The sequence below is a fragment of the Candidatus Steffania adelgidicola genome (genome assembly GCF_020541225.1).
Lineage (GTDB): Bacteria > Pseudomonadota > Gammaproteobacteria > Enterobacterales > Enterobacteriaceae > Steffania > Steffania adelgidicola.
The window spans coordinates 230,686-288,356 of sequence record NZ_CP045889.1 but is presented as its reverse complement, the minus strand read 5'-3'; the positions used below and the strand labels follow the sequence as shown (position 1 = coordinate 288,356).

The following is a 57,671-nucleotide window of genomic DNA, read 5'->3' as shown; positions in this document are numbered from 1 at the left end:
CACAACATTATCCTCAATTTTATTATTATATGTAGTACCTAATTTTATTTATTATTATCAAATACATTTAATTATAATATATGTTATATGTATTGACATGAAGATTTAGTTTACGACCAATCACTTTAATTATTGTTAAATAACGCAATTTGTACAGAACTGGATTCCGACTCGGATTTATTTAAATCGCCAAATCATTATATTAATATATAACTTTATTATACGTATTGATGGTGTTGAGAAAATACAGTATTACAACAAAGACGCTGATATTAATAACTGCATACAGTTCCTTTCATCCTATCTCATCCATGCCTTTCATATCATATCACCGACTGGCCCAATAGACTGTGTCGCTCTGGAAAAGAGAGCACGTTTTTTGAGTGGATTAGTAATTATTCTCTGTGCTAGTATTTTATAGACTGCCATGACGCTTACTATCAAAAATGAATTAAGACGATACTTAACCGTAATGGCGAATATCTTAACGTCTTATTTGTCACACTACGTGTAGTAGAAGAGAATTGATGAATTTTCTAAATATGTTTTTCGCGGCTGTTTAATCGCCTACTATATTGTTATTGATAGATACGCGGTGATTCTGAAAGAACGTTCTATGTTAAATCTTATACTCCAGCAGGAGTATTTATCTTATTCTGCACTGATGGTTTTGAAAATTACAAAATCTTTTATAAATCCTTAGTTATTATCTATAATAATTTGATTGATTCCAATAATCAATCTTGAATCAAGTTCATGAAAGAACCGTCAGGTACTAGTCTTGGTGTTAATATTAGTGTTACTAATATAAATTTAAAAACCATCGAGTCGCATAGTGTATACCTACTAAAAGTGGTTTTTTTTCTAAAATCAAAGATAGCATTGTCCGGAGACATTCAACATCCAAGCTTAAGTGATAAACATTTATCACTTTGCATTTTTTATAATTTCTTGATGGGGTTATAACATCAAGAACTTTCCTCTAATCAAGATTAGGTAAAAATCAGGCATGCATACATAACCACCAGACAATCGTTAAAAAAAAGAAAATATTCTATTATACATGGTGTTACCATGTCATCAAGATACTAACGATATCGTCTAAAAAGATATCTATTATCCGCCAAGCTATCACATGTTTAGCATTGATATATGATTTGCTAAGACATCCCATATCGCCTAATATATCGATATTAATTACACAGTGTTATTCTAGTAAAGAGTGTCGTTTCACAATGGATCTTGCTTTCTTCACTATCCACTAATACTCAGCATAGCTGAGTAACCTACATAGCTAACCAATAGAATAATCATTAATGTAACTTTAGTCTGATTGCCTATCAAGAATAGCAAAAGCTGATGTGCTGCCTTAAACTCAGTTATTTTACTATTCACAGTAACCATACCTGTCAAGTAATAAAACATCATTCATGAAACATGAACTAAAAACTAGTTGCGCATAAATATATAAAGCGGGCAATCATGCAACAATACCACCTGTATAATGTTCTTGAAATATGGTACACATCAATAATGCAAGCGAGTATCGTTATCTGCTAAATTGGCAAGCCTAATTTCAGCTAAAGCAGTTACTTATATATTCACCAAGTTTTTATCGAAAAAAAACACAAGCTAAAAATAAAAATATTGATCTGCGAAGAAAGATAGTCCTCTTCTGAAAATTGTAATGTACCTTTATTATTTCTAAATAATAAGGTCTCCTATTGAGGCAGCGATGATGCTTTTACTATACATTTATCCCTAATGCCTTCCATCTCTTATAATAATCATAGCGTTATGCAATTAAATCTAGCGTGATACTTCCAAGAGAGGAAAGAAAAAGTTTTATTAAGCGATGTTCACAACGAACAAACCAGGTTATCCGGATATAGACAGAAAGGCTTTTCTTCAAAATGTTAAATACTATAGATTATATTTTTACCTTTTCACAGAAATAGATTACGCAACTGTCGGCTTCCTTCGCTTAAGAGAACGATTCACAGTGAGTGCTATCTCATTAAAAATAAATAGATGGTGGAAAAAAACCATGAATTTCTCTTTTAGAATTGTGAAAATGGGCTGCTCTAGGAAAAGAGGAATACGTAAATTCACATGTTTCTAGTCATGAAAAACATGCTACGCAACAGGATTTTATGATTACCTATTATCAATATATTACTTTTAGCTGACCTGGTTGGATATTTTACAATAAAAATAATTAGTGGAAATTATCATTTCCAGCAATCAAACTGCGCTTTATCAGCACATTGCAAATAACAAACCATTGCAGTTTATCTATTAGTCACTCAACAGAGTTTAGATATTCTGAAATATGATTTACTTAAGGCGTTCTTTAATGCGTGCGGCTTTACCAGTACGTTTACGCAAGTAATATAGTTTAGCCTGACGAACGGCACCACAACGTTTTAAAATAATACGGTCGATGACTGGAGAGTGCGTCTGAAATACACGCTCAACACCTTCCCCGTTAGAGAACTTCCGAATAGTAAATGAAGAATTCAAACCACGCTTACGAATCCCAATAACCACACCCTCAAATCCCTGTAAGCGTTGTTTAGCACCTTCAACTACCCATACCTTAACCTCTAATGAGTCTCCCGGACGGAAAGATGGTAAGTTCTGTTTCATCTGTTCTTGTTCAAGTTTTATAATAATGTTGCTCATTATTTATCTCTTATTATAAGCAAAGTAATAGTGCGGTTTAATCAACTCAAAACCAATCCTTTTGATGATCTTATTCCGTCCCGCGATATTCAAGCTGAAATTCCATCAGGAATATTGCTTGCTCTTCTGTTAACGCTAGATTTTCTAGAAGTTCTGGTCTTCTAAGCCAAGTATGCCCTAAAGATTGCTTTAGACGCCAACGACGAATTGCAGCATGATTTCCTGACAGTAGCACTGATGGAACCGCCATGTCAGCGAAAACCTGAGGACGAGTATAATGCGGACACTCCAACAGCCCCTTGGAAAAGGAGTCTTCAACCGAAGAGCACTCATGTCCCAAAACACCGGGAATCAATCGGGAAATTGAATCAATCAATACCATTGCTGCCAATTCACCACCACTCAGAATGTAATCACCTATTGACCATTCTTCATCAATCTCCTTGATGATTAGACGTTGATCAATACCCTCATAACGCCCACATATAAGAATCATCTTTAGGTTACCAGCTAATTCTCTCACTCCTACCTGATTAAGTTTACGACCTTGAGGAGAGAGATAGATTACTTTCACCCCTGCACCAGCCTTTTGTTTTGCTTTATGAATCGCATCCCGTAAAGGTTGGAACATCATCAACATACCGGGACCACCGCCATACGGACGATCATCCACAGTACGATGTCTATCGTAGGTAAATGCACGTGGACTTAAACACTGTAAATTTAACAGGCCATTTTTCACTGCCCGACCAGTTACTCCGTAATCATTAATAGCTCGGAACATTTCGGGAAAGAGGGTAATAATATTAATCCACATCACACTATTTTTTTGATATCACTCCCTGCAAATTAAAGGATTAAAAATTCGGATCCCAATCCACCTCAATGATCTTTGTCATGAGGTCAACCTTCTTAACCACGTGCTCATTAAGGAAAGGAATTAAATGCTCTTGCGCGTTACATGTATATTTGCAATTAGTTTTCACGATTAAAACATCATTAGCACCGGTTGCCATTAAATCCATGACCTCGCCCAATGGATAACCGTTAACAGTAATAACTTGGCATCCCAAAAGGTTCTTCCAGTAATACTCACCACTGTCGAGATTCGGCAATTGTATCGAATCTATAATAATTTCAAAATTAGTCAGCGGCATCGCTGCTTCCCGGTGTTGAATGCCAGTCACCTTAATGATTAGATCTTGATTCTGACGCTTCCAGCATTCCAACTCAATCGGATACCATTTACTACCTCTTTTAATAAACCAAGGCTGATAATCCAAAATCTGTTCAGATTTTTCAGTAAAAGAGAAAACTCTAAGCCAACCGTATATACCATACACTGAACCTATCTTTCCCACTACCAATGGCTCAACCGGTACTAGAATGGGATTTTTTTTACTTACTTTCACTAGCAGTGTGCCGCAGCTATTCGACTTTTTTTGCTTTTTTAATCAATGTGGCAACACGTTCTGAAACTGTTGCGCCTTGACTAACCCAATGTTCAATTCGTTCTAGATTCAAACGAAGAACTTCAGCCTGACCGCTTGCAATTGGGTTAAAAAAACCAATGCGTTCAATAAAGCGCCCGTCACGAGCATTCCGGCTATCAGTTACAACGATTTTGTAGAACGGGCGTTTTTTGACGCCTCCACGTGCTAAACGAATGGTTACCATAATATCCTCTTGCGTTGAAAGATAACAAGGCCCTGTTAAGAGATGAGTCTGCTGTCGTATAAAAAGCGAAAAACCTTACCGGTATCAGATTAAATACATTGACAGTTAACAACCGGGAAACCCAGGAGGCATCATACCTTTAATATTACGCATCATTTTCAGCATGCCGCCATTTTTCACTTTTTTCATTAAACGCTGCATATCATCGAACTGTTTCAGTAAACGGTTGACCTCTTGAATCTTCATGCCAGAGCCGATAGCGATACGATGTTTACGCGAGTTTTTAATTATATTCGGGTTGCTGCGCTCTTTGATTGTCATGGAATTTATAATTACCTCCATACGCTCTAGAATTGTATCGTCCATCCGTAATCTAACATTATCTGGTAATTGACTAAGCCCAGGTAGCTTACTCATCATACTTGCTATACCGCCTATACTACGCAGTTGCTTCAGCTGATCCAGAAAATCGGTAAGATCAAAACGGTCGCCTTTCTTCAACTTACTAGTTAGTTTTTCTGATTTTACGTGATCGAGCTTACTGTCAAGATCCTCGATAAGGGATAATACATCACCCATACCCAGTATTCGTCCAACTAATCGATCGGGATAAAATGGCTCTAATGCATCTGTTTTCTCACCGACCCCTATGAATTTAATGGGTTTTCCAGTAATGTGTCGAATGGAGAATGCTGCACCACCACGAGCATCACTGTCTACTTTTGTCAAGATGACCCCGGTCAGAGGCAGTGCTTGATTAAAGATCTTTGCAGAATTAGCAGCGTCCTGCCCAGTCATCGCGTCCACCACAAAGAGAATCTCAACCGGTTTGAGAACCGTATAAATATCGATAATTTCTGCCATCATCGCTTCATCTACATGCAGGCGACCAGCAGTATCTACTATTAATACATCATAAAGTTTAAGCTTTGCGTGAATTAGCGCCTGATTGACAATATCTATCGGTTTCTGCCCAGAATTAGATGGGAAGAAATCAACACCTACGTTCTCAACTAAAATTTTTAGTTGCACAATAGCCGCAGGGCGATAAATATCGGCAGATACTACTAGTATTTTTTTCTTCTTTTTTTCATGAAGATATTTGGCGAGTTTAGCAACACTTGTCGTTTTACCCGCCCCCTGCAATCCCGCCATCAACACTACTGCTGGTGGATTTACTGCTAAATGTAGTATACTATTTTCGTTACCCATGGCGTTCACCAATTCGGCACGCACGATCTTGATAAACTCCTGCCCTGGCGTCAAGCTTTTATTGATCTCCTGCCCTAACGCTTTCTCTTTAACGTGACTTACAAAGTCTCGTACCACCTGTAGTGCGACATCTGCCTCTAACAGAGCTACTCTTACTTCATGAAGTGCATCTTTGATATTGTCTTCAGACAGACGGCCTCTTCCTCTGATATTCCGCAACGTGCGCAATAGTTGATGAGATAAATTATCAAACATTGTTTTGCTCAATTTAATATTTGGTTGTTTTACGACATCATGCCTAATAGTATAGCACGAAGTAAACGAGAATCACTGCCACCCTTAGAACCACGATTACAGGATACAGCCTGAAAAATAAGTTGCCTCTTTTATTTCCGTCCAATGATTACTCAGTTCTATCCGGTAGAATCTGCATTTAGTTTTGTGATCTACGCAACTGTAACCGTAAGAATCCTGTTCTTATACAGCACAGGCCGTCGCCTTAATAGGCGACGGCCTGTGCTGATTTTTCTAGCAAAAACTTTTCTTCTTCTTTGTAATTTTCTGGTACTATCATGTAAGATGTATACTTTCTCCTACTTTATTCATATATTTAGATAAATAGCGTAGAAGAGAGGGTGCAAAAGGATAAATTTACTTACTTAGCTAGATGCAAATCTTTGTCAATAATATTAAAAGCGATACTTATTTTAGCAATTTCACTAAATGTTTCCCATGTCTTATCTATGGAGTCTGATAGATAATGGCAATAAAAGCTATCAACTGCTTTTGTTAGTCAAAAGCACACCGCTAAAAACAAATAAAAAATCCTCTTAGTCTGTCTGAAAGAGACAGACTAAGAATAGTCTCTCACCTGAAAGGTTTATGCCAGAAAATATCAGACATTATCAAAAAAATAAACGAGCGAAAAATGATGTTTAGAACACGATTATTTATAATCTACAGAATAAATTTATAAGTTACACTCTCCTAATAACAGTGTTTATTCTATAAGAGAATCTCTAGCTCCAATAAGATTACATAAAAAATCTTTTCAGGTTACAAACAATTAACACACCGTTAAAGATTAATTATTAATAACAAGCATTCTAACTTACGAAATATAAAAATTCCAATGGTTTCATATTATCACATTAATATCAATTATAGCAATACGCTTATCCAACCTTGTTAAAAAGGTGCTATCAATCATTTTTTTGTTTTTTTACCGGGTGATAGAGGCTTTAGTAATCCACAGCCTGAATATTTTTCCAGCATAAAAACAGTCACTCTTTCAAAACATAATTAAGAATAACCTGCAGAATAATTACAATACTCTATCCCCGCCCCTATCAATGGGGCGGGCTGCTATCCTTCTATATATCTTTTCAAGAAGATTGATGATATACCTCTAAATGTTGTGTCAAAGCACCTCCATATCTTTAATGGTATTATGTTTTTCCTAACTTCTATCAAAGATCAGGATATAGTCGATATAATCAACCATGGAAACATATGCAATAGCAGATCAAAATAAGACTTAGTCATTAGTTTTATTCCGATAGGAGAACAACCCTGCATTTATGTCAAGTTTATTTGTTGCAGATATTCATTTATGCGCACAAGAACCAGAAATTACCGCCACTTTTCTACGTTTTCTACGTACACAAGCCCTTTCTGCTCAATCACTGTATATTCTTGGCGATTTATTTGAAGTGTGGATAGGAGATGATGATCCCAACCCGCTACACAATAAGATCGCTATCGCACTTCAGTCACTAAATCATCGCGGCATCTCCTGCTATTTTGTTCACGGAAATCGGGATTTTTTGCTAGGCAAACGCTATGCGGCTGCTTGCGGCATGACGTTACTTCCTACGCAGCAAGTGATGAACCTTAACGGATTCCGAATCCTAATATTACATGGAGACACATTGTGCACTGATGATATCGAATATCAAGATTTTCGCTATTGGGTACATCAACGTTGGCTACAACAACTATTTTTATCTTTGCCGTTACAGCTTCGGCTAGGCATTGCTGATAGGATGCGTGCTAAGAGCCTCCGCGCTAATGCTGGGAAATCAGCTGATATTATGGATGTTAACACCTATTTGGTCATGGAAATGATGGAGCATAGTGGCGCAACAATAATGATTCATGGACATACGCACCGCCCAGAAATTCACAAACTATCCGGAGAGCGTCAGCGAGCCGTACTTGGTGCCTGGCACCGTCGAGGGTCAGCTATTCAAGTCTCTATCAGAGGTATAACACCTCATGAGTTCCCTGTGAGCGACTAAGATCGCTATATTCCTCCAACCAATATTTCTTTTACTTTTATGTAGTTATATACACCCTGATCCCTATAGCCCAATTCTATCACAGGCAAAAACTACATCATCATACACATTAAAACATATATTAAAAATATATGACTTTACCTACTATAATACAGTGTACATGTTAAATAACTATAGCAAAATGGATATGTAAATCATATACAAGATTTCAAGTCGCTTAATTACACCCTTTATTTTCAGATCAAACCGTAAGCTTAAAGGAGATTCTATATTAAACTCTTGAGAGCAGTGGTTACATGGATGCTATCCATGTAACCATAGAGTCTATTGGCCTACAAACATAGCCTATACATTTCTTGAAGGTCGAAAGAGACGTACTGTGCTCTAGCTATATTCAGGAGATAAAAAGTAGCTATTTTATATTGTCAATCACACCTTTCTATAGCATACTTTTCTGATTGGAATTTAGTTCTACGAAGCTTTCCTTTAGCTCAGATAGAAGCTGCTTCTGACGATTATTGAGTTTTACAGGCGTTTCCACTACGACCCGGCATAGTAAATCACCTGGAGTTCTTCCGCGCAGTGATTTCACACCCTTTCCTCGCATACGAAATAATCTACCAGTTTGAGTTTCTGCTGGCACTTTCAGTTTTACTCGACCGTCGAGCGTAGGCACCTCAATTTCACCGCCTAGCGCAGCTACAGTAAAATTAATCGGCACGTCACAATAAAGATTGCTCTCTTCGCGTTCAAATATAGGGTGTTTTCGCACCTGCACCTGTACATAAAGATCTCCCGTTTCCGTACCCCGCTCGCCCGCTTCTCCTTCCCCAGATAAGCGAATACGATCTCCAGTATCTACACCTGGTGGAATCTTTACCGAAAGAGTTTTAGATTTCTTTATTCGACCATGACCTTGACATTTTATGCAAGGATCTTTAATAATTTTACCTTGTCCCTGACAGGTAGGACACATCTGCTGTACAGTAAAGAAACCCTGACGCATTTGCACTTGTCCCTGACCCTGACAAGTCGAGCACGTCACTGACGTTGTGCCCGGCCTAGTCCCGTTACCAGAACAGAGATAGCACTTTTCCAGTGTGGGAATGCGGATTTCACGGGTTACGCCGTTTACCGCCTCTTCAAGTGACAAGTCAATATTATAGCGTAAATCCGCACCCCGATTTACATTCTGGCGCCGACCACCTCCAAAGATATCACCAAAGACATCGCCAAATATACCGCTAAAATCTGCAGTTCCTCCGCCCATGCTATCTTGTTCAAAAGCTGCATGCCCGTATTGGTCATAAGCGGCACGTTTTTTGGGATCAGTTAGAACTTCATAAGCTTCTTTAATCTCTTTGAATTTTGATTCAGCTCCGGTATTCCCTGGATTGCGATCTGGATGGAATTTCATCGCTAAACGCTTATACGCCTTTTTAATTTCACGATCTTCCGCATTCCGGGAAATGCCCAAAATCTCATAGTAGTCTGATTTTGCCATCTTCCTCTCTTCCTGCCTTTAAGATGCTTGCACGGGCGAAGAGTTTTACCCCAACACCCATGTTGGTTGCTAGCATTGGCAGTATTTATCGCCGCCGTACCCGTTTAAAGAAATTATTTTTTATCTTTAACTTCTTCAAACTCAGCATCAACCACATCATCGTTTACTTTATTATCGCCCTCGCCTGGCGGATGATCCTGCTGTTGCGACACGTCTAGCAGTTTTCCAGACACCTGGATTAACGACTGCAGTTTCGCTTCAATATCAGCTTTACTCTCGCTTTTTAGCGCGGCATCTAGATTTTTTATTGCTTTTTCGATGGTGGTTTTCTCATCTACTGATACCTTGTTACCAGTTTCTTTGAGCTGTTTACGAGTGCTATGCAGCAAGTGATCCGCCTGATTACGAATTAGCACCACCTCTTCAAACTTCCTATCAGATTCAGCATTAGCTTCTGCTTCCTGTACCATTTTCTGAATTTCTTTTTCATTTAGACCCGACGAGGCCTTAATGGTAATTTTCTGTTCACGGCCGCTATTTTTATCCTTAGCAGAAACATGAAGAATTCCATCAGCATCGATATCAAACGTCACTTCAATCTGCGGCGTACCACGCATAGCCGGCGCAATACCGTCTAAGTTAAACTGCCCTAGAGATTTATTATCACCCGCCCGCTTACGTTCACCTTGTAGTATATGAATAGTTACGGCCGACTGATTATCTTCTGCGGTGGAAAATACCTGGCTATGCTTAGTTGGAATGGTGGTGTTCTTGGGAATAAGAGGTGTCATCACTCCACCCATCGTTTCGATACCGAGAGAGAGTGGGGTGACGTCTAACAAGAGTACATCCTTTACATCACCAGCTAGTACGCCGCCCTGAATTGCTGCACCAATAGCTACTGCTTCATCCGGATTAACATCTTTACGCGGTTCTTTACCAAAGAAATCAGTAACTTTCTTTTCTAACAGAGGCATACGCGTCTGTCCACCAACTAGAATAACATCTTTAATCTCCGAAACGGATAAACCAGCATCTTTTAGCGCTACTTTCAGTGGCTCCAGAGTGCGATTAACCAAGTCTTCTACCAGTGACTCTAGTTTAGCACGCGTGACTTTTACGTTCATGTGTTTCGGACCATAACTGTCAGCTGTGATGTATGGCAGGTTAACATCAGTCTGCTGTGCAGCAGATAATTCAATCTTAGCTTTTTCAGCGGCTTCTTTCAGGCGCTGCATCGCTAGCGGATCATTACGCAGGTCGATCGTTTGCTCTTTCTTGAATTCATCTACTAGATAATTAATCAAACGACTATCAAAATCTTCACCTCCTAAATGGGTATCACCATTCGTTGCCAGAACCTCAAAGGTCTTTTCGCCGTCTACATCATCAATTTCAATAATCGAGATATCAAAGGTCCCACCACCTAAGTCATAAACTGCAATAGTCCGATTACCGGTTTTTTTATCGAGCCCATATGCTAGAGCAGCAGCAGTTGGTTCGTTTATAATACGCTTTACATCTAAACCAGCAATACGACCAGCATCTTTAGTGGCCTGGCGCTGCGTATCGTTAAAATAAGCTGGCACAGTAATAACTGCTTCAGTGACCGGCTCCCCCAAATAATCCTCCGCAGTCTTTTTCATTTTTTTCAGAATCTCAGCGGAAATCTGAGGTGGCGCCATCTTCTGACCTTTCACTTCCAACCAAGCGTCACCGTTATCTGTCGCGATGATCTTATACGGCATGATGCCGACGTCACGCTGTACTTCTTCATCTCGAAAACGACGGCCAATTAGACGTTTAATGGCAAACAATGTATTCTGCGGGTTAGTAACGGACTGACGTTTAGCCGGTTGGCCAACCAGAATTTCACCATCCTGTGTATAAGCAATAATAGAAGGGGTTGTACGATCACCTTCGCTATTTTCGAGTACGCGAGGTTTACTGCCTTCGATAATTGCGATACAGGAGTTGGTCGTACCCAAGTCGATACCAATGATTTTTCCCATCTAAACATCTCCACTAAAGTTCAATTTCGTTATAGTTGTAAAGCTGATTCTGGAGTCTAAAATCGTTTGCATTTTCGGCGCTCCTTTTTTCCCGAGCTTAACAACGTTGCATGCAAACAAGATGGGGTCATGCCGCTCTGCATCAAGGGGGTACGCTAAAAAAAAACCAGCAGCACCGCATATATACTGTACGCTTTTCAAAAAAGCGTAATACCATTTCTTAATCCATCAAATAATTTAAGATAAATCTATTAAGCGGATTTTCAGATTTGTCAATAATCCACACCGTTTTATATGATTTAATGATACTAGTAATACGTTGTCTCTTAATATATGAATATTAATATTCCTCAAGCGTTTACTTTTAAACAACCTGAGTCACATTATTCACCAATCATAGATTGGTATCAGATATCGTTATCTTATATTACCTAAAACTAAGGGTAAGACTACAGTTAAAGAGATTGCCGTTATGTGTCATTGAATCTTTTAGCTAAAACAAATAAAGTTTAACGTATCTTCTATATTCCAACTAAATTGGATGACTATATATTTGGCTCAAAGAACAAGGCGTAAATTAATAAAATACTCTATTAAAATTACCCTACATGAAATGATAAAAAAACTAATTCAAGACTTTATACTCCCAGGTTCTGTATCTACAATGTATCTTTGATACAAGAGCATTGGCCACGACATAACGAGATACGGGGGGATGACCTAAACTAATTTCACCATGCGATCTAGATGGGTTACACACTGTTATCAGATACAGCAGATAAAACTAATGGGCAAGGCGTGGGGTGTTGCCCAAACCAACACTAGCCAAGATACTTAAGCGGTTTGTCAGGAGGCAGGACAAATAGACAAACAAACCGCATTTCAATATATTTTTGACTACCGAGGAAGAGATCTTAGCTGATAAATATCACAGATTACACTAATTCATGGCGTTTTTTCTATTCTATGGGCACTGGTAGGTATCAGTAACACACACTGCAAATCGTGATGTAAAGGCATTGATGATTGTGTCAATATCGAAAAATTTTCCACCGTTTTTCTAAAAACACTAACACCACTAATGCTTTCTCTTCTTGTTTTCTCTCCAAACTATTTATAAACTTATTTCTATCTATCGGTCCCACCCTGTAATGGCGAGTTTATTAAAAGCACAACACTTTGGTTGTTTGATATCCCCAACAAAAGATATAATAAATAATTAAATTTTACTAAAGAGTAAGCAGCAGGCTTCTAATGCAGTTGCAGGAATTAACCCAGTATTCAAACACCTATGATGGATAAATATCAAATCGATGATTCTTGGTGAAAATCGCACCCTGCGACGGTATACCCGCTAGCGGCGGTGCGGAATCAGGTCTTTTTACAACGACCCTACGTATCGCGAGAGCTCTAGCAGGAGCTAGTAGTCCATCAGCATCCTTATCACTACTTACTAAAATCTGAAATACTCTCATCTCCTTCTTTACTAAAGCACTTTTATGCCGATTTGGAAACATCGGATCGAGATAGACCACATCGGGAACGGGCTTTAACTGAGGTAATACACTTAAACTAGAGTCATGATACAACGTCAAACGCTCCGGCAACCAGGAATTCAACACCGGATCGGTATACGCTCGGCGTAGACCATCTTCTAGCAAAGCCGCTACCACCGGATGACGCTCAAACATTCTCACTCGACAACCTAAGGAAGCCAGTAGGAAAGCATCGCGCCCCAATCCAGCAGTTGCATCAACAATATCTGGTAACCATGCCCCTTTGATACCCACTGCTTTAGCTACTGCTTCACTACGCCCACCGCCATAGCGACATCGATACGCCATAGCGCCAGTAACGAAATCCACAGCAACCGCTCCTAATTTTGGCTCATCCCGTTTTCGCAATTCTAGCCTATTAGAGGTAATTACCAGTGCTATAACAGCCTGGGGGTCGCTTACCAAACCCCAGCGCATAGTTAGTAACTTCAATGCTAGAGGATCTATACCTGGTTCGCTACTTAAAAAAACCTTCTTCAAACTCTCTAGGACTCTTGAATACCGTAATGTCGAAGCATAGCATTTAACTGCGGTTTTCGGCCAAGAAATCGTATACAAAGTACCATCGGCGACTCAGAACCACCACGTGAGAGTATCGTGTTAAGAAAAGCTCGACCGGCATCACGATTAAATATCCCCACCTCTTCAAAATACGACCAAACATCCGCCGCTAGGACATCCGCCCACAAATAACTGTAATATCCCGCCGCATATCCACCAGCGAAGATATGGCTGAACGTGTTAGGGAAGCGTCTCCACGAGACACTCGGCATCACTGCCACCTGTGTTTGAACTTTTTCTAAAATCTCAAGTACACGTGCACCACACTCAGGTTGATATTCAACATGTATGCAAAAATCAAACAGAGCCAACTCTACCTGGCGCAGAATAAATACTGCTGCTTGATAATTTTTTGCTTCAAGTAGATGTTTTAACAGGTTATCAGGAAGAGATTCTGCAGTTTCATAGTGCCCCGATATAAATAAAAGCGCCTCAGACTTCCAACAATAATTTTCCATGAACTGGCTTGGCAACTCCACCGCGTCCCAAGGAACACCGCTAATACCGGCCACCCCGGGGGTGTCAATGCGAGTGAGGATATGATGAAGTCCATGACCAAACTCATGGAACAACGTAATAACCTCATCATGGAGAAATAAGGCTGGCTTATCCCCTATCGGGCGATTAAAATTACAGGTAAGATACGCCACTGGTTTTTGTAATTCACCATCACTTTTCAGCATCTTACCCATGCACTCATCCATCCAGGCACCAGCACGTTTATTATCTCGAATATACAAGTCTAAGTAAAAACTACCACACACCTCACCGCATTCATCAAAAAGATCAAAAAAACGGACTTCTGGATGCCAGATCTCTACATCGAAGCGTTCTTTAGCGGTAATACCATAAATACGATTTACAACCTCGAATAAAGCACTTATCACCCGTTTCTCAGGAAAATAGGGTCGCAGTTGTTCATCATCTATGGAGAATAAATGTTTTTTTTGTTTTTCAGAATAATAAGCAATATCCCACGGCTCCAGAGTATCTCGAGCGAAGTAGCGTTGTGAAAACGCGCATAGTTTTGCTAATTCACACTCACCATGAGGGCGAACACGGATTGATAAATCATTAAGAAAATCAATGACTTGATTAGTATTCTGCGCCATTTTAGTAGCTAATGATTTATCAGCATAACTATCAAATCCCAGTAGTTGGGCCACCTCATAACGTAACATCAGCATTTCACTCATGATGGGTCCGTTATCCCATTTTCCGGCATCTGGACCTTGATCGGAAGCACGGGTATTATAGGCTCGATAAAGCTCTTCACGAAGAGAAGCACTATCACAGTAGGTAAGCACCGATACATAGCTAGGAATATCGAGCGTCAGCAACCATCCTTTTTGTTGACGCATCTTCGCCTGAGCTTGCATGGAAGCAAGCTGGCTTTCTGGTATACCGACTAAGGTGTGTTTATCTGTAATCAACTTGCTCCAGCCCATAGTTGCATCTAACACATTATTGCTATAAAGCGAACTTAATTCTGATAGTCGGGCAACAATCTGTCCGTAACGCTGTTGTTTTTTCGCTGTTAGCTCGATACCAGATAATTTAAAATCTCGAAGAGCATTCTCTACTGTTTTTTTCTGGGCCACGCTAAGCTGGCCATAATACGGACCAGAGTGTAGATTTTTATAAGCTTGATATAAAGAGCGATTTTGTCCTACCCAAGTGCTATACGCAGACAATAGTGGCAAACATTCTTCATAAGCTTCCCGTAATTTCTGACTGTTTTTCACCGAATTTAAATGACTGATTGGCGACCAAATTCGGTTCAAACGATCACCCGCTTCCGCTAACGGCTGACAAAGATTTTCCCAAAAAAAAGGAGCAGGTTGTGCGATAACTTTCTCGATGGCACAACGGGAATCTTCAAGCACAACTTTTATAGCAGGTAAAATATGCTCCGGCCGTATAGCGGAAAAAGGGGGTAATGTAAACGCAGTCAATAAAGGATTATTCATAACGCAGTCCTGCTTATAATAAATGGTCAATAGAATATTGGTGAGCTCAACGATCGTATCTTGTAAGGGAGCATCGATTTTTAAGATATTCAGTTTAAAGATCTAACTATTTTCATAGACTGTCATAGATTTTCAATACCTAATGCTAATTAGCTATCGCTTCACCAAAATAGCTATTTCAGCTTTAAGAGCCTATCTTCTATACACTGTCATGTCGCTCGACCATCCCCTTAAGTTTTCCTATCTATTCATAAGCTATGGCGCTACTTTAATACTAACTTGCATACCCAAAGAATTTCTTTTTTTGTTCGGTAACAGATTATTTAGCATCGGTAGAAAAATCATCAGGTCTTATGTGCTAGTTATAAAAACTATTTCCTATTAGATAAAGATAACCAAGGCGTTTCTTTTGCATACTTTATATTAATACTTGAATATTTTATTTTTATATAACACTATGCTCCGTGCTAATATAAACAATCAGTTAAATCTGATAGCAATATACTGATATAAAAACAGACAGGTACAAACGTCAAGTCATCCTTTTTACACCAAAACCGTAAATACCTACGATTTAACCGATAGTATTATCTGTCAGAAACGAGAAAACAGCAGGGATTTTAAATCCCATCACATTTCATCATCCATAAATGATCGCGTCAAAAACCCCTATAAAGCATAATGGCAATGGATAAAAACTCTTTTGTTTCTTAAATGACAACCCGGATCTTAAAAGTGATTTTTTTCCCGGTTATCGCGCCAGTAACCAATAATATTTATAGTGACGATATCACTCATTAATCAGGCTTACTATAAATCTGGATGAGTGATAAAGTTCTATATTATATTCAGGAAGCGAATAGGTAAGTATGATCAAACTTCTCCAACACATATTAATTAATAAAAAAACCAGCGGTGTTTCAGATCGAAAACATACGCCTCATTCTCTTATGGATAATAATGTTTATCTATTAATGAAATTCACGGTAACTTTCGGTTTATTAGTCCTGATAGGTAAATACCTCCCTGCTTATATTCTACCGTATCTCGATCAGGTTTTTCTCACTGTAAAAACAAAAAGTGTATCGAAACACTGCCTATTGAACTGAGTTCCAAATATAGACGCACTTGTATAAGTATTTAATAAAACCTTCTGATACACCCTTTTTACTCGAGATAAATCACGTAACAAAAATACTGACTAATAATGCGATTATATTCAACAATCCTTCTTAGTGGTGTGAAAATATGTGGCCAAAGTAAAAAAACACATTGACACACTAGTTTTGTGAACTCTAATATAACACGTGAGTTTAGTCCAGTGTCGTCTCTATAAAAACAAGATGCCTACATAACCATGTTTTAAATATTTTTATTATCATATTCACAAAGATCTTCAAGAAAACAGGATCCACAGCGCGCTTTTCGGGCAAGACAGGTATTTCGACCGTGTCGAATAAACCAATGGTGACAATTACGCTTGAACTCTTTCGGCACAACAGCCAAAAGCTTTTTCTCAACTATTTTCACATCTTTTCCTACTGCGAATCGGGTACGGTTAGCAACACGAAAAACATGCCTATCCACTGCAATAGTCCGACGGGAGAAGACGGCATTTAGAAATACATTGGCGGTTTTACGTCCGATTCCCGGTAGGGTTTCTAACGCGGTTCGATCTCCTGGTATCTCCCCCTGATACTCTTCTTGCAGCAATCGGCAAGTTTTGATTATATATTCCGCTTTACTATTAAATAATCCTATAGATTTAATATGCGCTTTGATTCCGTCTATCCCCAGCGATAACATACCTTCTGGCGTGTTCGCCACCGAAAATAAATGACTAGTAGCCTTATTCACGCTGACATCTGTGGCCTGGGCAGAGAGGAGTACCGCAATTAAAAGCTGGAAAGGCGAGTCATAATCCAACTCAGTAGTAGGATGAGGATTATTTATGCGCATACGATAAAGAATTTCATAACGCTTAATTTTATTCATCAAAGATGATCTGCTTGGTGTTTCACCAATACCACTTACATTTTTTATCGACTGGTTGTATATACTCTAGTTAATATACCATTGTATCTCATGCAAATATACAGCCTTATATGAAAAAAAACAACGTTAACTTTTGTTCATCTTTTATAGACAGTAATAGAATTTTGTTTTCAACATTAATCAAGTGATTCTAGATCATAAGTACAACTTTATCCACAGTAATAATCTTCAGGCATACATTAGCATGGAAATACCAGATTTCAGTTATACTAACATAGCGTATCTTTTTAACTAATTTAAAATTGTACGTTCTCATTCAACTCTAAAAATTAATATAGGAATACCTTCCGTATACCCGAAATCACGCAAAAAGATAATGCATTGATCATCAGCATTATCCTTTTTATCCCATAAAAAACTCACCGATGGTATTATTTACTCTGACTTAAAAGTTTGGTCTTAAAGTGTTTTTAGAAAAAAATGTAACACATTTTAGATCCATATTTCACTTGTAATCTTTCTATATTTTCGACGTAAGGAGTGCAATATGCTATTAACGTATTCATTTTTCTAATGCAATTAAATTTTTAGAGTAATGATTAGCCCTATTATCTTATATATACCTATACTATAATAAGTGAATAACCTTATCAAATATAAAAATTAATATAACATAATATAGGCCCGGACTTTATATGGCATAACTTTACTTCCTCTGTTGAAATTAACCATTTATTTTTAATATAAATGTCATGGTTTTTTCTTAAAAACTATTTGTATCAGTTGTTTAATTACAATTGAATAAATCTACTATATAGTAAATGGTAAGAAAATAATGCCAGGAAATAACATTTCCTTGAAAACCACATTTATATTATCTATTATTCATATCAGATACTATCTTACTGTCTAATAAATCTCCCTCTTTGTTTTCTTTTTATAAAATTCTCGAACTGTTTTATGGAGAAAAATCATTAGAGGAATCTCGTAGCACTTTACTCATAGCGTACAATATTTAACAGAAACAGATTCTTGATCTAGATATTTTGCTAAGCATAGTGTACAGTCTCTTAATAAGAGAATCACAAAACACTTTTTATCGGTATAGATTATACCACGTTATATTTTTTATTCTCTATAAAACTATACAATATAGGTGTAATTAATATACAATATTTCTTTGTACGCTTTAACTAATCAGAACTTATGGATATCCATCAGGTACTACAGCACAAAATAAAAGAACTGAAAAACCTATTTTAGTCTTCGAAAGACAAGAAATCACAGAGAAATAAAAATTAAATTAATTATCTAAAAAGATAAAAAATACAGTACTGATTGAATCTATCACTGTATTTACAATAAATATAAATATGGTCTATAAAAAATAGACTCATAAACATACATGATAAAATAATAATAAGTATTCTCGTAATACATTTGCGAATCCATAGAAGCCATAAAAACGGGATAAGACTGTAAAACAATCTTATCACCCATATTAGATATTCATCTAGTTATAAGAGAATCATTAACAAATATTTTTTATTCAATTCAAAAACTGACGTGATACTCCATATATAAACAATAATACCCGTGAATTTAATTAATAAATGGATGTTTGTTATGGTATGCATGGATTTTTATCTACTAAAACTATCTACATTGAATAGAGATGCACAAGTTAGTGAAGGATGCCGGATCTATAAAATACGAGTTGCGATGATCTTTAACTTACTTCGCTAGCTAGCGCGCTACGATAAGCCATCAAATCTTCAATAGTTAATACGGGCATATTATATTTCCGGGAAAAGACCACAATTTCTGGCGCATGCGCCATCGTTCCATCATCATTAGTCACTTCGCACAGTACACCCATCGGTGTCAAACCAGCAAGAGTGGTCAAATCCACAGCCGCTTCAGTATGTCCTCCGCGTACCAACACACCCCCATCTTGTGCACAGAGCGGGAAAACATGCCCGGGACGATTAAGATCAGTCGGTTTAGCATTATCTTTAATAGTAGCCCGGATCGTTGTTAAACGATCCGCGGCAGATACCCCAGTACTAACCCCTTGAGCAGCTTCGATAGTAACAGTAAATGGTGTTTGATAATGACTGTTATTATGTTTTACCATCATCGGTAACCCCAGTTGCTCTCGCCGTTTTTCAGTTAAAGAAAGACAAACAATACCACTACCGTGACGGATAGCTAGGGCCATCTGCGCAATGGTCATATTTTCTGCAGCAAAGATCATGTCACCTTCATTTTCACGCTGCTCATTGTCAAGTACTAATACCCCCTGACCATTTCTCAACGCCTCTAGTGCATATTGCACACGTTGAGCTGGAGAACCAAATTCGGAAAGCAGTGTCTGATTCATGGTGAGTGCAACCTCATGATTAATATGGTAGTATTACCAGAATCAAGGTAAACTTAAGAGTAGGCAAGAACAGGCCGAACAATAGCGACCCCTTAGCCTGTTGAAACAACATTATACTCTCCTATAAGAACCATTACCCTCAGCGCCGCATTAACTCTAGATCTAGTAATATCAGCTAGCTCATCAGCTGCCTATAAAATACTTAAGTCAGATTTTCCTGGGGGAGATGGTATTACACCCCGATTTTAAAATATACAAAATATCATACTGCTGGTCTAATTATTAGACAATTATCAAACGTATAGTGTAATAAAATTCTTTATTCTTATTGAAGAACGATATATTTCTTGTTTTTTCCTACAGATTATTTCATAAGAAGTCTAGAGTCATCTCGAACATAATAATTTTCTCGTATAACAAAGTAATGTTTTAAAAAACACAAAGTAATGTATCCTTATATACATGCACAAACATCTAAATTTATTCTCTTAGAAATTTCTATTTAAAAAATAGAATTTATAACAAAATAATTAGCTAATCTATCACCCTCTAGCATTGCTCAGAAATAATGGTTACTACGAGATTTTCCTAAAGACAAAATTTTCTAGCCATTTTTATATCAACAAGTATTTTATCATTAACTAAACAAATTTACATAGTTTTATATCTATTAAAAATACAATCTTCCTATCGAATAGGAATATTTTTTTTCTTGTGTTAATTTCTGTTAATTAAATTTCATCTCATAAAATAGAGGTGAATACTCTAATATATATACTAACTCTAAAATTAGCCTAGTGTCTATATACACGTTAACTAACCTATGGTTAGGTACCATACTTTCATGGTTTTTAAATAATTCTTAGATAAGCTGTGTATGGTTCTATGTTTACTAGAAACTAATATTTTATATCTGATGAACATACTTGAGGATAGCTAAAACTTAGCATCAATAATGATCTTATCAAGAATACAATGAAATTGTGCCTAAGCACGATACATTATCTCTATTTCGATAGAATCGCCATAATTTAATTATGGAACATATAGTTGATTTTAATCAAATTCTCACATGTACCATTATATCCATGTTGAATAAAAAGAAATAAGTTAAAAATATAACATATTCAAGAAAGCATAAAAATACTATTTATTTATTTCATGATTATATTGTCTTAATTTTATTAAACGGTTAAAATGATATAATTATACGATATGAAAAAAATATTTATCTAAAATAATAAAAGATTGCGTATTATCTCTATGAAAAATAAAGCACAAAATGCACTGTTTTATTTTAAACAAAGTTATTTTATCCCTAGCAAGGGGTGCTGGATAATCCATCAAACATCCTGAAAGTGAAAAATAAAAAACTATTTGTTAGTAACAACATTTACCTAAATCGACTATGAAATCACGGTGATATCTAAAAAACTTCACAATATTTTAATTCAAAATTCATGACGTTTTATACATAATTGATATTTATCATAATTGACACATCTAAAACATATGTGTTCTATTTTTCATCATGTTTGAATATTAACAGAAATAACTGATAATATTGGATTAAAATCCAATCACCCCTATAACATAGCAATGTTATACTAGAAAATTCCAATTTTAAAAGTGCAATAAGGAACAAAATGTTTCTTGTATATTCTTCAGTTACATATATAGTAAAGTATCAATGGGAAAATTAATAATTTTATATGAGTCTGAAAACCTTAATGAAAATTAAGTGACTTTGTTTGTAACCTTTATCTATACTAAACTTTTTCTAATTTCTATTAATCATGAGTAAAAAATCTTTTTCTCTATCCTAATAAATTTCATATCTACTTTACTCCTCATGAATTTTATATTACCTCAGTCATGAGCCACGCCATGACCTGACCAAACAATCTCGCCAGTCTTCACCAACATTAGTTGCAAATCGAGTGTAGGCGTCTTTATATTACCGGAAGCGGTACTATAGAGCATATACTGGGCGTTCAGATAGCGCGCTAATCCTACCGCCTTACTACGAGACTCTAGACTATCCTCTATAAAAAGCCCTAGCCGCTGCCTTGCCGCATTAAGTTTAATGGCATTGATGACGCGGAATTTATTACCAGCCTTTATAATTAACTCGGTAAGCTCCGCAGTGGCTTTATTGATCTGAACGCTACCATTGGTAGCGTTTTTCATGGTATTGACCAGCAAAATACTACCATCATTGATTCCGTCTACCCTCAGCATTTTTTGTACCATAGGAGACAAACTAATCTTCCAGTTAATAGTTTTAAGCTTTGGTGGCATTAGCAATGGTACGCTGATAGCCGGTAACGGCGTAGGCTTGAACTTTATTTTTCCCGGGAATAACTCTGGATATTGGGAGGTACAACTAATTAGCATCAGCGATGCAAAGATACTTAAAATCTTTTTTTTCATCGTTTCTAGACTCAACGTTCTCATTTATCTAAAATAAATAGATATGGATATATTACCTCTCTCGGGTACTACCCATCATATTAAGCTTCGTTTTCTGGTTTAGCGATCTAAACAATATACGCGTTTTAAGAAACATCTCACGATGAATTATTCTGGTTGCAAAAATAACACACAGTAACTGTCTCAGGATGAGCATGACTTGAAGCACTGTAAGTGCGCAAGTATCACCTAAATCGGCCATGCGTGATTGTGAACTCGACTGTAATGTCGATTCTAAGCAAGCTTAGAACTTTTTATTGGCAAAGCCAGACAAGAATTTTCCGCCTAATAAATGCATATGTAAATAATTTACTTCCTGACCGGCATCATGGTTGCAATTGACGATTAGGCGGTACCCGGTAAGATCGATCCCCTCTTGTCGCGCAATCTTTGCTGCAGCGGTGAAAAATCGTCCTAACACCACTTCATCCTCGACTGTGACATCATTCACCGTAGGAATAAGCAGATTTGGCACGATTAATATATGAACGGGCGCCTTAGGGTTGATATCGCGAAAAGCAGTAATTAAATTATCTTGATAGAGTATGACAGCGGGAATTTCTCGGCGTATGATTTTGCTGAAAATCGTTTCTGCATTCATAATGACATTCCTTGTTTCCTGCTGGGTTGATGCGAGCAAAATAGGTAAGACGCTCTGAACTTTAGAGAGAACAAATATTGGATAAGAATATTATAGAAGACTATTTCTCGTTTTTCATTAATACTCTTATAAAGATGTATGAAGTTACTTCAAAAGATTTTCAAGTAGACCACTTATTGCTTTTTCTGAAAATTATGCTATATATATAGGACAAAAGATTTTATAATATATATGTACCTTTTTCTCTAAAAGAGAGTTTACCCTTTATCTACTTATGAAATTCAAAGCATAAAATATATAATAATCTTTTTGTCTTAAATGACAAAAACTATCTTTTCTTCTGAAAAGCAGCTGACGACTATAAATCCACTTTTATTATCTAAAAATTATTCAGTGTTTTTTGAAAAAAATTAACATAGTATTCCAGCTACCATCCCACCTATAACCAACACTGCTTTTACTCAGATCCGTTTGTTTTAACAACAATGTCATATCAATTTCCTATTGACCTGTTTTATAATACAAATATAGGTGATATATTTTTACATTTTTAATGACGTAGCGATGAGAAATGTAACCTCAAGAGATCATCAAATCGCAGTTTATTAGATTTAATAGAACAATGGTAACTAACTGTTATAGACTGTCAAGTTAACGTTACTTTTAATACTCTTTCACTACCTAATACTAACTGAATAAATTCCAATTTCTTTTCGGGAAATGACTTTCCCCATTTGTTGTTTCAATCCAATCTGAGGTTCATATCTTAATCATCCTGTATCTCAATCAAGGTAAGATCAATGTCTATGAAGCATCAGGATAATAAAGTATTGATGATTACTTTTAAAGCAATAAAGTAAAAACTAAAAAAACACACAATATAGCGTTTAAAAAACTACTAGCTATCTCCCTTTCATACTATCATGCATGATTTTAAAAAAACACTAAATAAAATTCACGACGCCACCTTGTAAAATCAAGCCTATACTAAACGCACAATGCTAATTAGATAATGTCTAGAAAGGATTTATCATCAGATAAATCAGATGCTATCAATAACATTGACAGACTATCTATAGAATAATCTGGAAAAAATAAGCTACAAGCTTTGTTCAGATTACTACGTGGCGATAGAATCGATACCCCTATCTTTAAATCAATGCCTGATTTTAAATAAGGGATGCTGGAAATATTTTCTCGATATATCTGGAGAGGTTTTAATCAGAAAGTCTTCTGATTAAAATCAGGCAAGAATACACTATTCTGACATATATATTTCATATATATGGAAAATCCAAGCTATTTAGCATAGCGCAACACCACTTCTAAGTTCCAATAAAACAAGATAAGATTCAACCTCCAACTCCACTCAAAAGTGGAGTTGACCGTTAAGCCGGGTTCTGTCTTAGACAGTCATTCATCTAGGCCGGCGCTCACGCGCCGGCTCAAGCAGCCTACCCGAGTTCAGTACGGGCCGTACTATTTGAACTCCTATTTGGCCTTGCTCCAGGTGGAGTTTACCCTGCCGCGAACTGTTACCAGCCGCGCGGTGTGCTCTTACCACACCCTTTCACCCTTACCTGATCCCGCCTGCGCAGGCGGCCATCGGCGGTTTTCTCTCTGTTGCACTAGTCGTAGGTTTTCACCCCCCAGGCGTTACCTGGCACCCTGCCCTATAGAGTCCGGACTTTCCTCCCCTTCGTCTGTTTCCCCGATGAAGGGACGACGGCGAAGCAGCGACTGTCTGGTCAACTCCAATCTAAAGTATAAATATTTTTTTAGCACTTGTCACCTCACACATGTGAACTAAAGAGTAAATTTAGACACTAGGTTGTGCTTTCTTTGATGCTCAAGGGCATAACGATACAGCGCATTCTTTTTGATGCCATGGATCTTCGCCGTAAGCGCTGCGGCTTTTTTAATTGGAAATTCGAACAACAAGAGAGACAATGTATGCAACGCCTTCGGTGACATGAAATCAGCTGGCATACTATATCCTTCGACTATTAGCACTATTTCACCACGACGTCGCATTTTGTCCTTCTGAATCCAGGGAAGCAGTTCTCCGAGAGGAGCGCCATAAATGCTCTCCCAAATTTTAGTGAGTTCTCTCGCCAGTACAATATGGCGAAGTCGCCCAAAAATGGTTATCATGTCTTCTAGAGTCACCAGTAACCGGTGAGTAGACTCGTAAAAAATAAGCGTACGCGACTCCTTTTCTAGAGACTCAAGGCAATCAAGACGAGCTTTACGCTTTACCGGTAGAAAACCTTCATAGCAAAAGCGATTTGAAGGTAGACCGGCAGCGGATAACGCGGTGATAGCAGCACAGGCCCCTGGCAATGGCACCACCACAATACCAGCCTCGCGACAACGACGTACTAGATGATACCCTGGGTCATTGATAAGCGGGGTTCCAGCGTCGGAAACTAGTGCTATACTCTCTCCATACCCTAACCTCTTCAGTAGAGCACCTAATTTTTCCTGTTCATTATAATCACGTAATGAAAACAGCCTCGATTTTATTGCAAAATGTTGTAATAAAAAACCAGTATGACGGGTATCTTCAGCAGCAATAAGATCAACATTACGCAAGACAGACAGAGCTCGCAGGGTGATATCTTCCAGATTACCAATGGGACTTGGTACTACATATAATGTTGATGCAGAAATGTTTTCTTGTTGATATGGCTTCATTGTCTCATCCAGAGTTCTAATCGTTATGCAGATTTCTCGATGATGAATCTTCATGTGCTATTCAACAATCTTATTTTATATTCTTTCTCATCTTTTAAAAGATGGATGTGTGAAAATGTTTAACGTGGAGACGTGAATCTAAACTAACTTTCTCTATCTGCTAAGTATTCTTACTTATTATTCAGACTATCGCATTCAATACAACCTTATACAAAACTATATGATTTTCTTATACAGAAGTATCTTGTTGTGAATTAAAATCCTTAACATTTTCTATAATCGCTATCTCTTCATTAATAATGCAACATCAAAAAACGCCAGTTGATTCGTCGTAAATATTCGAGTATGACACCTAATCTGATTTATTCTTGTCTTATACATAAGACCATATGATTTACTGTATATCATAACCTCAGAGATCACCTTATTATCAATATCATTTGATGATAATATCCCAAACCCATCCAATAATATTCAGACTCGCATTAATCACTCAAAAAATATTCTTCCAGACGGATTTTTTGCTCATATTAACAATATGGTACTTTACCTTTATTGGAAATTCGAAATAGTAACGAGACAACTAAAAGATTTGAACACATTACTAACAAACTTAATGTTAATTCTTTAAATTCTATTTTATTATTTTATGTCAAGCAATGTATTGCATTAATACATCCATGCATTATCAACTCGCTGAGTTTATATCAAAAATTCTAATAGAGCAATTCTCTTATACAGCATACTGCGCTCATATCTTTTGAGCTTTAAAAAAGCGCTTTATTTTAATATCGTGATCTTGTTTTCCTTACCTCTTTAAAATTAAAAGACATAAAACGCAAGTTAACAGTTTAGTAAAATTAACCAGAACCCATAATAATTTTCAGCAGAAACGGAAAAGTCACCATAATGATCAGATTGAACATTAATTGTTTGATGTTGAACTTGATTATATCTAACAACACACTAAAAAACTAAACATTTAATGATTTATTACAATTCTAAATGTTCTTCTCCAATATCATCCATACTAAGATCATCACGCTCAGCAAGATTAACTCATAATTTTAATACGCGCTTATCTAAAGAAGTAACAATGTCGTGTTAACTTTAGTTAATCCATGATAAAAATTCATGACTAACCGTATATACCATCCTGTAATTGTTTATGTTATAAATGATATCTTTCCTTTTGACACTGTGCTAGTAATCGTATCTAAGTCCTCCATATCTTAGTTAGACTTCAAGTCATGCTAACGTAGCTGCGACATGAAGAATCTCTCCATATGATGATAAATAACATTAAAACCATACTATCAAAAATTTCAAAAAAATAAATACAATCAAATACATAAAGATATAAAATACATCCCCATCATATTAAAATGATACCTAATGTCACTCTCTTTTCATCGGTATAGAGCCCACGAGTAGAAAATTGCTACCGATCTCTACAAAATAAAAAGTATAGCTCATTACACCATACTTCTGACCTGCTTTTAACCAGGTATGTCCCATACCAATCCATTAGATCGTGATAGTATAATGAGAAGGTATGGATAGACCCTTTTGTGAGCCACAGGAAACACGAGTATGCTAACAAATACCAATATGATTGCTTTTTTATAGCAGTCTGATGTAGCAGGCCATATTCATCTAGACGATAATATTCACAAATCAGAGTGTGCTCTATAGATTGCAGCTAGACATATATAGCAAAGATGCCGCATCATCATCGCAAAAATATGCCTTAATCTGTATTAAGATAGTAAAACAACATTGCCGTCTATTAAATATTAAGTCAAATCCACAGTATTTAAAAAGAAACCATACCATATTCTGGAACGTGAGATTTCTTCAAGGAAACGAGACACATTATCCGTCGGGAAGATATATTAAATAGCTATGCGCTAAACTAAAATGGTTGGCCTTAGATGGGTGGGGATTATTTCTAGCGCAGCATACTAACTGCATTGCCACTTATTCAGATGTGAGCTAACTAGAAAATTAAGTTACACCTGTTGGTGTTGTCGTTAAACATATTGGCCAACCACCTCTTCTGAAGTAATAGAGTTATATTGCTTGAACTGAAGTTAGAGCATAGATCGCAGATCTACCCGACGGCTATGTCCGATTTCCGATTAAGGAGGGCAGGCCATGTTCGACGTACTACTATATTTGTTTGAAACTTATATCCACAACGAAGTTGAAATACGCGTTGATCAGGACAAATTAACTGATGATCTTACCCGAGCGGGTTTTCAGCGAGATGATATTCATAATGCGTTAAACTGGCTGGAAAAACTGGCTGATTTACAGGATGGGCAGGGGAAGACGTTTTCACTTAATGCCGATCCACTGGCTATGCGTATCTACGCTGATGCAGAGAGTCAAGTTTTAAATACAGACTGTCGGGGTTTCTTATTGTTTCTTGAACATATTCAAGTATTAAACCTTGAAACTCGTGAAATGGTTATCGATCGTTTAATGGCATTAGACACGGCAGAATTTGATCTCGAAGATCTAAAATGGGTTATTCTTATGGTTCTATTTAATATTCCCGGCTGTGAAAATGCCTATCGGAAAATGGAAGATCTAGTTTTTGAAGAAGATGAACAGCATTTACATTAATTCTAACAACATGATTTACAATAATTTTAAAGGTTTCTTTTCTGCTTGATGAAAAAAGCAAGATAGAATTTATATTCGTTATGGAAACCACAGTCTCTCTCCGGGATACACCTATATTCATTTTTTAACTTTCAAGGCAATGAGTATGCAATAATATTACTTAAGGCTGCCATTATGTTAGGAACATTGTGTTATGTTTATCTACTACTCGAACTATTTTAGATATGTTTATCTTTCACTCAAGATGATAACTGACACCATAGACTTAGACCGCTTCAAGTCCCATCTTGATACACTAATGCAACGTACGTTGGGTTTCTTCAAAATTTTTCACGCCTATTCTAAATATATATTAAATCATCACCCCCATAGTGGGGGATGAAAGTCAGATGTTTCAAAGCAATCAAAACCACCACATCTCGGAAGAAATAAATAATAATGGTCAATAAATCTCCTTTGCCTGATCTAACTAGTTTAATCATAGCCCTCCGTCATCAAGCAGTGATTGCTTACCCAACCGAGGCTGTATTTGGGCTGGGATGCAATCCTGAAAGTGAAATCGCAATCCGGGCACTATTAAAATTGAAACGGCGATCTTGGAGAAAAGGGTTGATTCTAGTTGCCGCGCATTACGAACAGTTAATAAAGTATGTTAATGATGAAGTCTTAGATGATGCTACACGAGCACGGATGTTTTCCTGTTGGCCTGGTCCAGTTACCTGGGTTATACCAGCTCATCCTGACACTCCTCGACGACTTACGGGAGAACATGCATCAATAGCAGTACGTGTCAGCGCGTTTGAACCAATTCGACGTCTTTGTCTTGCATTCGGAACCCCCCTGGTATCCACTAGTGCTAATCTAAGTGGACAGCCTCCTGCACGTACCGCCGATACAGTATGTAAGCAATTAGGCACCTCTTTTCCAGTATTGAACGAGCCAGTGGAAGGCCGGTACCATCTTTCTGAAATTCGCGATGCCCTTAGCGGTAAATTAATTCGTCAAGGATAACTATAACCGGAGTGAAACCATGGATGCCTTTTCTGTTTTCGGTAATCCAATTAACCATAGTCAGTCACCTCGTATTTACGCTCTATTTTCTGGTGAAATAGGCTTATCTCATTCTTATGCTCGGATGTTGAGTCCAATAGAAGGAGAAATCTTTGAAAAAATGCTACATCAGTTTTTCAATATGGGTGGTTTAGGAGCAAATATTACGTTGCCATTTAAAGAACGTGCATATGCATTGTGCAATCAGCTCACCAAGCGGGCAGCTTTAGCTGGAACGGTAAATACCATTAAGAAACAGATGGATGGATTATTATTAGGGGACAATACAGACGGAATTGGTTTACTTAATGATTTACAACGCCTGAATTTACTAAAACAAGATAGCCGGGTGCTATTGGTAGGCGCCGGCGGCGCAGCAAAAGGGGTTATCCTTCCCTTACTAGACTACGGGTGCACAGTAGTGCTCACTAACCGAACCTTTGCTCGAGCAAAGGCGCTAGAAAAATATTACCAGGATAGCGGTGATATCATTGCTCTTCCTCTACCATGCCTGAATACACCGGATTATGATATAATCATTAATGCAACCTCCACAGGTATAAAAGGCACTATTCCACCACTGTCAACATCTATCATTACACCAGAAGTGTACTGTTACGATATGTTTTATCAAGAAGGAGATACACCATTTCTTAAGTGGTGCCATCAGCAGGGGGCACGGTTCTGCAGTGATGGACTCGGAATGCTAGTAGAACAAGCCGCTTCTTCTTTCTTATTCTGGCATAACATAATGCCCTCTGTTTTACCGGTATTAAAAACCTTGCGCTTAGAGCTTACTCAAAGAAGCAAGTAATCTTTCATGACTCATCAACATTCTTAACACTTGATAGCATCGAAAACAACACCACTTCTACCTCTCTTTCTCAGAAGCAAAGAGAGATTCTTATCTCAAGAGTATAGTTTGAGTTTGTACGAGACTTTCATACACCATCATGGCATTTAAAAATCAATAATTCGTAGTTATATGTCCTTATAACCAAACCCTCTCTCTTTCTGTGAAAAAAGAGAGAGAATGCTATATAAATAGCATTCCAATGCATGCTTAATGCATCTTTTAGATTATAGACAGATCACCCGAATGCTTTTAAGTCTTACCTAGTAAATTTCAAAACATAACATGATTCATTAACAATGAGTCCTAGTTATAACCTTACTAAAACATTGTCCACACCACACCGCTGATAAATTATTTACTAATGTCTTAGGAACATCTAAAAAGTCAAATTAATATGCTAGAGTTCTAGATGATAATTAAAAAACTTTTAAGATCCCTCATCAATACAAAACAACACTCAAGAAAATTACCTTTTCTACTGTATAATTAACGAGTTTAATGCAAGGAAAATATATGCTGCGCCAATTTAGGCTCTGATACCTAAAAAAAAAGATTTCCGTTAATAGATTGAGTAAAAGACTAGTGTTACCATAATGGTATTTTCAGCCTCAGAGGCTGTATTTCTATCCTTGAAGATAGAATTAATTCTATCTTTTATATCTAAGTTATATGCAAAAATAATAACATCTTATCGCATATTAAGCGTTAGCTTGCTGGGGGGTGACTTCGATACGTCAAAAATCATACACACCATTAATGGTAACCTTAATTAAGGTAGCGTTTAACGCCCTCTTTGAATTCTAATCTCATATTTTTTTCATTTATCTAGTATATTTGTTTCTGCCTGTGTTATATTTATAGTAGAAAATTATCCATTCCAGATGTAACAAAGATGGCCAGATTTGTAGTTATATTGGCCGTATAGTATCTTCATCTAACTCAGCGTCAAAAAAATTCCGTAGCATTTCAATATGGGAATCGGTCATGATGACTTCCCGTGCCCGCATCAATTTCTCTTGATAAATCACCTGACGCCATTCCATAGGTGTTTTTATTGCTGGATTATCATCTTCTATTATAGCTAATTTCACCGAAAAACCAAGATTATCACTCAGAGCAGCATGTAGAGTATTATGTGTCGTCATTGAATTTAAATGACGCTGCGAAGTTCGAAAATGAAGGCAAATTTCACCCGGGGATAAATTTTCTTTCCAGGTATTTAAAGCAAACTGCCGGATCAGTTCCGGCATAACTAATTGGTAAACTTGCGCCGCCCATGGATCTCGCTCTAAGGATTCTTTAGTTAGGCACCGAAAAAACTCCGTTATTTCCTGATCTCTATTCACTGTACTGAACGCTTTTGGTATTGTTACCGGTAAAAGATTAATCTGGGAATACTGACTACTAGTACCCCAGTAATGATCCGCCGACCGAGTGACTTTGATCTGCTTTACCCGGTCAAGGGTTTTGTGGGGAGGGGGGGGTATATCTATACCATCCAGTATCGGTAGTACACTACCGGTTGCTTTCTGGCGAGAAAGTTCTAGTTTCTCTTTTTTTGTTTTGAGTTTTTTTTGATAGCATAGCAAGGCATTTCTTGCTTGCAAGAGTTCCACAGACACTGCTTGTAGAGAAAGTGGTTCGGGAGTTTTTAGTGTGGAGGCTCTAGCTTTTAAATCTCGCGACACCTTTGTTTGAACATCGATTTCATTTATCTCAGACTCCAACACTACCTGTGAATCGCTATATCCGCTAATATAAGAGACTACCGATATTTCAGGAACAGGGAGATACTCTGTTTCCATCGGATTATCTCCCGCTATCTCAGACACTGAGAAGGAATCGACACTAAGTCGAATATTTTTCTGCCTCTTAACGATAGGCGGGAATGGCATACCAGGGTGTAATTTAGCTGTTTTTTTTTCAGCAATAACAGGTATTACTGGCATTTTTCTCCTCGATGAATGTAAAGAAAGTGCTCGTAGTAAGGTCATTTCCACCCCAATTTTTGGATTAGGTGCAAAAGGCAGCTCTTTACGCCCTTTTAGCAACGTCTGGTAATATACCTGTAGATCAGACGGTGAAAGGCGCTGGGTTAATTCCCGCAATCGTAGCCTTATCACTCGATTTTTCTCATTATTAAAGTGATCGGGTAAAAGCTGACCTATTGCGAGAGAGTGAAGACAAGAAAGCATCTCTAGAAGAAGACGGTCCCAATCTATACCATGAGCAGCGCATTGCGAAAGATGCGCCATCATCGCGATACCATCAGCATCGACCAGTGTCTCGATAAGCGCCAGTGGTTGCTCGGTGTTTAGCATCCCGAGCATCATACTCACTGACTGGACACTGACTGCTCCATCTCCCATAGCAATAGCCTGATCGGTTAGACTAAGCGCGTCACGCATACTACCTACAGCAGCACTGGCTAGCAGATGAAGTGCAGGTAATTCAGCGCTAATATGCTCCTTCTGCAATACCATTAACAGCTTCCCATAGATCTGCTCAACACTTAGCGGCTGCAAGTGGAATTGCAAACAACGAGAAAGAACCGTTACTGGTAGTTTCTGTGGATCGGTGGTGGCTAGTAAGAATTTGACGTGCCCCGGGGGTTCTTCTAGTGTTTTAAGTAGCGCATTAAAGCTGTGACGGGATAGCATGTGCACTTCATCGATAAGATATATCTTAAATCGACCATGTGTAGGGGAATACTGGACGTTGTCCAGAAGTTCGCGAATATCTTCAACTTTAGTCCGTGAAGCAGCATCGATTTCGATCAAATCAATAAAAGAACCCCTTTCAATTTCAATACAGTAGTTACATTGACCACATGGGATAGCGGTAATGCCGGTCTCGCAATTTAATCCTTTTACTAGTAGACGGGCAATAGTGGTTTTCCCAACACCACGAGTACCAGACAATAGGTAAGCATGATGAATCCTGCGCAATGACAGACTATTTTTCAGTGCCATCAAAACATGCTCTTGACCTACTACATCGGAAAACATTTTTGGACGCCACTTTCGGGCAAGCACCTGATAACTCATGAGTCGCGATCTACACTTTACGTTTTTAGAAATAAAATACATAATAACACACTCCGGAACTACCGCACGAGTCTGTTATTATGGGCTTGATCAATCGCTCAAAACTGAAACATATAAAACTAATATGCTTATAATGTCCTGGAATTTTCTTTTGTTCTTTTTATTAGATATAAATCTAACACCTATCTCGCTAAGTACTCCATAAAATATTCAATATTTGATGATCGCTAATCAAATTTAATATCTCTTGTAAAGAGATGGATGATTGAGTCTATAATGTATAGTTTACACTAATAATTTTACGCACTAACTTGCCTGGATTTTTCGGTAATGAAAAGCATGCGAAACGCTGTATGGTGTTCTCATCTCTGCAAAGCAGAGATTTAGTAGAACTCTGATTTGAAACAGAATAAATTAGCAGTATGCTACTAGCAAAACTAGGGATATAAAACTTTAACCAGCTTCCGACCTGAACAAAACACTATACCAAGTTTTGATACTCTAATGCTAATAACGTCCTTTAATTAATGCATATACTTTGTTATTTGATAGCGAACCGGCTGAGTACCGTAAGAAATTCTTTCGTGCATTCTTACACATATATCCTTGCCTACCTATAACAAGCATGATTAAACACTCATGCACTAAAAAACGTATCAACCATCCTCAAAACATTATCGTCAGGAAACGCTAAACCACTAAAGCATTGATCTAGTATAACCTGTTCTGTTTGATTTTTAGCATGTTAATTCGGTACGTAATAAAATAGAGCATAGTATATTATATATTTTCTCATCTAATTTATTAAATCATGACTCACCTACACTATATTAATGGATTGTTTTTAAGCATCCGAGCTAATAATTTAGCTATACTCATTAAAGTATAGAGTACCTCCTGTTAAAAATAATTGTTTTAATTATCCTAGATAAGCAATGAGACCACCTCTTCTTCAAGAGCAGTGCACGTCTTTATATTCACATAGCATAACAGTTAAAATCGGCTAGACTAATTGCATAGTCTGATTTTTGATCAGATAATTTAAAATTGTTATAAATTTCTTGTTAACTATTAAGTAAAATGTAGCCTTCCCACCCTTAGTTCCATTGCTTGAAATCTGGACACTTGTCTTCCTAAACACCAGCACTATCCGAGAAAGACACTGCTAAGGCTAACCGCCAATCAATCTATGGTACCTTAGTGACTAAAAATTATTTCTTGCCATATTCACGCTCATCTTCTCTATTTGTGATTCAGTCAGTTTATATAAGAAATAAAATTAAGATGTTGGTTAAGTTTTTAGAAAAAATACAGTTATTCGCTAATAGTACATTATTTTTTTAAAAATCAGATGGAGTTTATAAAAATCACAAGAGATATAATCAAGTTTCTTCATGGTTCTATTTGAAAAAACTGTAAAAGATTTTTAATAAAAACATATGAATTACACCAGCAAGCTGGTATATGATTAAATCAACTAATTTACAAAACCACCAATATCACCTCACAATGTAAAACAAACTCACTGTAGAATTACATAGTACCACTATAAAATATGATAAATAAAAACATCAAACCAAAATCTATAACCCAGTTACGCACTCCTAACTACATATTTTACTCTTAGTACAGAGTGGCTGTATTAAAACACATATCTTCTTTGCTTGGCTTTCGATTAGACTTGATTAGTCTAAGAGCTAGTGAATATCCAGGTAAGCACACCACTTAATATTTTATTAAACAATCTCCACCCATAATTTTACTCATGTAGCTTCTGATTGAACATTATTTTAACAAGATTATATACTTAGCATACAGGCATGGTCGCCTGCTCTTGCATAAGGGAGCTAACTAGTGGGTCTCTCTCTAGCGAGAATAATTTTTGTAACTTACCTCATTTTTTATTATGTATATTTAGGGAAGCGTCTTTTGGACGAAAAGGTGATTTTTTTTCATTATGTTTAGTAACCCTTAATTTAAATTAATCCTGATGGTATCCCCCATCACAATATGTTGTTGTTAATGGAGTATTCCAATTTCTTTCAGGGGTATAATCTTCTAGATTAGTATCATCGAGATCAAAAACCTAGTAGAGCACTACCCTAACATCTTCACTAGAAACAAAACTATTTTTGTAAATTAGGACAAAACAAAAAAGCGATGTTAATTTCGATTTAAAAAATTCCTATGCAATCTGCTATAACTTCTTAGAATAAAGCTGCTTAGTTATATATCAACGATATTCTTTTTATTTATATACTCTGGAAATTGCCAGCGCAAATGAACTTTAATGCAAGAACTCACTTTCATATCGGAAAGTGATACAAGCAGACCAAACGGATGCCGACAACACAGCATCCCTCGTTGAAAAAAAGCTTTGATCAATATGATAAAAATGGCATACTAATGCCATCGTATGCCTTCGTATTTTTAAAGTCTTAAAAAATCCATCGGCCAAGAAGACAACTTGAAGAACAAGTTAGATATAATGAAATTTCTTAAGGTCGCTTACGGAAAACACATGATACAGGCTGTAATACATCAACTAGTACATCAATGTGAAAGGTTTGATAAATAAAATTTCAACACTCTCGAGATGGGTTAGCTGATACCCTACTGCAAACGGGGTATCATCAACAATATCCCTAAGTCAACACCAAGTTCGCATATGACGGCATGAATCTGCCGATTCAGCTCTTGTTGATTATAAAGCGACAAAATCACAGTATTCAACGGGCTGATTTTATTAAAAAAATCCTTATTAAATTTATAAAACATAGACCTTCTATTAATATTGGAATCACTTATGTTAATTCATCATCATTTGATGATGAACTATTGAATCATCTTTTATAAAAAGGTTAAATGATTTTATCATTTCATTTCTTCGAATAAAATAAAGACTTAAACAGCTACCTTTTGTTTACCGCTATATCAATAATAGAATTTATTCTTCCCTAGTGCCAGGGGTGTTTTGTAGATGCAAATGTTAATCTCTTTAACTCTTTTCTATTAGACTTTCATTATCCGATAAATTATTAATCATAAGCGATGCTTGGTATAAAACACATAAAACATCTCATAGATTTCCGCGGTCTTACTTTTACAGAGACGGGTAACTACCTCCCGAGTTTCTTGATCTATACCGACGAGAGACAATACCCTAAAACTTTCCTTATCTCTTAAGGAAGAAATTGCATTTACATAATAAAGAACGGAAGGCATGCTTTATGAAAGCTTAGTGCTACAAATATACTAAAAAAGATTTCTTGGTATAAAGAAATCCTAATACATGGTAGACAAATATAGATATGTTATTCAGCACCATCGCACTCTTATGTTTTACCATTATAGCGCCCCTTCGCATAACCGTTTACCCCAAGGTAGACTAATTTCTTATTTGACTGAAATAACACTCTAACCTATATGACTCGTGACTTATATAGATATAGAGAAACATAACCAGGATATTTAACCATTTACTAGTATCCCTCTGTCATGAACTTTATCTCTCATAATAAGAGACAGATTTTTCATAATCATCAGAGATTAACATATATTTCTAGTCTTCTAATAGGCATTGGTTTCATCTACCCTGACACAGTCATAGAGAATGATAAAAAAGAACGTGTGCACCACGAATGTAAAAAATAATACCCAAATAAAATAAATAATCTAGCATAGTGGAAGCATGTGCTTTATAAAATATAAAGAACATTTCTCTCTTATCTTTTAATATTGAATGCTATAAAAAATAAATTTCACTTTATTTAATACGGTTCTTAATTTAATAATTGATGCTCGATCATATAATTTTTGCATAAACAATTATACATACATTTTAAAAACTTTATCATTATTTTATAATGTATGTTCTTCACGCTATTTTACTAATCCTGCTCTAATTTTATGATAAATCAGTTAAACAGTCACTAATTAATTCAATCGGACAATACCACGAACAAATACTAAACTATTTTTACACTTTCAAACACTCATCTTTTATTCTCTTTTGTTAATATCATTAGATAAGTTAAATGGACTAAAAGTACATGTGCAATATGAAATCAAAATGCATCTTCTAAAGAAGATAGATTTAATATCTTCATTGGCAAACCGGTAAAAACAAGTTATCCTGACTTATAGAAACACAGTGCTACACTACTAATATAGTAATACTCTATATCTATCATTATTACCCTATGTTCGAGTAAGTTATTTTTTAAAAGACTAGAGTAAACCATTAGCGTAACATAATATTTAGGATGTGTAGATGGTTAATCTGTTATCAGAATAGATGCAAGATGTCATCTTATAGAAAAAACACCTTAAGATACATTATCCGTATTTTACTTTGCAGGTATTAGTCATTAGTTCTTTTAAATGATTTTTAGATAAATCCATTGACGAAATTAAGTCAATACGGTTTAATGCGGCTTATCGCCCGGATAGCTCAGTCGGTAGAGCAGGGGACTGAAAATCCCCGTGTCCTTGGTTCGATTCCGAGTCCGGGCATCATTTCTGACAGGGTCTTTAAAAGTAGTGAGATTCATAAACAAGTCACTGGAGAGATAAGACGACGAAGTAAACTTATGATTATTTTCTTACCACCAACCCAAAATCAGAACAGCGCATCCGGCAAGCAGCAATCTACATTTATCGTAGATAGGTAGTATCAAGTCTTATAATTATCCCTTTTCTACATCATAGTGTTTTGGATCAAATCTATAGATCCAATCTCTTATAAAGAAATATTCTTATCTCTCAAAAAAGAAACCATGATCCTTTTCTTCGAAAAGATGATTTAAAACAGAAACAATTAAAAAAATTAGATAAAAATGCTGTTGTTTGAAGTAAATACTCAGGATTATGGTGAATATTCGGAAGAAAACCAGATAATTCTACCTTTTGAGAAGTGTTTCTCCGCATATTTAAACGTATGAGCATACTAAGTATATAATGCTTCTTGTGTACGCTATACACTTATCAAGCATATTTCTTGCATATCTATCGATATAGTAAGAACACAATGGAAAGAGAGTTATCGGCTGTTGTTATAGACTACAAAAATAACTGGGGTAATAAATCAATATAATGAAGCAATGGATCTGAGATTTTACTAAAAACAGTATATCCACGCAATGTCATACACCTAATAAAATATGTTGTATATACCATTATTCTTCTAATAAATAAAATTAATATTAAGTTATCAGCTCTGCTTATAATCTATGAAATTTATACTGACTTAAACGTAAAAACTTTAAAACAAGCCATGCCAATTTTTAGTTTGTAACGGAACCAACCTCTTTTTAGAAACATGAGGAAGGCATATTCCAACACAAAAACATGCTTCCAGTAGCGCCTAACCTCTGTTACGCTTAATAATAAGCAAAATACGCACAATAAGGCCATTATTTACTAAAATAGTATGCATAACCTGATAATAGGCGCCATGTAAATCACTTAATTTAAGACAGAGATAGTGTCAAACATTCATTCTAAAAACACTAAGAAAAATAAAGATAAGGTACGCACTTATAGTTCGCAACGAAAAGATTGATCTAATTCGTGCTATTTATAATTATCAGTGCTATTCCTGCACCTCATCATTACGCTATTCTATTTATGATTCGCACTCTAACTGCATGATTCTAGGATAACTATGAGTAAGAGTACTGCTGCAATCCGTCAGGCGTTTCTCGATTTTTTCCATAGCAAAGGGCATCAAGTGGTAGAGAGTAGTTCACTACTGCCCGATAACGATTCAACATTGCTATTTACCAACGCGGGAATGAACCAGTTCAAAGATGTATTTCTTGGCCTAGATAACAGTTCTTACAGACGCGTAACTACCTCACAACGCTGCGTACGGGCTGGCGGCAAGCATAATGATTTAGAAAATGTTGGCTATACGGTTCGTCACCATACATTTTTTGAAATGCTAGGGAATTTTAGCTTCGGTGACTATTTTAAACATGACACCATTTTATTTGCTTGGGAATTATTAACCCATCAAGCATGGTTTAATGTGCCTAAAGAGAAACTCTGGGTGACAGTATACTCCACAGACCATGAAGCTTACAACATCTGGGCCAACGAGGTTGGGATACCAACTGAACGCATTATCCGAATTGGTGATAATCAAGGTAAAGCTTATGCTTCCGATAATTTCTGGAACATGGGAGATACCGGCCCCTGCGGTCCCTGCTCGGAAATCTTTTACGATCACGGCGATCATATCGCCGGTGGTCCTCCGGGAAGCCTGGAAGAAGGCGATCGCTACATTGAGATTTGGAATCTAGTTTTCATGCAATTTAACCGCCAGACTGACGGCACTTTACTGCCATTGCCGAATCCATCCGTAGATACCGGAATGGGACTAGAGCGTATTGCAGCAGTCTTGCAACATGTCCATTCGAACTACGATATCGACCTATTCAAAAAAATAATTTCCGCCATATCCCGAGTAATAGGAAATAGAAATCTCGAGAATAAATCACTGCGCGTAATCGCTGATCATATTCGCGCCTCTGTTTTCCTAATTAGTGACGGCGTCATCCCTTCCAACGAAGGGAGAGGGTATGTTCTACGCCGCATCATACGACGCGCGATTCGCCATGGAAATATGCTCAACGACAACCATGCTTTTTTGTATAAACTAGTTGCACCGCTTATCGATGTGATGGATAACGCCCAGAGTCAACTAAAACAAAAAGAGAGAATGGTAGAAAAAGTGCTTCGCGATGAAGAAGAGCAGTTTTCCCGCACGCTGATAAGAGGGCTCACTCTGCTAGACGACAAACTCACTCGACTAACAGGCAATACTCTTGATGGAGAAACGGCTTTCAGACTGCACGATACTTATGGTTTTCCACTAGACTTAACTACGGAAATTTGTCGAGAACACAACATTAACGTCGACGAAACAGCTTTTAAACACGCCATGGAATGGCAACGAAAACGCGCTCGCACATCCAACGATTTTAGTACTGACTATAAAAACAAGCTACGCATAAAAGAAACGACCTCTTTCTTAGGGTATGAAAACCTTGAATATCAAGGAAAAGTAACCGCTCTATTCCACCATGGACAACAAGTAGAACTCATCCGAGAGGGTGAAGAAACAGTGGTTATACTTAATCAAACGCCATTTTATGCCGAATCGGGCGGACAGGTAGGTGATCAGGGCGAATTGCAATCGAACTCCGGAATATTTCAGGTGACCGATACGCAAAAATACGGTCAATCATTTGGTCACTTAGGTCAACTAAAGCACGGTGAGCTAAAAATAGGCCAACAAATAAACAGCAAAGTAAATCGCGAGCGACGTGAACGTATTTGCCTAAACCACTCAGCAACTCATTTGTTACATACGACGTTAAGGCAAGAACTTGGTATGCATATCCTACAAAAGGGGTCGTTGGTTAACGACCAATATCTACGTTTTGATTTTTCCCATCCTGGATCCATTACACCGGAGAAAATTCATCAAGTAGAGAAGTTTGTGAATAAAGAGATTCGACACAACCTGGTGATCTACACTCACATTATGACACTGAAAGACGCCAAGGATAAAGGTGCTATAGCTCTCTTTGGCGAGAAATACAACGAGAAGGTAAGAGTGCTCAGCATAGGCGATTTCTCTATCGAACTATGCGCAGGTACCCATGCCAACCGTACTGGGGATATTGGTTTATTCCGCATCATTTCGGAATCTGGCATCGCTGCCGGAGTCCGGCGTATTGAAGCTATAACTGGCGAAGTTGCGCTGACCTCACTTCATCAGGATAGTTGTTTAATATCGTACCTTTCTAAATTAGTTAAAGCGGATAGCAAAACACTCTTAAAGAAGGTGCGAGCACTACAGGAACATTCTCGTCAATTGGAAAAAGAAATTCAAACATTAAAAATCGGGCAAGCTACACAGGAAAGCGCTGCGCTCAGCCACCACGTTCGTGAGATAAACGGGGTCAAGCTGATCATTAAAAAACTACATAATGTTGACCCTAAAATATTGCGCACTACTGTTGATATTTTAAAAAATCAATTTAAATCGTCGATTATTATTCTTAGCTCAGTTTCAGAAGATAAGGTTAACCTAATTGTTAGCGTGACAAGAAATTTAATACATCAGGTTAAAGCAGATGAGATCATTGGTTATCTCGCGGAGAAAATCGGGGGAAAGGGTGGGGGACGCTCTGATCTAGCACAAGCTGGAGGAGGGGATATCACAGTGTTACCAATGGCGTTAGCCAGTATGGATTCGATACTTTCCGAAAAACTCTTAACAGAGTTAAACATATCAAAATAAATTATCATTAAAAAACAATTTTGTTTTGATAATACCATTGACACTAAAAATAGATATCGCATACTGATATCTATTTTTATACTTGTTTATTTTACCCCGTTAAAACTTAATTAGATATGTTTTTTCTGACGATTACTATAGCGTTTAGTTACCATAGAGTGTCAGGTTTTATTTCTGCTTTAATAATTGGTATTATTTACCATCCTGATACGGTTTTTAGTTATAATTAAATAAACTTTAAGTTTTATTAAGTATACAAGCAGTATTTATATTGGATTCTTAAGCAGCTTAAAAACATATTGTTCTCTATTACAAATCATTAATATTAGCGACGCTATACGTTAACACCATTAACATTGTCTAGAATCATATTAATTAGATTTAATATCGCATCGAAAACCTTTTATTCTATTTAGATATTCTTGTTTTATATTAAATATTTACTAAATCTTATTTAATTGCTGTAAGTAAATATGAATTGTTTTATACAACAATCTTCTCTTCACAAATAGAGGCATAACTATCTTGATAAGATATCGCTACTATATTTTATATTTCCAATATCTTTTAATAGATTTAACTTATTAACCTGTCACCACTTAAAGTTCAATACTCTTTATTTGATGAATATTTTATTCCAGATAATTTGAATAAACCTTTGCCTATTTGTTATTCTATATGACTATATATCTTAATGGTAAGCCACAATTGCTCTAACGATTAGAGCAGCACTTTAATAAACACGTACATCCCAATTATTGAATATTTATGCAATCACTACACTGACTATTTATGAATTTCATAACACAAGGTTTTAACGAGTAGAACTTTATCCCCCATAATTGACAATCGAAACTTTATTTTCTAAAAAACCTTTATGATTTTTCTATGTGACATGTTTGCGTTTCTCTCTATCGAGAGACGTAGTAGAAATTTTTTACAACATGGTTTAAGCAACCTAATTTGCTAGTACAATACATCATATCATTCTATAGTGGTTTATTTATTTCTAAAAAATTAAAACCGAGATTTATTATAATACTTTTCAAGATTTGAATGAAGTAGCAGTAAATATTGAGAAGTCAACAAACCTCCTTATTTTAACATACGAAAAAGAAAAAGATACATAGATAACTAATTTCACAGGAACTGGATATAGTCTGGTCGATCATTTCCTGCTGTACCTAAAAACGAAACTTGACTTATACTTAAATAATTTCATTATCATTACCAACATTCTAAAAGAATGCTTCATATTGAATTGATAAAAACCCGTTCAACCTGCAACCAGGAGCATTTAAACATTCTACTATCTAATGATATGATCCAATCGATATCATTAGATAGTATACGTCTAAAGAAACGTCTTTTATTATATCACTACAAGATAAAAATTAATTTTCATACTTAGAGAAAAAAGCAAAAAATAATGAACTTGGTATCCACTACAAAAATAAAAAATAATGGTATTCTAATATAGAATAATATTTTCTGCATTTCAAATTTATCACTACACGATAAAATATCAACGCCTACTAACAATAGTATTTATACTAAAATAATTATGGAAGAAACAAAATATAACTAATAAATAGAGCCAGATAATTTAAATATACATTCCTATCTCAAACCTTTTAAAAATATTTTCTTTTTTAGAGCATATCTAACTATTAGATATAATAGTGATCATCACTGAAAACCACATCGGCGTAACTAAATCAAATAGTTAACTCAGAAGTTAATGCTCAACTTAGTCAAACCATGATATTACTAGCGATACATACGCTTTCCAGGAAACTAGTGGGAAATTCTTCGTCTAACATCTTAACTTTATGTAATAGATGTACATAATTTTCTAGATATATTGAGTTAGTCACGACTGATAAGCATTAATCCATATAGTAATTTTTCACTGGTGAAAAATTTTCAGACGGTACATAGTAGGGAAGACTATTTTCCTAGTAGTATGAATATACTGATAAAATATATGGTTGTTGTTTAAGATACGTTTTAGTCTTGGCTTAATAGCTTCCTGATATCAGTTAAATAACAATAATTCTTAATTAAGAAATTTAGAACATTCTGTAAATGTCAACCTGTAATTAAAATTACATAATATAACTTTTGATAAAATATTGTAGAATGTTTTTATAAAAAATGTATTTTACCATTGAAGAGTGACTAAAGGTAATCCTTATTTTAGGCGACGATATATTCGTATATATGTTATCAAGTGGAAATAATGACTTTAGCGTATTACTTCTTCACGTCTATTTACCAATGAAATTATTATATTTTCTCTTTTATTTAAAGCTCAGTGATAAAAGAAACAATACCAGGATTTTAGTTTTAAACAAGCAATCTCATCCCTGTTATCCTGTATCAAAGCATTTTTAGTTATAAAAAATCTCGTAATTTATTTAGAATTATAAACGCTGCTCGATACAAACAATGTAAGAACTATTATCTTTTATCTTCGTACTTTTTATATTAAGGGGAATAGACACCCATTCACTTGTTCAAGTTATATCTCGTCAAACACAGTTTTTCAAAAAGCTATTTAAATTCCATGGAAAATACTCTATGAGTATACATTAAATAATGTCATCACTTTTTTAACGCGCAATAACTTTTACGTAAGTTCATCTATTGAACATTCATATAAAAACTCATGTAATCTCAAGAAGATTATAATAAATACGCTATATTATATATATTCACTCAACTATCATCAAAATAAATTTTTCTTGTTGATAAAAAACCATCGCCGCTTCCTCAATAAAAAATTATACATCTCTAGACATACTGCTGTAATTCTCAATACCATAATGTCTTTATCACTACAGACAAATCATATAGATTACTCGTAATACTTTGCCAAAATAAATAATTATTATGGAAGTTGATTAACTTCACCTTGACTATCTATGTAGTCTTGGAATAGAAGATATATGTTGTAATAAAGATCTGTTTTTTACTTTTTACATACCTCTATTAAAGATAACGAAAGAAATAAATACCATTTCTATATATCCGGCCTTAATGAAATAATTTTTATGTTGAAAAATAAATTTTATGAATTATAGCGATGATATCGCTATCTATTGAATGGATAAGATCTAGCACCCTTCTTGTAAGGTGCTACACTAAATAAGATATGTGTATATAATAATCGTGGATCGAACAGATAATAAAAATTATTTCACTTTATGAAAACATTAAAAAGTAAAAATCTATATAAAAATATTTTTAAAGTAGAAATGTATTCTAGTAGAACTTAATTAATAGGAACAGTTCATCTTCTGATTAAGACGGACCTGTGCTAACTCTTCCGGTGTGTCTACACTCATACCGGGCGCTACGCTTGCTAATGCAACGTGAATCTTTTCACCATACCATAAAACGCGAAGCTGTTCAAGCATCTCTACCTTCTCTAGAGGACTGGCCGACCAGCTAACATAGCGACGAATAAAGCTAACACGATAGGCATAAATCCCAATATGCCGCAGAAGAGTATGAAAAAAATGCGTACGACTATGGGCAAACTCTTCGCGATCCCAGGGAATAGTCGCACGAGAAAAATATAACGCGTAACCGTGCATATCGAGTACTACTTTAACTATATTAGGATTGAAGGCTTCTTCTGGTTTAGTGATTGGCACTGCGAGAGTTGTCATACCAGCATCCGCACTCAATAAATTCTCTGCCACCTGTCGAATTATTTGCGGTGGAATAAACGGCTCATCACCTTGCACATTAACAATAATCTGATCGTCAGAAAAACCGTAACGATCGATAACCTCATGCAAACGTTCAGTGCCAGACTGATGATCAAAGCGAGTGAGATAAACTTCACCACCAGATTTCTGAACGGCTTCAACCACGCCCGGATGATCAGTAGCCACAATAACCCGATCGGCACCGGAGGCCTCTGCACGTTCGATAACGTGTATCAGCATGGGTTTTCCGTTAATATCAACTAACGGCTTCCCGGGCAGACGACGGGAAGCAAAACGAACAGGAATGATGGTAATAAAGCTCATGAATTAATTTCGTCCAAAGTAATAGCACGCTTCACTCTTTAGGCGGAAAGGGATACCATCAGGCAAAAAATAAGCCAGCGTATCCGATTTACAAATTAGTTCCTGTCGTTCTATGTTGCAATAAAGTTTGCCCTTACACACTAGACAAGCGACTATTTCCAATAGGCGATGATCCATAATTTCTCCAAGGAAGGCATGCTTGCGAAAGCAATGATACTGGAGAGAATAACATAAGAGGAGATGTGGCGGAAATGATCACCCATAATCGTTAGCGACCTATTACAGGATTTTACATCCTTCCGATTTTTGCGATAATTTTCTTCACTTGAAGTTAAACAGATGATAAATTTTTATGGTAAAGTGGACTTTTAGTATTAATAAAAAAATAACTAAAACATAATAAAAAAGAAATTGCTTCGTTTACTAATTTTAGTTATCTACGTTAGAGATAAGATAATTCTATAAATTTTACTATAACTCTCTATCAGTATATGAGAAATCGCTATGAGCGATCTTTGATGAAAATAAGAAAAATTGCATCATACATTGATTTTAGTCTAAGTATTGTGATCGTGCACATAAATCAAAACCCATTAACTCTCTCGATTCATATATAAAAATTTATATCTACGATTAGATCGCGTTGTAATGCCAACGTAAATACATTTAGAACATATCTTTCTCTCGTGCTAAAACTACCACAGATTAAAAATCTATCTCTATTAATTAAGAATGAATATTTTTTGAGTTTATTAATATTCATGTATTCCATATTGTATTCATATTTATCGAATACATAAGACAATACTCTACTCAATAGACTTGATCACTTATCACTGAATTAACATGATTTTTTATCATCAATCGTAAGGATCTCCATCCTTACTCAAATAAATAATACTGTAAATAAAATTGATATATTTGATATATCTCCAGTAGCAGTAGGTAAAAATGATACGCTACCTGAAAAAACAACATGTGTAATATTCAAAAAACACCTTACTATGATCATAAGCTCCTTTATACAATAAAGAAGGAATAAATTATTCTCTAATACTCACGCTAGATAGCTAACCTTCTGGATAATTTAGTTAAATTAGCGCATATTTTGCTATAATTGAACAATATAAATGCCTAACAGTATTGTTTCGATAGATATATTTTCTAAATTCATAGAACATTAAGAAAGCAAGAGATGTTCAATATGATAAAAATATTTTTTTTGATTTTTATAGCATGAGTGAAAGCCAACTTTACTTAGCGAGTATATCTACTTAAAGTGAATCTAGGATTATAAATTACCTTCAATACTGATCTATTATTAATAAAAATTAATAACTGGTTAGAAAAATGTATCTCATAACAATTTACCTTCATCTATTTCTTATAGACAAGTTCTAAGAAAATATAAAGAGATTCTTTCCCCTAAAAGCAAACACAAAAATCAGCTAGAAAACCCGCTACTTTAACATGACTTAAGACAAAAATGTTGACTGAAGTGCTTAAACTTCGTATAATCCGCTCCGCAATACTGGCATTGAGTGCGTTGTTGTCTCAAAAAGACAAACCAGTATAGTAAAAACTTGGCTACGTAGCTCAGCTGGTTAGAGCACAGCACTCATAATGCTGGGGTCACAGGTTCAAATCCTGTCGTAGCTACCATATTTTGCGGGAGTGGCGAAATTGGTAGACGCACCAGATTTAGGTTCTGGCGCCGAAAGGTATGCGAGTTCAAGTCTCGCCTCCCGCAATATCATTTCAGTCAATAGCGATTGGGGTATAGCCAAGTGGTAAGGCAGCGGGTTTTGATCCCGCCATACCCAGGTTCGAATCCTGGTACCCCAGCCAAAAGATCTAGTAGAAAATGGGGTATAGCCAAGAGGTAAGGCACCGGATTCTGATTCCGGCATTCCCAGGTTCGAACCCTGGTACCCCAGCCAGATCAAGGTTTCCCTAAAATAGTTTTGATATCTATGTTTGTATATAAATTATTTATCCTTATTAAGGATATCGATAATTTTCTTATTCCTATATATACTTATAAAAGACATTTTTACTTTTTATCTGTACCCAGTACAGTATTGGCATGAGTTATTAGAAATTTATCAGAAAAACCATGTCAATATTAATGATTTCATCGTTGTTTTTTAAAACAATTTTTCATAAGATTATGTCTTTTTCACATTAAGGATATTTCTTGTATAGCCATCTGCTACCGAAAATAAAATAAGACCCATCAACATATCATTATTGATGGGTCTTTCCCGATAACTTGCTTACCAGTCAATGCCAAAGATATATCATTACTTCTCTCCCGTATCATTACGGTAAACTATGAGTAGAGACGTCTAAAAAACACGAAGACATTCCTTATTAAACCTTTCTATATATTCAATGAAATTGCATTAAATTAACACCACAATTACAACCCATATATATCAGATCCTCGTTGATACAAAATCTCAAATAACATCTAGATTTTTTTAAACAAATATCGGAAATACTAAAATAATTTAAAAAAACTATTTAATATTTTCTAAAAAAGAAATTCACTCACAAAAAAACTTCAAATCAATCTAATTGTCTACATATAAGCATTTTTAAAAAAAATTCAATAGAATGAATTTTATTAATATTTAGTCAAAAACTAATATCTTTCTATTTAGCTATTTCATTTAAACCTTAACATTGATCGTTTTTATTTTCATCTCCTATGTATTTTCATTTTAAAATCATATATTTTTAGGATACAAAATGCCTTTCCTCCATGCTAGAGGATACTACATTCAGAATGAATTTTATTCTATATATGAATGTTTTACAAAATCTATCATTACTTTACTATTGAATAGTAATAAAGATAATGCCTAAACGAGTAGAGGTTGTTCTCTATGTTTACAGAGGTCTTTTCCAGGTTGCAAGAAGTTATATCACTATCTGATTGTCTTAAGTATCTGATTTAGATACCTATAGGAAAAAACGGTTAATTCATTATTAAAACAATCATAAATTATTTAACCTGATTACCTTTCATTATTTACATAACTATTAATTTAGAGACCCCATGCCGTTTATCCAGGGTTAAGAGTAACTGGTTCATGTACCTTCTTCACAACTTGTAATTGGTATATCAATCATTTTCTGACTAGAACACTAGTCGTTAATATATGAATCTATATACTTATTTTATATATAACCTCATGATTGCATTATATAATATACTTTGAGTTAAGTCTTTCATTATATAGTGAGAGTTCCCCTCTCGGGCGAGTTTTAAACCGGCGATGCAACCAAAGATATTGAGCTGGTGCTCGTAGTATCTCTCGCTCCACAATCCGATTTATATAACAAGTAGCTATCATCTCATCATTTTGCGGATAGTCGCTAAGATGCGGTTGAATTAATAGCTGATAACCGAGACCATTTTGCTTACGAATTAGCACCACTGGCATTAAATTTGGCTGTGCCAGACGAACGAAGGTATAAATGGCGCGGGTAGTAGCTGCCTGGGGAACAGCGAAAAACGGCGCAAAAATGCTACCACGCGGGCCATAATCTTGATCTGGCGCAAACCATACCGTTTCTCCTTGCTTTAAAGCATTTACCATACCGCGCATATCTTTTCTATCAAGCATGGCTTTGTTTGAACGCATACGCCCCCAAGTTTGGATGAGTTCCATTACCTTATTATTGTGAGGACGATACATTGCCATCATAGGCTGGCATAACCCCATTGCACGGCCACCAAGTTCTAGTGACATAAAATGGATACCGATAATCATAACACCCCGCCCATGGTATCTAGCCGCATGAAGATGCTGCAGACCAGAAACATTGAACCAACGCTTTACGCGAGCATCAGACCAAAACCAGGCCATTCCTGTTTCCATCAATCCAATGCCCAGTGAAGTGAAATTATTTTTAAGCGTTTCTTCTAGAGATACTCTATCCATATCAGGAAAGCACAATTCAAGATTTCGACGGGCAATGCTTAATCGCCGTTTTAGAAACGGCTTAGACATATAACCAAGAAAAGCACCCAACCTCAACAGCAGTCGATACGGTAATTGTACTAGAAGGCAGAGGATTCCTAAACCGAACCAAGTAAGCCAATAGCGCGGATGCAAAAGGGAAAGTGAAAACTTCTGAGGTTTCGACATCAATTTTCCATAATGACGGATTGTAATATCCAATATTTCATTAATCAGAACAATATCAATAGCGGTACAGATTGCAACCAAGATAAAATTCAGCGTTTATTTTTCAGCTGAAAACCGCAGCGTTATATGTCTTTACATAGAGCCTTAGAATAAGTCAATTGGCCTTCATACCTAATCACTACCCTCACCCTTACGTGGTATTTTGGTTTTAGATTTTAAAACACCACTCACTTATATAGTAAAAAACCGTGACATACAGCAACACCGATAGATTTAATGACCTTAAAAGAGAGATCTTTAACTAAATTTATATAATATATCTAGATTTTAACAACCACCTCTTTTGTTTTACTCTTGGCTAATGCTAATCTTTTGTATATCTGATCAGTGCCTACCTATATTAATAATTATCATGAACAACCTTTGTTAATAAATTTTACACATAACAAGATAACTCAGCTTTTACCCAGCGGTACCATATCTGAAAACGTCTCATGTAAACTGCTGATTTTTTTGTTATATCTTGATATGATTTAGATTATCTTGATATAGATGTACACCAGGAATGATGACTTTATTGAATTTGTAACTATCTTGATTAAAATAATTCCTTGTTTCCTTGTGAACTATAATAATCTTCTATCATTTCACACGAATTCTGTAATTTAATGTCGTAATAAAATAAGAATCATAAAAATACGGTACTCAATATCAAGGAGGCCGCGTTAGCTTTTAAAACTGTATTTTTCTTAACTCAATAGTACGAATAAGCCTTGCAAAATAATTAACTTATGTTTTAATTCAATAGTCAACAAAATTTTTTGTTTCACCTTTATATCGAAAAGGAACTTAATGATTATGAGATTTCAGACCTTCACTATTGCTATTAGCATTATACTAATGTGCACCGTCGGTTGCTCCCTTGTCGAAAAAGTGGTTTACCATCCTATCATTAAAAAAATTGATTATTTAACCGAAGCTGATATCGATAAAATTCATACAGGCCTCTCTAAAGAGGAGGTGATTCAAATCTTGGGTAACTCAATGATAAAAGATCCGTTTGGATCCAATACCTGGTATTATATCTTTCAGCATAAATTAGACCATGCACCTATCACTCAGCAAACATTAACACTAACCTTTAACAAGGACGATATCCTGATTCAGATCAACAATAAAGGATCCCTTGAAAGTTCACATCCCGGTTCATCTAAACGGATACGTTAGTAAGCAATAGTATTTGCTCAACCAACCCTAAAGAAACAAAATAGTAAATCATATTCTGATACTATCCTTCCAGCAGAAGGATATCTTGCTGTTTCAATATGAAAAATAAATACTTCTTATTAAACTTTAATACTTCAAAAATAAAACGCTACATTACTAAAATGTAGAATCAGTAAATAAAATTATTATTATAAAACTAGTTAGGTAATTTTAAAATTCATTTTTTTATTTTAGCAGTTAAAACTTGTAACAAAATATCGACATTATTACACTGTTGACATTGAAAGTTACGAAAAAGACATCCGATATCTTCATGTGTTACATCTAATAATGAATATTATTATATTCAATATCGTGATATGAATTATGTTTATCTACTTATTAATTTCTTGGTCTTTAAAAGCAATAGAATCTAAGATTCTACCCTCTTAGGATATCTTCATCTCTATACGAACCTGTTTAACCCAAGCATCAACACGCGCGGCCGTTAACTCCGGTTGCCGATCTTCATCAATAGCTAAACCAATAAAATGATCACTATCAAGCAATCCTTTAGACGCTTCAAAATTATAACCCATAACTGACCAATAGCCAACTATCGTAGCACCATGAAGTTCAATAATATCCCGAAGAGTACTCATTGCATCACAGAAATACTCCGCGTAATCTTCCTGATCACCACAACCAAACAGCGCAACAACCTTCCTACTAAAATCAATAACTTTTAACGTAGGAAGAAAATCATCCCAATCGCACTGTGCTTCACCGTAATACCAGGTCGGTATACCAAAAATTAGCCGATCGTACTGTATTAGATCTTCTTTCTTGCTGTTTGCAATATCAAAAATATCAGCAATATTAGTACCTAATTGTTTCTGAATCATTTTTGCAATATTTTCAGTATTGCCCGTATCACTACCAAAAAAAATGCCCACACGCGCCATCAACATTAAAACCCCATGAATATTAATGATACATTAAAGCTCTAATCTTAAGCCGATTAAGGCAATAATAGCAGGTAATCACCTCAGTGATTAAATCCATTATTGTAAGGCTCTTAAATTCACCTTTAATCATCAGCTCTTGAAAGACAGCAATTTTTAAAAAAAATTAAATTTAACTTTGTACTAATCTCTTATAGACTGAAATGTATTTCACCATTGAATGTAAATGTCCGTATATATCTGCGCTGTATGCTCTCTCTTATCATATTATATCAATAATAATTTATTCTGATTAATCGATGGAATTAATTTCTGTTATCTAAAGACATATTTATTAACTTAATAAGTTCCTTATTCTTTTATATTAATACCCCCCTCATCGCTCGCTATACGCAATACTTCATGAAGGTCGGGTAAGCAAGATTACACATTCGTTAATGTCATTGTTTTATAAGAAAACGGACAGAACCCTCACATTGCCAGCCCTGATCCTCAACGCAACAGCAATATTTTGAGATTGGATGTGATATCTTTAGACAAAGATTCTATCTCTTCATCTAGATAATCAAGAGCTTTGATTCTAAACGTTTTATTAAGCAACACGCGTGATTTTTAGTTCATATCACGGAAAATCTTTTTATATACGTCCATAATAATTCAATTCTAATCGAAATGCAGCAGGTTAACAATATCTATATATAACGAGTAATACGTTAAAAACAAATAAACTTTTTACCTAAGACACTTGGATACCTTCGTTTATAGAACATGAGCAAACATAATTTTGTTTCTCAATAAAATTACACTTTTCTCTTTATAAAACATCTATGCAGAAAACGCATAGCTCTTACTAAAAAAGATTTAGGCTCACTTCCTGATCTCAAATGTTGCTACTATTATTAGTAGGTATTCTTTCACTATTAAGACAAAAACCCCGCTCTATTACGATTTATACACAACTAACTTTCAATACCACTTATCCTATTCTAGAACAATGCAAAACATTAATACCTATTTCTTCACTACAACTGATGCTCTATCTGCTAGAAAACCAGTTATAAGATGTAGAACCTCTTCAGGCTTCTCAACATGAACGCAATGGCCAGCATCGGCTACTATATAAATACATGCCTGAGGAAATTGCTGATAGAGCACCTCTCGATAGAGGTTATTTAAATACATAGAGTTACCACCGAAAATAAACAATACCCGCCCTAGCCAGGGGGCTTGAATTTTCCAACCGATAATATCAGCATAATTTCGTTGAATAGCCTCAAGATTGAAACGCCATGAGCCCTGACAAAACGATTTTAATAAAAATTGAACAGTGCTTGAATCATCAATATAATCCTCCATTAACCGCGCAGCAGTGCATCGCTGTGTAATCCCGGCTTCGCGAACACCTAGAAGCGCAGCAAAAATGATATTATGCGGCTGCAGTTGATAAACAACCGGAGCCATATCAATAACTACTGCTTGCGCAATGCGGATTGGTGCCATTGTGCAAAGCTTCATTGCTACTTTTCCACCCATAGAATGACCAATAACGATACAACGTTCTATTAAAAGGGTGTCTAACAACGCTAGCACATCCTGTGCCATTTCGTCGTATCGCATAGTAAGAGCATGCGGTGATAAACCATGATTACGCAAATCAATTTGCAACGTACAATGATTTTTGCACAGTGGACGCACTAGTGCGCCAAGATTATCCAGACTACCGAATAAACCGTGGATGAACAGTACTGGCAGGCCGTGTCCTAGCGGGTGTGCTGTTTTCAGCCGATAGTGCAATTTCATAGCCATCCTTTTTCTGATAATCAAAAACTATCTTGATCTGGATTATTCATGGATAGCCATTATCCTCTACAAGTAAATTTCAATCTCAACTCTAATCTATTCACAATACTAAAAAATTGTACACAATCTAATAATTTTATTATTGCATATCTTTTCTAATTTTCAAAAAAAAGATAATCTATAGAAAAAACGTTGCATATCGATACCTTACATATAATAACTAGACTAGTTAAATAGATATCGCATAATAAATAATTCTTATATCAGTTCGATATGATTTCATGCTCATTCGCTAGAATGAAAACCGTAACTCCCAGTATTGTTTATTTACGCCTATTTTATTTCTACACTATACTTTTGCTTTACAGATTTAAAAGTAAGCTTAGGAGGCGCTATACATGAAACTATAGACACATGCACTTAGATCTTTAGTCATCTGTGAGGTGTAGTTTTAAAAACACCAAGACTTTTTGCTTCATCCTCTGTATGTCTATATAGATATAGATGATCGCATAAGATGCGAGAATCACTGCAGATAAATTATACATTCATATTCAGTTTAACTACGCGCTATAATATATCTAGACTGATCGTTTAACTATACTAAAGAAGTAGCTTTTATCTAGTAGAGACCCCGTAGCTTAATGGATTTTCATCTTTAATTGAAGAACGCAGATTACGGCTAATAATAAGAGGATGCTCTTAAGCGCTTCAAAGAAGATTTTCTGTGATTATTAATCAGGTACTAATATTCAATTTAATGTTTTAATAGGATGTTACATACACACTACATACAACCACGATGGTAATTTTTAAAGCGCGATATGGTTGTCGGTAAAGATTGATATATTTTAGTCTATCTCCAAACAAAAAAGAATAAAAAAACAATTAAGAGCTGGAAAATAGATATCATTGTATAAAGGAATAAACTACTAATGATTCATTGGAAAAAACGTTCCTTATATGGGACGCTAGACTTTTCTAAACAGGCAAGAGATATTTCCGCAAAATAGAAAAAAGATACCCAATATTATTATTTCATCTAACATTCAATCATATTTGATTACTCATCAGATTATAGAATTCTTCATGCTTACAAAAAATAGATCCGAGTTCTTACGTACCTGTAAATGAAGCTCCAAAACAGTTGTGTATTTATTCTGTGTCTAAATCATATTCTAGTAATCAAAATTACTAGACAATTTTCCACAATACGTAATCTCCGATTGACATATTAAAATTAAAAAACCTTGAATATTCTTCAAATTCCTAATGAAAACAGAAAAAATTTAAAGTTTCTAAAGAACCACGTATCTTCTCTCTTAAAAAGAGAGGACTAGCCTATACATCAACTTTATCTAACTTTAGAGTAACCGTTGTTTACCTGTATGTTTATAGAGAATGAACATTACCAGGAGAAATATAATCCGCACCATACCAAGAACAATATTATTTGATTAATATCATTACCAACATTTTTATATATACATTATAAATACTTACATCTTATCATTTCATAAAGACTCCATAATTGTTATCGACTACCTTAATTTTCCATAAATAATGTAAAATTCATTAATTCATGACCTAAACCGAGTATCTACAAACGTACCTATTAATATTTTTATGATTTTAATCAATAAAGTATATATGCGCAAACAAGTAATAAAAAACAAGTTATTTTGTTGTGACACAAATGAACCTTTTAGTATATAAGTATTATTAAAATCAAACCACTCAACCATATGATTTATGATTATAAATAAACTTTATTAATAACTGAGGAAATATATTCCGATATATATGATATGTAGTTTAATTAGAATTATTTTTAAGAACACTTCTTTGCTGGAAGTGTTCTTAAAATACTAAATAAGAAAACTTCGATCTTCCAGATTAATATCTGCTATGATTTTTCTTTTAAAGTCTGATCGGAAGATCTAATAAAAAATGTTTTATCCTTTCTAGTCATCATGCAACCTGTTAAATCCTGTACTAAAATTTTCTATTATCAAAAAGGCATTATCACACTACAATCTCCTCAAAATAAGATTCTTACGCTAGACAGCGTATTTTATTAAAATATTGTATTTTCCTTCATATACTAACATAGATAAACTGTGGTAAAATTGCTAACATACCATAATTTACCTGACGATTATTATTCATTAAGATTCTGCTATCATCCAAATATCACTGTGAATTAAGACGAAAAATCACAAAGAACTTTTTCTTCTACTGCACTCAATTTCTCATCACTGGAGCTAGTATGAAGGCTAAGGATACTAAGCTGGTACAAACTCTGAACCAATGTGTTGCTGCCCACGTTGTCCCGTACTCTTCAGTGCTACTAGCATTCAGCGGAGGACTCGACTCCACTGTTTTGCTAGATGCCCTCGCTACAATAAGTAACAGTAATCACGAGAAGAATGTTAAGAACGCACTACCATTACGAGCAATGCATATCAATCACGGATTGAACGGGAAAGCAGAACAATGGGTTGCACACTGTGCACACGAATGCCATGTACGCACTATTCCATTTATTACAGAGAACGTCGTCCTTAACACGAGATCTCAAGGTATTGAAGCGGCGGCGCGAAGCGCCCGTTATTTTTCACTGGCGGCAGCACTAAAAAAGGATGAGGTATTACTTACTGCACAACATCAGGATGATCAGGCAGAAACGTTACTCCTAGCTCTAAAACGTGGGAGCGGTCCAACCGGATTAGCTGCAATGGCATCTGATACCCCATTTGGAAAGCATCGACTGGTACGCCCTTTACTAACATATAGCCGCTTAGAACTCGAGACGTACGCTCGTGAACGTGGACTCTGCTGGATTGAGGACGACAGCAATACTGACATACGGTTTGATCGTAATTTTTTGCGCCTACAAATCCTACCTCTCTTGCTCGATCGCTGGCCAAGATTCTCAGCTTCCGTGACGCGAAGCGCACGGCTTTGTGCCGAACAAGAACGGCTGTTAGACGAACTACTTTCGGCAACGCTAAACAAACTTACAAATCCTGATGGATCACTCTGTTGGCTGCCATTAACAACCATGAGCCAGATAAAACGTGCTGCTTTATTACGACGATGGCTAGCTAGCTATGCTGTAAAAATGCCCTCACAACAGCAATTAACACATCTATGGGAACAGGTTGCACTTAGTCGTCAAGATGCTATTGCGAAAATGAAACTCGAGAACCAACAGATAAGACGTTTTCGCGATCGACTTTATATTGTGCCCTGTTCTCCGGCGCTTCATGATAAAAATACAGTATTTCTCTGGCCGGCGGAAAAGGATCACCTTATACTCCCTTCGGGACTTGGGATCGTACGGCGATGCCAAATAGATATTGCTAGTTTAGCGAAGAAAAAATTACTTATCGCATCGATAACTGGAAATAATATCCCACAAGATGAAATAAATGGCACTCGAGTCATGCCACGGACTATAGTCCGTGCTCCACTTCCCGAAGAAGAAGTATCGATCCGTTTCGGCTCTGTGCAAGGTCTTGTGTATATTACTACGCGGCAACGCGGCCGAAAATTAAAAAAAATCTGGCAGGAGCTAGGAATTCCACCATGGAGAAGAAGTAGTACAGCACTCCTGTTTTATCATGACCATCTCATCGCAGCTCTGGGAGTATTCGTCACTAAAGAAGGTGCGGCGAGAGAGCCATATGAACAATGGCATGTATTTTTAGAGCCAGATAAATATCATTGATGATTAGATAGACTCTTCACTAGAGAACACCAGTCAACCCCGTGTTCTCTAGTTCACATAATTAAATTGTTTAATTTTAAACAGACAAAATCTACAACTCAATAAAGAGAGAAGGAATTATTCTGCACTAACCACCACAGTACCCAATTTAGGATGAGTAAAATTAGTAATATAATCGAGACGGATCTCTTGGCTAACTCTTCCGTATTTGATAACTAGATATTCAACACGTTTTCTAGAC

At 35.9% G+C, this 57,671-nt stretch carries 29 protein-coding genes, 5 tRNA genes and 1 other RNA gene (2 of these 35 only partly in view); 12 read left to right on the top strand and 23 right to left on the bottom strand.

Translation table 11 applies throughout. From position 1 onward, the window contains the following. The 6 genes from acnB to ffh form a co-directional block, all read right to left on the bottom strand. Positions 1–3: the start of a bifunctional aconitate hydratase 2/2-methylisocitrate dehydratase gene (gene acnB / locus GFK82_RS00760; protein ID WP_226811033.1), read on the bottom strand. Its footprint begins 2,595 nt before the window's first position; only the first 3 of its 2,598 coding nucleotides appear in the window; the start codon lies at positions 1–3; its stop codon lies off the left edge, out of view. Positions 4–2,337: 2,334 nt separating this feature from the next. Further along, positions 2,338–2,685 (bottom strand): 50S ribosomal protein L19, encoded by a 348-nt coding sequence (gene rplS / locus GFK82_RS00755; protein ID WP_226811032.1) that lies wholly within the window; start codon positions 2,683–2,685, stop codon positions 2,338–2,340. Positions 2,686–2,755: 70 nt separating this feature from the next. Further along, entirely contained in the window at positions 2,756–3,502 is a 747-nt protein-coding gene (trmD, locus tag GFK82_RS00750; protein ID WP_226811246.1) for a tRNA (guanosine(37)-N1)-methyltransferase TrmD, read from the bottom strand. A gap of 40 nt (positions 3,503–3,542) precedes the next feature. Further along, positions 3,543–4,097 carry a ribosome maturation factor RimM gene (gene rimM / locus GFK82_RS00745; protein ID WP_226811031.1) on the bottom strand — a complete coding sequence of 185 codons (555 nt, stop codon included), beginning with the start codon at positions 4,095–4,097 and terminating at the stop codon, positions 3,543–3,545. Positions 4,098–4,113: 16 nt separating this feature from the next. Further along, positions 4,114–4,362, bottom strand: a complete 249-nt coding sequence (rpsP, locus tag GFK82_RS00740) for a 30S ribosomal protein S16 (protein WP_226811030.1) — start codon at positions 4,360–4,362, stop codon at positions 4,114–4,116. A gap of 105 nt (positions 4,363–4,467) precedes the next feature. Continuing rightward, the gene (ffh, locus tag GFK82_RS00735) at positions 4,468–5,829 is read right to left on the bottom strand and encodes a signal recognition particle protein (RefSeq protein ID WP_226811029.1); all 1,362 of its coding nucleotides are present in this window, start codon (positions 5,827–5,829) and stop codon (positions 4,468–4,470) included. Positions 5,830–7,154: 1,325 nt separating this feature from the next. On the opposite strand from ffh, the gene GFK82_RS00730 reads away from it, so the two are divergent. Next, positions 7,155–7,874, top strand: a complete 720-nt coding sequence (locus GFK82_RS00730) for a UDP-2,3-diacylglucosamine diphosphatase (RefSeq protein ID WP_226811028.1) — start codon at positions 7,155–7,157, stop codon at positions 7,872–7,874. Between the two features lie 439 nt (positions 7,875–8,313). Here GFK82_RS00730 and dnaJ read toward each other — a convergent pair whose 3' ends face one another. The 10 genes from dnaJ to rsmI form a co-directional block, all read right to left on the bottom strand. Then, positions 8,314–9,378 (bottom strand): molecular chaperone DnaJ, encoded by a 1,065-nt coding sequence (gene dnaJ / locus GFK82_RS00725; RefSeq protein ID WP_282100994.1) that lies wholly within the window; start codon positions 9,376–9,378, stop codon positions 8,314–8,316. 113 nt (positions 9,379–9,491) lie between these two features. Next, a complete protein-coding gene (gene dnaK / locus GFK82_RS00720; RefSeq protein ID WP_226811027.1) occupies positions 9,492–11,390 on the bottom strand; it encodes a molecular chaperone DnaK in 1,899 nt (632 codons plus the stop codon). Positions 11,391–12,679: 1,289 nt separating this feature from the next. Next, positions 12,680–13,363: a class I SAM-dependent methyltransferase gene (locus GFK82_RS00715; RefSeq protein WP_226811244.1), complete on the bottom strand. Its 684-nt coding sequence runs from the start codon at positions 13,361–13,363 to the stop codon at positions 12,680–12,682. 68 nt (positions 13,364–13,431) lie between these two features. After that, positions 13,432–15,477, bottom strand: coding sequence for an oligopeptidase A (prlC, locus tag GFK82_RS00710; protein WP_226811026.1), 2,046 nt, complete (start codon positions 15,475–15,477; stop codon positions 13,432–13,434). Positions 15,478–16,839: 1,362 nt separating this feature from the next. Then, positions 16,840–17,472, bottom strand: a complete 633-nt coding sequence (gene nth, locus GFK82_RS00705; RefSeq protein ID WP_226811025.1) for an endonuclease III — start codon at positions 17,470–17,472, stop codon at positions 16,840–16,842. A 1,729-nt stretch (positions 17,473–19,201) separates the two neighbouring features. Then, complete coding sequence (ribB, locus tag GFK82_RS00700; protein WP_226811024.1) at positions 19,202–19,855, bottom strand: 3,4-dihydroxy-2-butanone-4-phosphate synthase; 654 nt, start codon at positions 19,853–19,855, stop codon at positions 19,202–19,204. A gap of 1,869 nt (positions 19,856–21,724) precedes the next feature. Next, positions 21,725–22,288, bottom strand: a complete 564-nt coding sequence (gene lpoB / locus GFK82_RS00695; protein ID WP_226811023.1) for a penicillin-binding protein activator LpoB — start codon at positions 22,286–22,288, stop codon at positions 21,725–21,727. Between the two features lie 283 nt (positions 22,289–22,571). Then, on the bottom strand, positions 22,572–22,928 hold the full coding sequence (locus tag GFK82_RS00690; RefSeq protein ID WP_226811022.1) for an HIT domain-containing protein: 357 nt from the start codon (positions 22,926–22,928) through the stop codon (positions 22,572–22,574). A gap of 1,373 nt (positions 22,929–24,301) precedes the next feature. Beyond that, an RNA gene (gene rnpB / locus GFK82_RS00685) (RNase P RNA component class A) lies at positions 24,302–24,684 on the bottom strand. A 50-nt stretch (positions 24,685–24,734) separates the two neighbouring features. Beyond that, on the bottom strand, positions 24,735–25,625 hold the full coding sequence (rsmI, locus tag GFK82_RS00680; protein WP_226811021.1) for a 16S rRNA (cytidine(1402)-2'-O)-methyltransferase: 891 nt from the start codon (positions 25,623–25,625) through the stop codon (positions 24,735–24,737). A 2,157-nt stretch (positions 25,626–27,782) separates the two neighbouring features. Between rsmI and GFK82_RS00675 the strand changes: the two genes are divergently transcribed. From GFK82_RS00675 to aroE, 3 genes are all read left to right on the top strand, one after another. Then, on the top strand, positions 27,783–28,256 hold the full coding sequence (locus GFK82_RS00675) for a DUF494 family protein (protein WP_226811020.1): 474 nt from the start codon (positions 27,783–27,785) through the stop codon (positions 28,254–28,256). Positions 28,257–28,694: 438 nt separating this feature from the next. Continuing rightward, positions 28,695–29,267 carry an L-threonylcarbamoyladenylate synthase type 1 TsaC gene (gene tsaC, locus GFK82_RS00670; RefSeq protein WP_226811019.1) on the top strand — a complete coding sequence of 191 codons (573 nt, stop codon included), beginning with the start codon at positions 28,695–28,697 and terminating at the stop codon, positions 29,265–29,267. Between the two features lie 19 nt (positions 29,268–29,286). Further along, positions 29,287–30,120, top strand: a complete 834-nt coding sequence (aroE, locus tag GFK82_RS00665; RefSeq protein ID WP_226811018.1) for a shikimate dehydrogenase — start codon at positions 29,287–29,289, stop codon at positions 30,118–30,120. Positions 30,121–31,070: 950 nt separating this feature from the next. Here the strand turns inward: aroE and dnaX are convergent. Continuing rightward, complete coding sequence (dnaX, locus tag GFK82_RS00660; protein ID WP_226811017.1) at positions 31,071–33,209, bottom strand: DNA polymerase III subunit gamma/tau; 2,139 nt, start codon at positions 33,207–33,209, stop codon at positions 31,071–31,073. A gap of 4,442 nt (positions 33,210–37,651) precedes the next feature. Here dnaX and GFK82_RS00655 point away from each other — a divergent pair. Together GFK82_RS00655 and alaS are read left to right on the top strand one after the other, a co-directional pair. Then, positions 37,652–37,724: transfer RNA gene (locus GFK82_RS00655), tRNA-Phe, on the top strand. 1,150 nt (positions 37,725–38,874) lie between these two features. Further along, positions 38,875–41,523 carry an alanine--tRNA ligase gene (gene alaS, locus GFK82_RS00650; protein WP_226811016.1) on the top strand — a complete coding sequence of 883 codons (2,649 nt, stop codon included), beginning with the start codon at positions 38,875–38,877 and terminating at the stop codon, positions 41,521–41,523. 3,281 nt (positions 41,524–44,804) lie between these two features. On the opposite strand, the gene kdsB is transcribed toward alaS, so the two are convergent. Both kdsB and GFK82_RS00640 read right to left on the bottom strand, forming a co-directional pair. After that, the gene (kdsB, locus tag GFK82_RS00645) at positions 44,805–45,566 is read right to left on the bottom strand and encodes a 3-deoxy-manno-octulosonate cytidylyltransferase (RefSeq protein ID WP_226811015.1); all 762 of its coding nucleotides are present in this window, start codon (positions 45,564–45,566) and stop codon (positions 44,805–44,807) included. A 3-nt stretch (positions 45,567–45,569) separates the two neighbouring features. Further along, a complete protein-coding gene (locus tag GFK82_RS00640) occupies positions 45,570–45,743 on the bottom strand; it encodes a Trm112 family protein (RefSeq protein WP_226811014.1) in 174 nt (57 codons plus the stop codon). Between the two features lie 1,408 nt (positions 45,744–47,151). Here GFK82_RS00640 and GFK82_RS00635 point away from each other — a divergent pair. The 4 genes from GFK82_RS00635 (at position 47,152) to GFK82_RS00620 (ending at position 47,506) form a co-directional block, all read left to right on the top strand. Then, positions 47,152–47,228, top strand: a tRNA-Met gene (locus tag GFK82_RS00635). Positions 47,229–47,234: 6 nt separating this feature from the next. Then, a tRNA-Leu gene (locus GFK82_RS00630) sits at positions 47,235–47,316 on the top strand. 23 nt (positions 47,317–47,339) lie between these two features. Further along, positions 47,340–47,414, top strand: a tRNA-Gln gene (locus GFK82_RS00625). A gap of 17 nt (positions 47,415–47,431) precedes the next feature. Next, positions 47,432–47,506 (top strand) — tRNA-Gln (locus tag GFK82_RS00620). 1,269 nt (positions 47,507–48,775) lie between these two features. Here the strand turns inward: GFK82_RS00620 and lpxP are convergent. Next, positions 48,776–49,726, bottom strand: a complete 951-nt coding sequence (lpxP, locus tag GFK82_RS00615; protein WP_226811318.1) for a kdo(2)-lipid IV(A) palmitoleoyltransferase — start codon at positions 49,724–49,726, stop codon at positions 48,776–48,778. A gap of 852 nt (positions 49,727–50,578) precedes the next feature. On the opposite strand from lpxP, the gene bamE reads away from it, so the two are divergent. Continuing rightward, the gene (bamE, locus tag GFK82_RS00610; RefSeq protein WP_320412889.1) at positions 50,579–50,953 is read left to right on the top strand and encodes an outer membrane protein assembly factor BamE; all 375 of its coding nucleotides are present in this window, start codon (positions 50,579–50,581) and stop codon (positions 50,951–50,953) included. A 428-nt stretch (positions 50,954–51,381) separates the two neighbouring features. Here the strand turns inward: bamE and fldA are convergent, their stop codons facing one another. Both fldA and GFK82_RS00600 read right to left on the bottom strand, forming a co-directional pair. Further along, a complete protein-coding gene (gene fldA / locus GFK82_RS00605; RefSeq protein ID WP_226811013.1) occupies positions 51,382–51,897 on the bottom strand; it encodes a flavodoxin FldA in 516 nt (171 codons plus the stop codon). Between the two features lie 1,011 nt (positions 51,898–52,908). Then, positions 52,909–53,697, bottom strand: coding sequence for an alpha/beta fold hydrolase (locus GFK82_RS00600; protein WP_226811012.1), 789 nt, complete (start codon positions 53,695–53,697; stop codon positions 52,909–52,911). A 2,269-nt stretch (positions 53,698–55,966) separates the two neighbouring features. On the opposite strand from GFK82_RS00600, the gene tilS reads away from it, so the two are divergent. Then, positions 55,967–57,430 carry a tRNA lysidine(34) synthetase TilS gene (tilS, locus tag GFK82_RS00595; protein WP_226811011.1) on the top strand — a complete coding sequence of 488 codons (1,464 nt, stop codon included), beginning with the start codon at positions 55,967–55,969 and terminating at the stop codon, positions 57,428–57,430. A 117-nt stretch (positions 57,431–57,547) separates the two neighbouring features. Here the strand turns inward: tilS and rof are convergent, their stop codons facing one another. Then, positions 57,548–57,671: the end of a Rho-binding antiterminator gene (rof, locus tag GFK82_RS00590; RefSeq protein ID WP_226811316.1), read on the bottom strand. 137 nt of this gene lie beyond the right edge of the window; only the last 124 of its 261 coding nucleotides appear in the window; its start codon lies off the right edge, out of view; its stop codon occupies positions 57,548–57,550.

Coding starts and splice junctions, on each gene's coding strand:
- rplS (WP_226811032.1), bottom strand. CDS start 2,685: ATGAGCAACATTATTATAAAACTTGAACAAGAACAGATGAAACAGAAC.
- trmD (WP_226811246.1), bottom strand. CDS start 3,502: ATGTGGATTAATATTATTACCCTCTTTCCCGAAATGTTCCGAGCTATT.
- rpsP (WP_226811030.1), bottom strand. CDS start 4,362: ATGGTAACCATTCGTTTAGCACGTGGAGGCGTCAAAAAACGCCCGTTC.
- ffh (WP_226811029.1), bottom strand. CDS start 5,829: ATGTTTGATAATTTATCTCATCAACTATTGCGCACGTTGCGGAATATC.
- GFK82_RS00730 (WP_226811028.1), top strand. CDS start 7,155: ATGTCAAGTTTATTTGTTGCAGATATTCATTTATGCGCACAAGAACCA.
- dnaJ (WP_282100994.1), bottom strand. CDS start 9,378: ATGGCAAAATCAGACTACTATGAGATTTTGGGCATTTCCCGGAATGCG.
- dnaK (WP_226811027.1), bottom strand. CDS start 11,390: ATGGGAAAAATCATTGGTATCGACTTGGGTACGACCAACTCCTGTATC.
- GFK82_RS00715 (WP_226811244.1), bottom strand. CDS start 13,363: ATGCGCTGGGGTTTGGTAAGCGACCCCCAGGCTGTTATAGCACTGGTA.
- prlC (WP_226811026.1), bottom strand. CDS start 15,477: ATGAATAATCCTTTATTGACTGCGTTTACATTACCCCCTTTTTCCGCT.
- nth (WP_226811025.1), bottom strand. CDS start 17,472: ATGAATAAAATTAAGCGTTATGAAATTCTTTATCGTATGCGCATAAAT.
- ribB (WP_226811024.1), bottom strand. CDS start 19,855: ATGAATCAGACACTGCTTTCCGAATTTGGTTCTCCAGCTCAACGTGTG.
- lpoB (WP_226811023.1), bottom strand. CDS start 22,288: ATGAAAAAAAAGATTTTAAGTATCTTTGCATCGCTGATGCTAATTAGT.
- GFK82_RS00690 (WP_226811022.1), bottom strand. CDS start 22,928: ATGAATGCAGAAACGATTTTCAGCAAAATCATACGCCGAGAAATTCCC.
- rsmI (WP_226811021.1), bottom strand. CDS start 25,625: ATGAAGCCATATCAACAAGAAAACATTTCTGCATCAACATTATATGTA.
- GFK82_RS00675 (WP_226811020.1), top strand. CDS start 27,783: ATGTTCGACGTACTACTATATTTGTTTGAAACTTATATCCACAACGAA.
- tsaC (WP_226811019.1), top strand. CDS start 28,695: ATGGTCAATAAATCTCCTTTGCCTGATCTAACTAGTTTAATCATAGCC.
- aroE (WP_226811018.1), top strand. CDS start 29,287: ATGGATGCCTTTTCTGTTTTCGGTAATCCAATTAACCATAGTCAGTCA.
- dnaX (WP_226811017.1), bottom strand. CDS start 33,209: ATGAGTTATCAGGTGCTTGCCCGAAAGTGGCGTCCAAAAATGTTTTCC.
- alaS (WP_226811016.1), top strand. CDS start 38,875: ATGAGTAAGAGTACTGCTGCAATCCGTCAGGCGTTTCTCGATTTTTTC.
- kdsB (WP_226811015.1), bottom strand. CDS start 45,566: ATGAGCTTTATTACCATCATTCCTGTTCGTTTTGCTTCCCGTCGTCTG.
- GFK82_RS00640 (WP_226811014.1), bottom strand. CDS start 45,743: ATGGATCATCGCCTATTGGAAATAGTCGCTTGTCTAGTGTGTAAGGGC.
- lpxP (WP_226811318.1), bottom strand. CDS start 49,726: ATGTCGAAACCTCAGAAGTTTTCACTTTCCCTTTTGCATCCGCGCTAT.
- bamE (WP_320412889.1), top strand. CDS start 50,579: ATGATTATGAGATTTCAGACCTTCACTATTGCTATTAGCATTATACTA.
- fldA (WP_226811013.1), bottom strand. CDS start 51,897: ATGGCGCGTGTGGGCATTTTTTTTGGTAGTGATACGGGCAATACTGAA.
- GFK82_RS00600 (WP_226811012.1), bottom strand. CDS start 53,697: ATGAAATTGCACTATCGGCTGAAAACAGCACACCCGCTAGGACACGGC.
- tilS (WP_226811011.1), top strand. CDS start 55,967: ATGAAGGCTAAGGATACTAAGCTGGTACAAACTCTGAACCAATGTGTT.